The sequence below is a fragment of the Trinickia fusca genome (genome assembly GCF_003628145.1).
Classification (GTDB): domain Bacteria; phylum Pseudomonadota; class Gammaproteobacteria; order Burkholderiales; family Burkholderiaceae; genus Trinickia; species Trinickia fusca.
Window position 1 is genome coordinate 113,629 of record NZ_RBZV01000012.1, and the last position, 41,174, is coordinate 154,802.

A 41,174-nucleotide genomic window follows, 5' to 3' on the forward strand; every position below is an offset into this window, starting at 1 on the left:
ACTCCGCGCGTGCGGCGCGGCCATGCGCCGACGCTGCGCGCGCGGCCTCTTCCCTACCGAACGAGGTCGACAATGGAATCGTTCAACCCGCCGCGCTTCATCGAAACCGAGCATCTGCTGCTGCGTCCGTTCGCCGAGGCCGACGCGCCGCAGCTCTACTACGCGCTGTTCGGCGACCCGGCCGTCACCGAATGGCTGCCGATCAAGACGCTCGAATCGGTCGATGAAGCGCGCGCGCTGATCCGCAAGATGCTGCATGGCTGGGAGCAACACAGCTGCTACACGTGGGCGCTCGAAGACAAGGAAACGGGATACCTGAGCGCGATCATCGAAGTGCGCCCGAATCTGCCGCGGCTCGAACTCGGCGCCGCGATCAGCATGCGCAACACGCATCGGCGCCGCCGCGCCGGGATCGTTGCACTACGCAAACTGATCGACTGGATGATCGCTCAACCGAGCGTGCATCGCATCTACGCGTGTTGTTCGCCCAACGCCAAATCGGCTCCGGTCATGCAAAAGCTTGGCTTCGAGCTCGAAGGGCGACTCGTGAACTGGGATGCCAGACCCAACCGCGGCCTCGAAGCCGACGATGTGCTGATGTTCGCGCTCACGCGCAAACCAGCTGCCGAGCAGCCAGCGATCGCACAAAACGATGCGCGCGTAGGCTCACCACGCGAAGTCGATACCCACCAGCACGAAACCGCCGCGCTCGAAATGAGCTGCGTCGCCTGACACCTTTCCGGAGCCCCCATGCAATTTGGCACCTTCATGACGATGCAGTCGCCCGATGCGGCGCCTGCGCACGAGATCTACTCACGGGCGGTCGACGTCGCCCAAATGGCCGAGCACATCGGTCTCACGAAGCTGTGGCTCGCCGAGCATCACTTCACGAACTACGCCTATACGTCACGTCCGCTCGTGCTGCTGTCGCACATCGCGGCCAAGACGCGCCGTATCCGTCTTGGACCGGCGATCGTTCCGATTCCGCTACATCATCCGTTGATCGTCGCCGAGGAATTGGCAACACTTGATGTTTTGAGCCGAGGACGTGTCGAGGTGGGGCTCGGCAAAGGCTATCAGCAGTATCAGTACGACCGCTTCGGCATGACCAAGGGCGAGGACGAGACGCGTTACATCGAGTCGATCGAAATCTTGCAGCGCGCGCTGCACACGCCCACGTTCTCGTATCAGGGCGAGCGCTTCGACATCGCGCCCACGCGCCTCTATCCGCAGCCCATTCAGCGGCGTGCGCCGTTCTGGCTCGTCGTCAATTCGGGCCGGCGCGAGTCGGTGGCGCAAGCCACGCAGGCTGGCATGCATTTGTTCACGGGCGTGCTCGAACCGATCTCGCGTCTGACGAACGTGCGCGCCGCGCATCCCGATCTGTTTGCCGCAGCCGATCCTGGCTTGCTCGTCGGCACGCAGCGCCCCGTGTATGTCGCCGAGAACGAGGCCGATGCGCGCGACGCATTGCGCGCCGCACGCTGGAACGGGCGCGCGACCGTGCGGCTGCGTTACGACGCCGCACAAGTGCAGGACGGCATCGTGCATGCCGAGCCGTTTCCGGGCGAGCCCAGCGACGAGCAAATGCTGCGTGACTATGTCGTGATCGGCACGCCGGACCAATGTATCCGCCAGCTCGAACGCATCCGCGATGGCCTCGGCTGCGACTACTTCAGCGCGAGCTTCTGGTTTGGGGACTTGTCGCACGAGCGTGTGCTGGCTTCGATGGAGCGTTTTGCGCGCGACGTGATGCCGGCATTCTCCCGCGGTGCGCGTGACGAAGCGAGCGCCCAAACTGCTCAAACGGCCATGGCTTGCTAAGCAAGCATCGACGGCAAAAAGGGGCGGCCCGCTTATTGCGCGCCGCCCCTTTTTGTTCTTACCGAGACCTCAACGCTGAAAGAAAGCGTCCACGTCCCGCTTGAGCTGCAAACCCATCTGCTCGAATTTGGCGATTTCCCGCTGAGTCAGCGCAGCATAAGCATCACGCAAACTATCGAGCGTCGCCCCGATCCCCGCATCGATGCGCTCGAGCGCACGCTGTTCGAAGCCGCGCTCATCGCACGGAATCGTCCAGTCTGCCAGGCCATTCTCTTCGAACAATTGATCGATGCGCGCATCCATCGACACGCCGACCACCGGCACGCGGTTCGCAATCGCCAGCACGGAGGCATGGTAGCGCGTGGTCACGACCCACTGTGCCGATTCGAGCGTCGCCACCACCGTATCCAGCGAGTGCACACCGCGGGTGATGATCGGCACATCGAACGGCAGCAGTGCCGCAATCTCCTCGCACGCTGCCCGATCGAGTTGCTCCATCGCCACCAGCACGGGCGCGTAGCCACGGCGCCTCAGTCCGTCCGCGATAGCCGCGAAGCTGCGCTTGTAGGCGGCAAAGCGCGCCGCGCGCAGATCGTCCCAGCTATGGAAGTACAACGGCCCGTAACGCAGCGGCGATTTCGCGCCGGTCACGTCCAGTTCGAGCGCCCGGCGCACGTCGGTATGCACAGGCCACCAGAACGGATTGTTCGGACATAGCACCGCATAGCGCGGCGGCAACGGCGGCAACGAATTCGGTGCGGCACGAAATGCCCATGCCGTATCGGCTCCGTCGTGCGTCGCGATGCCGAGCCCGGCGAGCCGTTCGGCCGTGCCGCGACTGCGGCAGACGATCTTGACATCGCGCGCCGTGGCCGGCGCAAAGCGTTCGAGACGCGCCGACATGGCCCCCGCGTCGATCCCATAGGCACAGGCGAAACGCCCATGGGCGGCCGCGAGACCGACGCCACCGATCAACAGTGCGGCGAGCGCATCGGAAAACTTCGACGTGTACGTCGAACCCTCGACGTTGAGCACGACATCGAAGCGGTCCATCGCCGCATCGAGTGCATCGGGCAAGTAGACGTCCGACGGCATCAGCACATTCGCCGCACGAAGCTCGGGATGGTCGAAGATGTTCCCGCACGCGAACACGGTTAGCTCGAGCGGCTGGTCGGCAAAGCGCCGCCGCAACTGGCGCAACGTCTCGATCGTGCGCACGTCGGCGCCCGTGTTGCCGGCACCGGCGTACCCCAGCAGCAGCACGCGCAGCGGCGCGCCCTTCTCGCGCACCGGCGCTCCGGCATTGGCGTTGGCGCGGCGCGCATGGGCCGCCTCGATCAGCTCACGAAAATCATCGAGCAGTACCGAGTCGGGATCGAGCGAACACAGAAAGCGTCGCTGCCGTTCGGCGCTTCGCGTGGCAACTTCGAGCCGTGCGGCTTCGTGGGGATCGTAATAAGCGTTCAACAAAGGCTCCGTCGCGTGGTTGCTACTTTCTACTTATATAGGTGTGTCAAAGGCACTCGAGCATGGCCCCGAGGCAATGCAATCCGTCGTAGGCAGAACCGGGGGCCACGACGGCCTCGACGATCGTCACGCCCTCGCACGCGGCTGCGCCGTCGAGGGCAGCACGCAACGTCTGGCGGTTAACCGCCCGCGCATAGCGCAAACCGAACGCGGCCGCGACGAGTCCGACATCGCATTGATACGGATTACGAATCGCCGTCTCGTAGTCGGGCTGACTCGCAAGCGGCAGAAAATCGAAGATCGCGCCACCCGCGTTGTTGACGACGCAAATGCACGCCGCACGCGGATGCCGCTGCAAATTCGCGAGCGCAGGCAAGTCATGCAGGAACGCAAGATCGCCGAGCACGAGCATGCCGCGCTGCCGCGTCGCGACCGCCTCGCCGAGAAACGTCCCGAGCGTGCCGTCGATGCCCCATACCCCGCGATTCGAAAACGTCGGCTTCAGTTCACCGCGGTTTTCGTAGAACAGATCCGCATGCCTGATCGGCATCGAATTGCCGAAATGGATGAAATCGAAGCCCTCGTGCGCGAAGATCTCATGGGCCGCCGGCAATTCGCCCCACGGCAACATGTCGAGTACCGCGCGCCTTTGGCGGGACACCGTACGCGCCGCACCGCGCCACGCGGCGAGCCATTGCTCGTCGCCAGGCGCCAACACGGTGGCCAGCGCATCGAGTTCGTCCGCGCTCGGCGCAACGAGCGGCGTAAACGTCTCGTGCAGGTAATCTCGCGCGAGCGGCGTACGGCTCACGCGAAGCGTCGGGCAAGGGTGCTCGAGCAGATAGTCCTGCACGAGGGGCATGACCGGTGCAAAGCCGAAGCGAACGATGAGCTCGGGCGATGCCACCGGCCGCAGGCGCTTCACCTGCAAGGCATCGTAGCCGCTCAGCACCGCGTCGTTGCCGCCAGCGCGCAAACCACTTGCGGCATCGGCCAAGACAGGAAAGCCCGTGCGTTTCGCAAAGCGCGCCAGGACGTCAGGCGCGATGCCGCACTCAGGCCCAGCGATAATCAACCCCCTCAGGCCAGGGCGCAAATGAAGCTCGCCCACGAGCGCATCGATATCGTTGGGCCGACGAGCAATCGGCGGGTGGAAAAAAGCCGGCCGTCTGGCTTCTCGCAGCGCGGTGGGGGAAATCGCGCAGGGTTCGGTCGAGTCATAGCGGCCAGCAAAAGGGAGATTGATCTGCACCGGCCCCGGCCTTGGCCCGTCACGCTCGGCCAATACCGCGGCCACGCGCGTGCGCAGCGCGGTGAACGCGTCTGCGCTATCGAGCGGATCGGGCAGATCCACGGCGGCACGCACGAATGCCGCGCATGCGCCGACATGGTCGATCATTTGGCCGAAGCCACTGCCGCGCAACGAACGCGGACGATCGCAGGTCACGAGCACGAGCGGCAGACCGCATTCGTCGGCTTCGGTCAGCGCGGGCACGAGGTTGGCGACAGCCGAGCCCGAGGTCGTCACGACCATCGCCGGCTCGCCCGTCGCCTTGATCATGCCGAGCGCGGTGTAGGCGCCGCTGCGTTCGTCGGCACTCACGACCACGTCGACGAACGAGGGTCGCTCGCGCACGGCGAGCGCCATCGCCGCCGAGCGTGCGCCGGGGCACAGCACGACACGACGAACCCCTACGGCTTCGAGCTCGTCGAGCACGCAGCTCAACCAGAGTTGATTCAGATTGCGCACGACGGGCGTCTCTTCGCCCGCCGCCGCGGTGATGACTTCATCGATGCATGGCGTATCGCTCATATGCGGGCAGCCTCCTTTGTTAGCGTGCAAGCGCCGAGCAATCGATCGGCACCGCGGTGAGCTCGGGCATCGGCGTCTTGCCGCCCTGCTCGGCTTCGCACTGCTCGATGCGCGCTTGCTGTTCCAGTTGTTCGGTCGCGATCTTGCGATCCATGATGCGGCGCGCGCGAATCGCCGCGCCGTCGATCGACAGCAGCACGGGGCGCGCTTGCCAGAAGTCCTGATCGCCGAGCGCGCACTGCTGCGCTTCGAGCATCGGCAGGTCTTCCTCCTTGAACGGCGTCATCAGGCCATCCACCGCATATTCGACGAGCGTTCGTGCGGCTTCGCCCATCGCCTTCGGCAAACCGAACGCGAAGAAGTAATGCGTCGACGTTTCGGTTTCAGGTGTCAGGAAATGCCCCGAGTACGACATGCGGCCGAACTCTCGCGGTATGCCCGAAGGCGCCACGCCGACTTCGATCGACATGAGGCCCGGCACGTCCCAACGCACGTTGAGCCAACGATCGACGGCCATGCCCGGCGGTACGCCATAAGCGTTTGCGACGAACTCCTGCAACTGTTCGCCTCGGCAAACGCGGCGCGACCAGACCGTCTCGCCGACTTCGTCGAACGTCATCGTGCCCGACGCCATTTGGTTGCTGCCGAGCGTGTCTGGATGAAGGAATTGGAAATGGCTCAGATCGAGCAGGTTGTCGGCACTGAGCTGGAAATTCGCCCGTGTGAGCAGATAGCCCGTGCTCGTCTCATTCTCTTGCGGATCGAGATAATCGAACGCGGGCAACGGCGTGACCGCCACGCGCTCGGGCTCTCCCATCCAGATCCAGACCGCGCCGTAGCGTTCCTCGACCTCGTATGAGGCCACGCGCGCCGCGGCCGGAATGCGGCCGTCGCCATGCGGGTTGTGCACGCAGCGGCCGGTGCGGTCGAAGCGCAGGCCGTGGTACGGACATTCGAGCGCGTCACCGCGCACTCGCCCGCCATCCATCGGTGCGAACCGATGCGGACAGCGATTGGCCAATGCCACCGGGCGCCCGAGCGAATCGCGATAGAGCACGATCGATTCGCCGAGCAACGTGCGTTGCAGCGGCTCGGTTTGACTGACGTCGCTGCTCCACGCCGCGACGTACCACGCGTTTCGCAAGAATGGCATCGTATCGTTCCCCCGTCATGTGCGTCGGTCGAAGGCCGCCGTCCCAGGGAGCGGGACGCGCAGGCGTTCGATCTGATGGCGAGGAGTCTAGCGACGCGATTTCGGCCGATACGGGCCGTGGGCGAAGTGTGGAGCGGGGATGCGAAGAGGGTGGGATTAGCGCTTCAAGTTCGACGGCACCGCATGGCGGGGGCGGGCCGTCGACAAGATCTGTTGGTCCGCGAAATCAAGCGAGTTACGGAAACCGCACCTCGACCGCAAACGACGTACCCGCATCGCCGCTAACGACGCAGTGACGGCCTACCTCGACCGTATCGAGATTGATGGCCATCTGCTTGAGCTGGTCATGCGACGCATTCGGCGCCACCGTCTTCATGGCCGCGATGCGCTCCTCGCTGACGGTCTCGGGGCCTTGTAACACCGGCTCGCACTTGAGCGTGACAGGTGCGCCGTTATACGTGCCTGAAATACCCTGCGTCGTCTCGTCATCGATGCCCCTTACAACCGTCTTGCCATCGATGCTGGCTTCGTAAACGTCGTGTGCGAACGAGCCCGTCGTCACGCACAACTGCGCTGCCTTGCCGCTGCTCGATGCCGGCTGAGCCGCCTGGCATACACGTTTGCCTGAAACAGCCGTCAGGATCGGAACGGCATCCTTGGCGGTGTCGGCTTTGGCTTGCGGCATAACACTGCCATAAACGGCAGCAACAGCAATGAGAAAAAGCGATGCGGTGTTAATTCGTTTCATGTCGTTCACGCAGGGGTTGGGCTGGCCGCTCCTCCCGCTATTGCCAGCTCGGCGCACAGACGCGGGGGCCGATGTTTAACGGCAGTGGGAACGGCGATCTTGAGATACTGCCGAACGAATTCATCAGACATAGAAGAAAAAGCGGCCCACGCCCGCTCCCCGGCATGCGTTCGCACGAATCGTTCGGCATCCGATCAATGCCCCGCCCCCCGTAGCGCGCCAGGGCCGATCGGCGCTAAACTCGAATCTTCCAGAGGAACTCTCAAGCGCCGGAGAGCCATCATGAGCGACATCGATCCCGCGCGGACCTTCCGCGGTCTTCCGCTGACGCCTGAACAAGATGCCGAGATCAGGCACTACATCAAGGTCCGCAAACAGCACGGCAAACCTTGGGATACGCCTGAACTCGCCGCCATGGTGCGCGATATGCTCGAGCCGCCGGGCGACGAGGAAGCCGAAGACGATCTCGGTGCCGATTACACGCGGACACGCATGGCTGCTGAGCGCGCCCAGTGCTCCATCGAAGACGAAATGGATCCGACGGAGGCCTCGGAGGAATGGCAGGCTGCGATGGAATCTGAAGCGATGAAGAGGTTGAATCAGTAAGACTGGCCGGTCGCGCCATGGTGCCGCGCCGAACGATTCGCCACAGATAAGGATACGGATATCACTTCAGGTGCGCTGCGCACAGCCCTTGCCGGCGCAACGCACGTTACCCCCGCTTACTTCGGCTGCGCCACCGTACGCAGATACGGCTTGAGCGTCTTGAAGCCCTCCGGATACTTCTTCTTCGCGTCTTCATCCGACACCGACGTCGGAATGATCACGTCATCCCCGGGACGCCAGTTCACCGGCGTAGCCACCGTGTGCGCCGCATTGAGTTGCAGCGCATCGAGCAAGCGCAGTACTTCGTCGAAGTTGCGGCCCGCGCTCATCGGATACACCAGCATCGCCTTGACCTTCTTGTCCGGGCCGACGATGAAGACCGAGCGAACCGTCGCATTGTCGACTGCCGTGCGCGCACCGCCGCTCGCGTTCGGGTGAATCATGTCGTACAGCTTCGCGATCGTCAGGTCCTGGTCTCCGATCAACGGATAGTTGATCGCGTGGCCCTGCGTTTCCTCGATGTCGCCGACCCAGTTCTTGTGATCGCTGACCGGGTCCACGCTGAGGCCGATGATCTTCGTGTTGCGCTTGTCGAATTCCGGCTTCAATCCCGCCATGTAGCCGAGTTCGGTCGTGCAGACCGGCGTGAAGTCCTTCGGGTGCGAGAACAGGATCGCCCAGCCATTGCCGATCCATTCATGGAACTTCAGGGTGCCTTCGGTGGTTTCTGCGGTGAAATCAGGTGCGTCGTCACCGATACGGATGGTCATACCAAACCTCCTTTCTTTAGTGCGTTGGCAAGCCTGGGCCGTGCATGATTGAGCACGGTGATGAGATGAGGCTCCGAATTATAGACCTCGAACGCGACGCACAACGGCCACATTCGCACCATTGCGAGCGCGGCCGCGCCGAACGAGTGCGAGCTTCCGAACACACTGCACTGCTGCGGTGCAGCAGTCCTCAAACGCATGTCGGTGAAACGCGCCGAGCCCCGCCACACAAGGCTTCGACCGTGCCTTAACAAGGCTATCTAAGCGTTGGCATGGGGCTTGCCTATGACTGGCCCGTGCCCGGCAACGGCGTCGGGATGCATGCAGTGCAACGCGATTCTGGCGTCTCGTTCTGCTTTATAACGAATTCGCCAATGCTTATCGCTTTTCAAGGACAACGGCGTCCCCTCGTGCACACGGCACGAGCGGACGCCGTTTTCTTTCGCTGATGCAGATTCGTGATTTCGGTCGAGCAACGCTGCTGCGACGCCTTACTGGTTCAAGGAGTGACAACGATGAACGCACCCCGACTCGTCGTGATCGGCAACGGCATGGCCGGCATTCGTACCATCGAAGAGCTGCTCGCGCTCGCCCCCAACCATTACGACATCACCGTCTTCGGTGCCGAGCCGCATCCGAACTACAACCGGATCCTGCTCTCGCCCGTGCTGGCCGGCGAGCAAACGTTCGACGACATCGTGCTCAATCCGCTCGACTGGTATCGGCAAAACGGGATTCATCTGCATCTGGGCAAGACCATTGCGCGCATCGACCGCAAGCGTCGCTGCGTCATCGCCGAGGACGGCTTCGAAGCGCCCTACGACCGGCTGCTGATCGCCACCGGCTCGCAGCCGTTCATTCTGCCGGTGCCGGGTGCCAAGCTCAAAGGCGTCATCACGTATCGCGACATCCAGGACACGCAGGCGATGATCGACGCCGCGCGCGTCAAGCGTCACGCCGTCGTGATCGGCGGCGGCCTGCTCGGCCTCGAAGCGGCAAACGGCTTGAAGTTGCGCGGGATGGACGTGACCGTCGTGCACCTGGCCGCCACGCTGCTCGAGCGCCAGCTCGACGCGAACGCGGGCAAGCTGCTGCAACGCTCGCTCGAAGCGCGGGGCCTGGCGTTCCTGCTGTCGAAGGCCACCGCCGAAATCGTCGGCGATGCCGACGGCAACGTCGCGGCGGTGCGCTTCAAGGACGGCGACGAGATCCCAGCCGACCTCGTCGTCATGGCCGCCGGCATCCGTCCGAACACGACGCTCGCCGAAGCCTCCGGCCTGCATTGCGATCGCGGCATCGTCGTCAACGACACGCTCCAAACGTACGACCCGCGCATCTACGCCGTCGGCGAATGCGTAAGTCACCGCGGCGTGGCGTATGGGCTCGTGGCCCCTTTGTTCGAGCAGGCCAAGGTCTGCGCGAACCACCTCGCGCTGATGGGCATCGGCAGCTATAAGGGCTCCGTGCTGTCGACGAAGCTGAAGGTGACGGGCATCGACCTCTTCTCGGCCGGCGACTTCGTCGGCGGCGAAAACACGGAACAGATCGTCCTGTCCGATCCCGCTGGCGGCGTCTACAAGAAGCTCGTGATTGAAGACGACCGGCTCGTCGGCGCGTGCCTCTATGGCGATACGGCCGACGGCGCGTGGTACTTCAAGCTGCTGCGCGAAGGCCGCAAGCTCGGCGAGCTGCGTGACCGGCTCATGTTCGGCGAATCGAGCGTCGGCGACGTCGGCGTGCAGGGCCAGAACCGCGCAGCCGCGATGGCCGACAGCGACGAAGTGTGCGGCTGCAACGGTGTCTGCAAGGGCACCATCGTCAAGGCCATCACCGAGAAAGGACTGTTCACGGTCGACGACGTGAAGAAGCACACGAAAGCCGCAAGCTCGTGCGGCTCATGCTCGGGCCTCGTCGAGCAGATCCTCATGAGCACGGTCGGCACGAGCTTCCAGGAAACGCCGAAGACCAAGGCGATGTGCAGCTGCACCGACCGCACCCACGACGAGACGCGCAAGGCGATCCGCGAGCACAAGCTGCTCACGCATCAAGCCGTCCACGACTTCCTCGAATGGCGCACGCCGAACGGCTGCGCGACGTGCCGCCCCGCGATCAACTACTACTTGATCTCGACCTGGCCGCGCGAGGCCGCTGACGATCCGCAAAGCCGCTTCGTCAACGAGCGCGTGCACGCGAACATTCAGAAGGACAACACGTTCTCGGTCGTGCCGCAGATGAAAGGCGGCGTAACGACGCCCGACGAACTGCGCCGAATCGCCGATGTCGCCGACAAGTACCACATTCCGATGGTCAAGGTCACGGGCGGTCAGCGCATCGACCTGCTCGGCGTGAAGAAGGAAGACCTGGTGAACGTGTGGAAAGACCTCGGGATGAACTCGGGGCACGCATACGGCAAGTCGATTCGCACGGTCAAGACCTGCGTCGGCAGCGAGTTCTGCCGCTTCGGCACGCAAAACAGCACGCAGATGGGCATCGATCTCGAGACGATGCTCGCGAACATGTGGTCGCCGCACAAGGTCAAGCTCGCCGTCTCCGGGTGCCCGCGCAACTGTGCCGAAGCCGGCATCAAGGACGTCGGCGTGATCGCCGTCGACAGCGGCTGGGAGCTTTATGTGGGCGGCAATGGCGGCATCAAGACCGAAGTCGCGCAGTTCCTGGCCAAGGTCAAGACGGCTGACGAAGTGAAGGAGTACTCGGGCGCGTTCCTGCAACTGTATCGGGAGGAAGCGCATTACCTCGATCGCACGGTTCACTACATCGCACGGGTCGGCCTCGACTACGTCAAGCGCAAGATCGTGGACGACGCGGCCAACCGCAAGGCGCTCTACGAACGTCTGCTGTACGCGCTCGAAGGGATGCCCGATCCATGGCAAGCGCGTATCGACGGCGCACAACAGCGCGAATACATCCCGCTCACGGTTATCGATTGAGGAGTTCACTCATGGATCGTTCGTCCCTTCCCCCCTGGACCCGAGTCTGCAACGTCAGCGACATCCCGCGCCTGGGCAGCCGCGTGCTCAAGCATGCCGACGGCGACATCGCGCTGTTTCGCACGGCCGACGACGAAGTGTTCGCGCTGCTCGACCGCTGCCCCCACAAGGGCGGGGCGCTGTCGCAGGGCATCGTGCACGGCAAGGCCGTGACGTGCCCGCTGCACGCCTGGAACATCGAGCTCGACAGCGGCGCGGCGCGCGCGCCCGACGAAGGCTGTGCACGGCGCTTTCCGGTCAAGGTCGACGGCGACGCCGTATTCGTCTGCCTGGCATGACGGGAGCGACGTCGCGATGAAAACCGTCACGCGCTCGACCTGTTGCTATTGCGGCGTAGGCTGCGGGGTGCTCGTCGAAACCGAGCACGGCCGCATCACGGGCATCGCCGGCGATCCTGATCATCCCGCGAACTTCGGGCGCCTGTGCACGAAAGGCCGAACGCTGCCGCTCACGGCCTCGAGCACGACAGGCCGCGCGCTACGCCCCGAGATGCGCGTGACACGCGACGAGCCGCGCCAGGCGACCGATTGGGCGAGCGCGCTCGATCACGTGGCCGATCGTCTCGCGGCGATCATCGAACGCGACGGGCCCGATGCGGTCGCCTTGTACATCTCCGGCCAGCTGCTGACGGAGGACTACTACGTTTTCAACAAGCTCGCGAAAGGCCTGATCCGCACCAACAACATCGACACGAACTCGCGGCTGTGCATGTCGAGCGCCGTCACGGCCTACAAGAAGGCGCTCGGAGCAGACGGCCCGCCCACGTGTTACGAAGACCTCGAGCTCGCGCAGACGGTGCTGTTCGCCGGCAGCAACATGCCGTATGCCCACCCCGTGCTGTTTCGCCGCCTCGAGGACGCGAAAGCGAAGAACCCCGACATCAAGTGGATCGTCGTCGATCCGCGGCGCACCGACGCGGCTGCGCTCGCCGATCTGCATCTGGCCATCGAGCCCGGCACCGACGTCGCGCTCTTCAACGGCATGCTGCATCACCTGATCTGGGAAGGCGCCCTCGATCGCGCGTTCATCGCGGCGCACACGGCCGACTTCGATGCGGTCAAGGCGCTCGTGCGCGATTACCCGCCACACGTGGCTGCGAAGATATGCGGCATCGACGAACGCGACCTCATGCAGGCCGCCGATTGGTTCGCCGCGAGCCCGGCCACGTTGTCGCTGTACTGCATGGGCCTGAACCAGTCGAGCCACGGCACCGACAAGAATCTCGCGCTGATCAATCTGCACCTTGCTACCGCGCAGATCGGCAAACCCGGTGCCGGGCCGTTCTCGCTGACGGGCCAGCCCAACGCAATGGGCGGGCGCGAAGTGGGCGGCATGGCCACGATGCTGGCCGCGCATCGCGAGATCGGCAATGCCGAGCACCGAGCGGAAATCGAAGCGCTGTGGGGGGTAAGCGCTCTGTCGGACCGCCCAGGCCTGCCCGCGGTCGAGATGTTCGATGCCATGGCAAGCGGCAAGATCAAGGCAATCTGGATCGCCTGCACGAACCCGGTGCACTCGATGCCCGACATCGCGCGCGTGCGCCAGGCGCTGGCGAAGGCCGAGTTCGTCGTCGTGCAAGAGGCCTTCGCGCAAACCGACACCGTGCCGTACGCCGACGTGCTGTTGCCCGCCGCAAGCTGGGGAGAAAAGGCCGGCACCGTGACGAACTCGGAGCGCCGCATCTCACGCGTGCGCGCCGCCGTCGAACCACCCGGCGAGGCGCGGCCCGACTGGTGGATCGCGAACGAAGTGGCGCTCAAGCTCGAACAAAGGTTCAGGCGCGCGGCGCAAGATTCGGCGACGACGCGGACCTTGTTCCCGTTTGCCTCGCCGCAGGACGTGTTCGACGAGCACCGCCTGCTGACGATCGGACGCGACCTCGACATCGGTGCGCTCTCCTATGCGACGCTCGAGCAGCAAGGCCCGACGCAATGGCCGATGCCGGCCGGCGCGCACGAAGGCACGGCACGCCGCTACACCGATGGTACGTTCGCCACGGCAGACGGCCGCGCACGGTTTCTTGCGACGCCCTATCTGCCCGTCGCCGAGCCGACCGATGCTCGCTATCCGTTCCATCTGCTGACGGGCCGCCTGCGCGATCAATGGCATGGCATGAGCCGCACGGGCCGCGCCGATGCCTTGTTCGCGCACACGCCCGAGGCGACGCTCGTCATGCGGCCGGGCGACGCCACGCGGCGCGGGCTCGAGGAAGGCCAACTGGTGACCGTGACGAGCCGGCGCGGCAAGCTCGTGCTGCCGCTGCAAACCTCCGACGACGTGGCGCCCGGCACCGTGTTCGCCGCCATGCATTGGAGCGGCCAATACCTGAGCAGCGGCGGCATCAACGAAGCCACGATCGGCGCCGTCGATCCGTATTCGGCGCAGCCCGAGCTCAAGCATGCGGCCGTGCGCATCGAGCAAGCCGACTTGCCCTGGCGCCTCGTGGCCGCCAGGCGCGGCGATACGCTCGCGCTGCGCGCCGCCGTGCAGCCGCTGCTCGCCGAGCGGCGCTATGCGTCGATCCGCATCGAAGACGAAGACCTGATCGTCATCTCGGCCGCCGATACGGCATCGAACGCGGATTGGGCCGACCGCCTGCACGACGCGCTGGACCTGCCGCGCGGCGACGATCTGCTCGAATACCGCGACGCGCGACGCGGCCGCGAGCAGCGTGTGGCATGGCTCGGCAACACGATCGACGGCTTCCTGCTGTCGGGCGATACCCAAGGCGCGCCCGCGCTGATCGAACAGATCCGCTCGGCGCAGCCGTGGCAAGGCCCGCGTCATGCGATCTTCCTGCGCGGCGACGATGCATCGCGTGCGCAGGTACGCAAGGCTCGTATAGTCTGCAATTGCAAACAGGTCACGCAGACGCAGATCGAAAGTGCGATCGCCGCGCGCGCAAGCCTCGAAGACATGAAGGCGACGCTCGGCTGCGGCACCGTCTGCGGCTCATGCGTCCCTGAAATCAAGCGACTCCTCAATGCGACGGCCGTCGCATGAATGCATCGATGCTGCGAATTCTGCTCGTGACCGACACCGACAAACCGATCGGCGAGATGCGCGATGCGCTCGCGCGGCTCGGCTACGACATGCTGCTTGACGCGGCGACGCCGCAGGCGCTGCCGAGCGTCGTCGAACGCGAACGGCCCGACGTCGTCATCATCGATACCGAGTCGCCCTCACGCGACACGCTCGAGCATCTGGCCGTCATGAACGAAACGGCGCCGCGGCCCGTGCTGATGTTCAGCCACGACGCGAACCAGCAACTGATCCGCGATGCCGTCGACGCGGGCGTGACGGCTTATGTCGCCGAAGGGCTGGCCCCCGAACGGCTCGCGCCGATTCTCGAAGTCGCGCTCGCGCGCTTCGCGCACGAGGAGAGGCTGCGTCAGCGGCTCGCGAAGGCCGAAAGCGAGCTGGCCGAGCGCAAGACGATCGATCGTGCCAAGCGGCTGCTGATGGAGCGCGGCAAGCTGTCGGAGCACGACGCCTACGCGACGCTGCGCAAGCGCGCGATGGATGCGGGCGTGCGGCTCGCCGAAATCGCGCGCCGCGTCGTCGATGCGGCCGACACCCCGAGGTAGCACGACATGGACATCGATATGCCCTCTTTCGCCACGCCGGCCCTCCCGCTCGAGAAGACGCATCTGCGCATCGGCTTCGTCGCGCTGTCGGACTGCGCCCCGCTCGTTGCCGCAAAAGTACTCGAATTCGGCCATCGCCACGGCCTCACACTCGAGTTGTGCCGGCAGCCGTCGTGGGCCGCCGTACGCGACAAGCTGCTCTCGGGAGAACTCGATGCCGCCCATGCGCTCTACGGGCTCGTCTATGGCGTGCAGCTCGGCATCGGCGGCCCCCAGGCCGACATGGCCGTGCTGATGGTGCTCAATCGCAATGGCCAGGCGATTACGCTGTCGACACGGCTGGCGCGCGCGCTCGACGACCATGGCACGCTCCAGGCCGCGATCGCGACGCTCGAGCGCAAGCCCGTCTTTGCGCAGACGTTTCCGACCGGCACCCACGCCATGTGGCTCTACTACTGGTTAGCTGCGCAAGGCGTGCATCCGCTGACCGACGTCGAGAGTGTCGTGATTCCGCCGCCGCGCATGGTCGACGCCCTCGCGCGCGATACGCTCGACGGCTTCTGCGCGGGCGAACCCTGGCATGCACTGGCTGAGGCTCGAGGCGCCGGCGAGACGGTCGCCGCGACGAGCGAGATCTGGCCCAATCATCCCGAGAAAGTGCTCGCATGCCGGCGCGATTTCGTCGCGCGTCATCCGCATACGGCGCGTGCGCTGATCCGCACAATGCTCGAAGCGTGCCGCTGGGTCGATGCGCCGACGCACCGCGACGAAATCGCATCGTGGCTGGCGAAGCCCGATGCGCTCGACGTGCCGCGCGAATTCATCGCGCCGCGCCTGACCGGCCGCGAAGGCGGCAAACGCTTCGCCCGCGCGCCGCTGCCCGTGTCGTTCTTCGACGGTGGCACCGTCAACTATCCGCGCGCCGCCGAAGGGCGCTGGTTCCTCGCGCAATATCGCCGCTGGGGACTCTGGCGCGGCAGCGAAGCAGCGACTGCGGACGATGCCGCGATCGCCGCGGCCGTCAACCAGACTGGGCTCTATCGCGAGGCAGCAGCACTCGCCGAGGTGCCGCTGCCGCCCGACACGCGCACCGACGTCCTCTGCGACGGCGCCACCTGGCGCTAGTCCGGCGCTAATCCGGTACCGGGCGGGTAGCGAAAGGCACAGGGCGTCTGCCCTATTTCGCACGGCCCGCGAACCTCGCATGCTGGCAGCACAACAACCCTGCGCGCATGGGAGGCGCATATGCTGCCGCTGGTCGAACCTTTTCCTGTCGTCGACACGAGCGACGAGCCCTACCGCAACGTCGTCATGCTCGCGATCGAACGCGACGACGGCACGCGGGTCCGGCATGCGGGCGTGCTCATCAACGAAAATCACGTGCTGACGTCGGCGCACAATCTGCTGCGACGTGCGAAGGCGGGCGACTATCGTGCCCGCGCGATCAGCGTGCATGGGTGTGTGGCGAACGAGCACGGTGATGCGCCCCCCATCGAAGCAGTACATGGCTTCTACCCCCAGGCCTTCGTCGCCCATCCGCTGTATCCCGATCGCTGCTGGGACGTAGCGGTCCTGCGTCTGGCCCGCGAAGCAGGTCGCGAGCCTTTCATCAAACCGTGCTCGGTGCGCGTGGGTGACTTCCCGGTCGATCCGATCGTGCTGGGCTATCCGCGTGCGCGACAGTACCGAATGGTCCGGCTGCGCAGCACGCTCGTCACGTCGGACTACGATGACCGTCTCTTCTATTGCCCGGGCGCAAACCAGACCGCCTCGAGCGGGTCGCCGCTGATCGACACGCATACGACGCCCACGCGGCTATACGGCGTGCTGGGCGGAGACGACGACGACGCGGGCACGGACCGCAGCGGTATCTTCTTCGGCAAGGCCAGTCTCACGTTCGTGCGCACGGCCCTCTATTTACCCGAGACGCCCGGCCAATTCCTGACAGCGGTCGACTGAGCAGCGTCCCATTTTTATTTCCGGTTTCAGCATGCTTGTGGCGCGTGCGTCACGGTCAGGTTGGCGCACTTATATCACATTGACATATAATCTCGGGCTTCGCGTGGTGACGGTGCGTCCGTTTGCCGCACTTTTCTTCATTCGATCCAACAAAAGACAACGTGACTCGCCTAGCCGTCGCCCGCTGGTTCCTGAGCTTCGCCCCGCACCCTGTTACCGTGCCTTGGCGCGAACGAGTGCGTGCATGCATCGGCGCGCTGATCGGCATTGCCGTGACCGGCGCGACCATGCACTGGCTATTGGGTCCGGAAACACGCATCCCGTTTCTGGTCGCCCCGATGGGAGCGTCGGCCGTGCTGTTGTTCGCCGTGCCGGGCAGCCCGCTCGCCCAGCCGTGGTCGCTGCTGGGCGGCAACTTGGTCTCGGCGACGGTCGGTGTGTTGTGCGCCCATTGGATCGCGGACCCGGTACTCGCCGCCGCAACCGCCATCGCCATCGCCACGTGCGCGATGTTCGCGCTGCGCTGCGTGCACCCGCCGTCAGGCGCCGTCGCGCTGACGGCCGTGCTCGGTGGCCCCGTCGTTCACGCATTGGGCCTGCGCTTCGTGATCGAACCGATCGGCCTGCAATCGGTCGTGCTGCTCGCCGCCGCGATCATCTATCACACCATCACGCGACACCGATACCCGCACGCGAGCCGCCCGAGCGCCAATGCGCAGGCAGTTGCCGCATCGGTCGGCGTCACGCGCGAAGATCTCGAGGCGATCGTCCGTCAGCACGGCGAAATGATCGACGTCGCGCCTGACGATCTCGCGTCGCTGCTGCACGAAGCGCAGTTGCTTGCCTATGCGCGCAGCTTCCGCGAACTGACTTGCGCGCAGATCATGTCGAGCGAACCCGTCAGCGTATCGCCGAACACGAGTGCCGCCACGGCTTGGCGCCTGCTCGAGCGTCATCGCATCAAGGCACTGCCCGTCGTCGACGATGCTCGGCACGTCGTGGGCGTCGTCACGCGCACCGATTTCATCGGACGTGCGCCGTTCGACTTGCGACGCCTGCGCACGGAGCGCTTGACGCTGCGCCGCGACGGGGCAGCCATGCGGCAGGTCAGTGAGTTCATGACGCCGAAGGTCTGCACGGTCGACGCATCGATGCCCGTGGCCGAGTTGATTCCGCTGTTCGCCCACTACGGTCACCACCATATCCCCGTGCTCGACGATCAACGCCGCCTCGCCGGCATGATCACGCAATCGGATCTGATCGGCGGCCTGCATCGCCAGGCGCAAACGAACCCGCTGCGCACGGCCTGAGCCGGCTCCAACCCGCCCACGTCGCAGGCCTCATCCGAAATTTATATCACAACATGATATAATTGAACGTTTCGACATCCTGACGATATGCCATGAAAGCACAGGCCCCACGCACGCTGGCCAAAACCGATTTCGAGCAGCTCTCCGAGTTCCGCTACCAGATGCGGCGCTTCGAGCGCTTCTCCGAACGTGCCGCGCAAAGCGAAGGCATCACGCCGCTGCAATATCTGCTGCTGTTGCACGTGAAAGGCTATCCGGGCCGCGAATGGGCGACGATCGGCGAGCTTGCCGAGCGCTTGCAGGCACAGCATCACGGCGTCGTTGCGCTCGTTTCGCGTTGCGAAGCGCTCGATCTGGTCAAGCGCAAAACCAGCGAAACCGACCGCCGGCAAGTCGAGGTGCATTTGCAAAAGGCCGGCGAAACGGTGCTCACGCGGCTCGCGGCATTGCACCGCGCCGAGTTGAACTCATTGCGGGGCGCGTTCAACGTGCCCCAGATAGATTTCTAAATCATAGTAGGCACTCTCATGAGTACGCATACGCATAAGCGAGACTTTTCACCTAACGCCAGGCTGCCCGGCATTTGTGCCTTGGCGGTCGTCATCGGCATGCTCGGCACTGTCGCTGCGTTCGTGCTGCTCAATCTGATCCACCTGTTCACGAATCTGTTCTTCTACGGCACGTTCTCGTTCGCCGATCACTCGCCGGCCGCCAACACATTGGGGCCGTGGGTCGTGGTCGTGCCCGCGCTCGGCGGCTTGGTCGTGGGACTCATCGCCCGCTTCGGCTCCGAGAAGATCCGGGGCCACGGGATTCCCGAAGCGATCGAAGCCATCCTGTTCGGCAAGAGCCGCATGTCGCCGAAGGTTGCCGTGCTCAAGCCGCTGTCCTCGGGCATCGTGATCGGCAGCGGCGGGCCGTTCGGCGCCGAAGGGCCGATCATCATGACGGGCGGTGCGCTCGGCTCGCTGATCGCGCAGTGCGTGAAGGTCACCGCGGCCGAACGCAAAACACTGCTCGTGGCCGGCGCCACGGCGGGCATGACGGCGGTGTTCGGCACGCCCGTCGCCGCCGTGCTGCTCGCGGTCGAGCTGCTGCTGTTCGAATGGCGGCCGCGCAGCTTCCTGCCCGTCGCACTCGCCTGCGCCGTCGCCGGCTTCCTGCGTGCGGCATGGTTCGGCACGGGGCCCCTGTTTCCGCTCGAAACGGCGCCGCCCGCCGCGATCTCGCTCGTCTCTTGCGTGATCGCGGGGCTCGCCAGCGGTGCGCTCGCCTCGAGCTTGTCCCTCGGTCTGTACAAGACCGAAGACCTGTTCGGCAAACTGCCGCTGCACTGGATGTGGTGGCCCGCGCTCGGCGGCCTGGCCGTCGGCATCGGCGGCTACTTCGAGCCGCGCGTGCTCGGCGTCGGCTACGACGTGATCGGCGACCTGCTGCATCAGCACATCGCCTTGCAGATCGCAGTCGCGATCCTGCTCGTGAAGGCGATCGTCTGGGTCATCGCGCTCGGCTCCGGTACCTCGGGCGGCGTGCTTGCTCCGCTGTTGATGCTCGGCGCAGGCCTTGGCATCGTGCTCGGCCCCGTGCTGCCCGGCCATCAGCCCGCACTGTGGCCGCTCGTCTGCATGGCCGCGACGCTCGGCGCGACGCTGGGCGCCCCGCTCACGGCGATCGTTTTCGCGTTCGGCCTCACGCACGACAGCAATGCACTGCTGCCGCTGCTCACTGCCACGCTCGTCGCGCATGGTTTCTCGACCGTCGTGATGCCGCGCTCGATCATGACCGAGAAGATCGCACGGCGCGGCTATCACATCTATCGCGAGTACGGCGTCGATCCGCTCGAGCGTCACTTCGTCGATGAAGTCATGACGCGCTCGGTCGAAACGATCGACGGCTCGCTGCGCGTGCAAGAAGCGCTCGCGACGTTCTTCGGCACGAGCCAGACGCACCGCGCCTATCCGGTCCTCGACGGCGACCGCCTGATCGGCATGGTCGATCGCGCCATGCTGGTCTCGCTCAACGACGACGCCAGCGGTTTCGGCCCCGACACGCCGCTCGCGCAAGCGCTGGCGGGTCGCTCGTTGTCCGTGGCGCTGACGCATGAGACGTGCCGCATCGTCGCGACGCGCCTCGCCGTGCACGAACTCGAACGCCTGCCCGTCGTCGCCGATCGGCACTCGATGCGGCTTGCCGGCATCGTCTCGCGCAGCGACCTCGTGAAGCCCGCGCAGGCGCACTTCGACGAAGAACACAAGAGAGAGCGTTTCCGGCGCCTCGCGCTGCGCGGCTTGCGGCGTCGCCCCGAAGCGTAACGCGCGCCGGGACAAGCGCGCCGGGACGCACCGACACCCGGCGCTGCATGGCCGCCCACATACGGGCGGCCATTTTTTTAGACGGGCGCCGCGCCTCACGGCCCATCCTTCACAGGGTCTTCGCCCTCCTGCTTTCGCATGACTTCCGTCGCATTGCCCGCGCGTGTCTCATAAGCGCAAAGTGCAGCCGAAGCCGGCGTCAAGCCGGTCCTTTCTGCTCACTTCAAGGACGACGATCATGCATCTGCACCTGCTCGGGCCGCGGCGCAAAGGCATGCCACCTCGCGGCACCGCGGACGCCGTCTCCCATCATGACGACGGCACCCACACCGATTCATCACACGCTGGCGCGTCGGACTCGCCAGCCCGCTCCGATACGCTAGATGCCCAGTTACGCAGCGAGTGCGACGCCATGGCCCGCTACGCGTTGCGGCACGGCCTGCCCGTTGCGCCCGACACGATCGCCGAACTGACGCGTCTCGTCGATGCGCGCGTCGGGACTCACGCCGAGCCGTCACGCGACGAAGCAAACCGCACCGCGCGTACGCTCGCGGTCATCCATCGCAAGCTCGCCTCCTCCATCGCACCGGCCACGCCCCAAGGCGTGCTGCTGCTCGATGCGCACTACCGGCGCGGGCATCCGCTCGCATGGCTGGGCCCCGTCCCGCTGATCCGCATGCTCAGCGCGGCAGCGATCCTGTTCCTCGCAGCCGTGATCGGCACGGGCTTGTCACACGATGTCTCGGCCAAAAACATCGAGCTCGGGCTGCTCGATGCAAGCGGCACGAGCCTGCTGTGGAACACGATGTTCCTGCTCGCGTGCGCGGGCCTCGGCGCCTCATTCGCCGCGCTATTCCAGGCGCATCGCTACGTCGCCGAATGCATCTACGATCCGAAGTACGACGCCTCCTACGCCGCGCGCTTGATCCTCGGCCTGATCGCAGGACTCATCCTCGTCGAGTTGCTTCCGCCGCACCTGTTCGACAACGGCACCATGCACAGCTTCGGCAAGCCGGCGCTCGCGATGCTGGGCGGCTTTTCGGCAACGGCTGTGCATCGTCTGCTGCATCGGCTCGTCGACACGCTCGACACACTCGTGCGCGGCGATCCATCCGCAGGCGTACAAGCCACACGCGACGTTCACCGGGCACAAGCCGCCCACGAGCGCACGCAACTACAGGCAGAACTCGCGGCCAATCTCCTCGAGCTTCAGCAAACACTCGATGCCACGCACTCACCCGAGCAGGTGCGGCAGCGTCTTGCCGAACTGACCCGCTCGATGCTGTCGGCCGACACGATGCGCGCGACGCCCGACGCCGTCAAAGCCGATACCTCGCGTGCCGCGGCGAATGAAAAGGATGACTAACCGCGTGCGGCGCGTTGCCACGACGCGCCGCATTGCCCTTGACGAACGATCGCCACACGTGCGCCATCGGCACGTCGCCCGTGCCGTCAATCGGCGCCGGCGAACGCCGCTCGCGCGAACGCCGGCGATTCGGCAGGGAAGCGCCGCGCGAGCCACAGCGCCGCCTCGGTCCGGTTGCTGACACCGATCTGCCTGAAGAGCGCATACAGGTGGTTCTTGATCGTGCCCTCCGCGACGTTCAACACACGGCAGATCTGCTTGTTCGACTTGCCTTCGGCCAACAGGCGCAGCACCTCGAGCTGACGCGGCGTCAGTCGCTCGAGCCGCCGCTCGGCGCTGCTTGCTTGCGGCCGCGCTGGCGGCTCGCCGCCCCCACGGTAACGCGACGGCAAATAGATGGCCCCCGATGCCACCTGGCGCAACGCCTCGGCGAATTCGTCGGCCGTGGCATGACGCTCGACGACTCCCGCGGCGCCCGCAAGCAACGCATCGGCAATCGCGTGACGGCCGCCAACGCGCACCACGAACAACCACGGCGCGTTGCCGAGCGCGTCTGGCAGCACGTTCGGCCAGCCGACCTGGGCTGCCGCCTCATCCCATTCGAGCGTGACCGCATCGATACCTGACTCCGGTATTTGGTCTCGCAAACGATAAACATCCTCCGGATTTTGCGCAGGCCAAACTTTCCAACTCTGATCAAGCTTGAGTAAGGCATCGGCCACTCCAGCTACGAATAAAGGCAAACTGTCGATCATCAGGACGTTCATTTATGCGCTTCCCTCGCTAGCGAGATGCTCTATTAACGGCCCCGCGCGCATCTCTTTCGGTTGCTTTTTACCGCCGTTTTCTTCGAGACGCACTAGCACCGAAGGTCCATGACTGACGTTCTAATCCGAAAGGCCCTTGTGCCTTCCGGGTTCGCGCGGCCCTTTGGTCCAGTGTCCCCGGGCATGACCAGCGGCCTCTATGTCCATTTACCGGATCCCCGTAATTTGAACGGCGACAGCGTTATCGCGCTGCTCCATTCGATCACGGAGGGTTTCTCATGGAAGCGAATTTTATCGGGTCGGTGATCAACGCTTTGCCGATGGACCAAATGATTGCAGGCCCGTTGAAAGCGATGATTACCGCGCAAACACAGGCTGCAAAAAGCTACGCCGACTTTCTGATGCAGGTGTGCATTCAGGATGGTAAAGCCGTCGCCGTGCAATTCGATTATGACGAGACGCTCGTCGACGAAAGCGGCGTATCGAAGGGCGTCGTGCAAAAAACCATGCGCATCCCGTTGCTCGCGGCAATCGTGCACCCGATCATCGCCATCGAGGAGGGTACGATCGACTTCGAGCTCGAAATCACCCAGTCGGAGAAATCGTCCTCGTCCACCGAAGGCAGCGGCGAATTCCAAACGAAAATCGGCTGGGGCCCGATCAGCGTCAGCATCTCGGGGCGTGTCTCGCACAAGTCGGAGCAGACGCGCAGCACCGACACGCGCGCCAAGTACTCGATCCACACGCAGGTGAAACGTCAGCCGCCGCCGGAAGCGCTGATGCGCGTCATCGATTTCTTGACCGATGCCGCGACCAAGCCGGTCGTCACCGCCGACAAGGCGAAAGACGTGAAGGCGCTGCCGCCCACCCCAACGGACGGCAAGATGATCGGCGAGAAGAGCGCCGCCACTCCGTCCGCCACGCCTGACTCGTCGGCATCGAGCGGCCAGACGCAAGCAACGACGCAGTAGGCGCATTCCGACACCTGACGAGAGGACGATATGTTCAAGCTCTTCAGGCGGCACCGCGCTCAAGCGTCAGCGACTCGCGTCGACGATGCACCACCGGGCGGCGAGCCCGGTGGTGCAGGCGGTGCAACGTCGTCGACAGCCGCCCCCGAGGGGACGTACGCAGGCGAGCCGGATGCCGCGCGCAGCGCGCACGCAAGACCCGCCGCCGCGCCGACCTCCCTTGAAGACGACGACGATTGGAGCAAACCACCCGGCTCGCCACCCGAGTCGCCCCCGCCGTCCGGCTCGGGCGGCTCGGGCGGCTCGGGCGGCTCGGGCGGCTCGGGCGGCTCGGGTGGCTCGGGTGGCTCGGGTGGCACAGGCGAAAACGGCGGCGGCGGCTCCGACGGCGCATCGGGCCCGCCGCAGCGGCCCGAGCCGCCGCCTCCGCGCGGCTTGGCGCTCGACGAGATTGCGCGCGGCATGCAGCACGCAGCGGCGTCGGCCAATCAACTGCTGGCCCAGCAATACACGGCGATCCTCGATACGTTCTTCGACTCCGACGACACCGGCTTGCTGACCGCGCGCACCGTCGACCTCGCGCTGGACGCCGAACATACGATGCCGGTGCCGCTGGTCTCGCTCGTGACGCCGCGCGGTCTCGCGCTCGAAAAGATGGTGGTGCATCTGACGGTGCGTGGCGACTTCGCCGAAGCGATCCAGACGAACACTGGCGATCACCGCGCGCACTTCCACGTCACACTGGCCCCGCCGACCAAGCGCGCGACGGGCGACGGTCAGGTGGCCCGTCGCGATACCGAGCACATCGACATCGAAATGCACTTCGCGGCGCTCACGCCGCCCGAAGCCATCATGCGCGTGATCGACGAGTACACGCACCGGCTCGTGCCGCGCCCGCGGCAAGCCAACGAGGAGAAACCTCATGCTTGAGCACCCCGAGCGTACCGGCCCGGATGGTATCGACTTGATCAAACATTTCGAAGGGTTGCGTCTCACACGTTACCTCGACGCAGTCGGCAAGCCCACGATCGGCTACGGCCACTTGATCCTGCCGAACGAAAAGTTCGCTGCCGCTTTGACGACCTCCGCCGCCGAAAGCCTGTTGAAGCAGGACTTGCGCAAACATGAGCTCGCCCTGCGCAAGCTCGTACGTGTGCCGATCACGCAGCAGCAGTTCGATGCGCTGATGGCCTTCGTCTTCAATCTCGGCCCGGGCCGCCTGCAGTCGTCGACGCTGTTGCGTTGCGTCAACGCGAGTCAGTTCAAGAACGCGGCCGACCAGTTCCTTGTCTGGAACAAAGCCGGCGGCAAACCGCTTGCCGGACTGACCCGACGTCGACAGGCCGAACGCAAGCTGTTCCTCTCCTAACCCGGGTAACGGAGGAATCCTGCGCCATGAAACCCATTCGATGCCCTGGTCCGGGCAGATTCGTCATGTCCTGCGCACTGGTGGCGACGGTCATATCGATTGCCCTCGCCTCAGCGCATGCCGACGAAGCGGAACCGCTTGCGTGCCGTGTCGAGGTCAACCAGATCAACGATGCGCTGAGGACACAACGTGCGCCAACGCTTTGTCCGTCATGCGCCGAACGCCTCGAGCAAGCGCTTGCGAGCCTCTATGGAGAAGGCCGCTTGCCGCGCTTTTACCAGTCTGCCGGCACCGTCGCCTGGAACGACCCACAGAGCCGCCCGCTCCTCTTGATCGGCAAAAGCTTGGCGGGGATGGACGCGGGCCTCGATCTGGCCGCCGACATCGACAGCGGCTACGGCCCGCGTGGCAGCCTGCGTCTGCTCTATACGAGGCACAACGAGCCGATCGCCGTCGCGACCGACGATCGGCGCGTGTTCCTTCCTGTCATCTACTGCTCGGGTTCGTCAACGCCGTGAGCACAGCGGCGCTCGCCGCCCCATGACCGACGTCACAGACTCAGTGGCCCATGACGCCATCCGTGCCGTGCGCTCTATTCATCGCAGGGCACACGGCCCTTACGCTGCATGAACCGATACAGCTGACGCATAAGACCTCTAGACAGGAGCGCTTTCGATGAACAACGACACTATTAGCGCGGAGTAGAACATGAACATCCAGCTCAGGTTCATCAACCGCTCGAACGACTGCAACACCAGCAGCGTCGTGCTGTTTCAGCGCGACACCGTGCCCGATTTCGACGAGTTCGCCATTGCATGGCATGTCATCCGCTATTGCGGCCGCGACTGCATCCACCCTTTTGTCTACTCGACCGACGTCGAGATCGCACTGAGCGACGACCACGGCAACTTCTCGCCGCGCCTGGCTGCGGCAAACGGAACGCGCCTGGCGATCGCCGCGCAACCCAACGGACGGCCACGTCTGTCGTATGCGCGCGATGGGGCGGCAGCCCAAACCGATATCGAAGTCGCCAATCAGATGGTGCGCGGGGCGGTCAACGTCAACGCATTCAACTCGGGGCGACTGATCGCCTCGAAGTCCGCCGTCGCACCGGGGCAAAAGGCGCTGTTCCAGTTCCAGCCCGTGTTGTGGATCGGCGTCGCATCGCAGATCGAAGAAGGTCACGCACTCGATTCGGCCGTGCTCTCGAGTGAGAACCTCGAGCTACCGCTCGCGGGCATCGCCAGTGCCGACATCGTGCTCACGGGCGGTGGCGGCGGCACCGCGGCACAACCGTTCCATTTCGAGCTCGAGAACATCGTGCGCTTGTAGCCCCGTGACTGGACGCGCCAGACGCGCGCCCTCCTCCGTTTTCGTTCGAACCCAGTTTGACGACCTGTGCCACGCACAGGCCGGTGGCAAGGTGCGCGGCAAACCCATTGCCGTTTTTTAACCAAGGAGCAATAGATGGACATCCAATTGAACTTCATCAACCGGTCTAACGACGCGAACAACTCGAACATCGTCATCTTCCAGAAGAATGTCGCGACCGATTTCGACGAACTGCACATCGCGTGGAAGGTCATCCGCAACTGCGGCCAGGGCGACAACCATCCGTTCGCGTATCCGATGGCCATGACGGTCAGCTCGAGCGACAGCTACGGCAACTTCATGCCCCAGCAGGACGCGACGAACGGGCAAGTGTTCCAGGTCACGCGCGCGCCGTCGGGCGATGTGCTGCAGTTGACCTCGCAGCCCGGCGCGAGCAAGGAAGTGCAGGTGCGCAACGATCTGCCGCAAGGCGCCTGCAACGCGACGATCTACAAAGGCGGCAGCCCGCTTGCCGTGAAGACGTCGATCGCGCCGGGTCAAAAGGCCGTGTTCGAATTCAAGCCGACGGTATGGATCGGCGTGGCTTCGCAGATCGAAGAAGGCGAGCTGATGAATTCGGCCGTGATCTCCGACATCAACACCGAGATCTCGTTGTTGGGCTTGAAGAGCGCCGACATCGTCATGACCGGCGGCGGCCCCGGCCGACTGTCGCGGCCCTTCACGTTCACGCTCGAAAACGTCGTGATGGCGTAACCGGCAGCTCGCTTGCGCGCGCTCGCTCACTGCGCGCTCCCCATTCAGGACGAACAGACAACAGGCAGGGTTAGCGATGGACATCAAACTCAACTTCATCAACATGTCGAACGACGTCAACAACACGCAGATCGTCGTGTTTCAGAAGAACGTATCGACCGACTTCGACGAGCTTTCCGTGGCATGGAAGGTCATCAGCAATTGCGGCCGCAGCGCCAATCACCCGTTCGTGTTTCCGATGCAGACGATGGTCACCGCGAGCGATTCGGACGGCAACTTCATGCCGAAGAAGATCTCGCAGAACGGGCAGCTGTTCACGGTGGCGCGTTCGCACTCCGGCAACGTGCTCGCGGCAACGGGCGTCGCCCCCACCTCGCGTGAGGTGCAGGTGCGCAACGATCTCGGGTCGGGGGCAATCAGCGCGTCGATCTTCAAGGACAACCGTCTGCTCGCCACGAAGACGGGCATCGCGCCGGGTCAGAAGGCCGTGTTCGAATTCAAGCCGACGCTGTGGATCGGCACGGCCTCGCAAGTCGAGGAAGGCAAAGTGATGAACTCGGCCGTGATCTCCGACATCAACACCGAGCTGTCGTTGCTCGGCGTCGCGAGCGCGGACATCGTCATGACCGGAGGTGGCGCCGGCACCAGTGCCCAGCCCTATCTGTTCGCGCTGCAGAACGTGGTGATGGGCTGATTCGCAGGCTGTCGCCCCATGGGTTCCATTGCCGTTCGCTCTTGCGGCATTGGAACCCACTCTGCGTGGCGACCCGAATACGCGCAATGACGATTACTCGACAATATGGAAAACCCTAGCGGAAAAATGTTCCGTTTCACGAACAAATTAGGGGAATTCATTACCCATAATCGGTTGTATGTGAATCGGCAGACGCCTAGAATTCATCACACGAAAACAAAAAACGTGAAACGGTTTAATCGGGGAGATGCCTGGAGACAGGGGCGCGAGGGGGAAAGTGCAGGTCTGGCGAATGAATGCAGTCAAATGCGGTTGCTCGTACGGGACCGTACATTCGCGGCGCGATGGGGAGCACGAAAATATGCGGACGTAAGAATAAGCGCATTACGCGCGAAAGACATGTCCCATATCGTGTGCGTCAATGACGGGGCACAACATAACTATCAGCGAAACGGGGTACCGACTGCAGGTCCGTCGCGATTCCGCGCGGTCATCGGCTTAAAGCGCCGCCCAAGACCAAAGCGGAAAATCGGGCCTCAGTCGGTTTCGCAACGCTGGAAAGATAAACGCCCTCAGGGGAGGCGAAAAATGGATATCCTCGATATCGCCACGCAGGCCGGCCTGCAAGTTCTGCTCGATGCCCGCATCGGCAACGAGACCTATCACAGCGTCTGTGGCTCGCTCACGGCATTGCAGCGTTTCGCTGACGCAGTCAGTGCAGCGGCACGCGCCGAATCGCTCGAACACGCCCGCTCGGATCAACCGCGTAACGCGCCGCCCCACCATCGCTCGCCGATGCGAACGGCTCGCGCGCGACGCGTGGCGCGCCACCGTGCCGATGCGGCACGCGCGGGTTCCGTCGACAGAGGCACCCGCGCGAGCACTTGAGCTCGTAGAACCTTGGTCGCCGCGTCAGCGGCTCGCCACGCTCGTCGGCATTGCGTTGGCCGAACGGCGGCGCTTCATTGCGTGACCGATCCACATCACGGCGAGCCACACCGGCACGAGCCAAACGGAAACGGACAGGCCCGGCGTCATCGCGAGAATGACGAGCACCATCGCCATGAACGCGAGGCAGACCCAGTTGGCGAGCGGGAACGCGATCGACTTGAACACGAGCGTCTGCCCTGCCGCCACCATCGCCTTGCGCGCTTTGAGGTGCGTGAGGCTGATCAGTGCCCAGTTGATGACGAGCGCGGCGACGACGAGCGCCATCAGGATGTCGAGTGCCTGCGCCGGCATCACGTAATCGATGATCACGCATGCGAACGTCGCGACCGCGGACAGACCGATAGCCATATACGGCACGCCGCGCCGATCCACCTTCAGCAGCGCGCGCGGGGCATTGCCTTGCTCGGCCAGGCCGTACAGCATGCGGCTGTTCGCATAGACGGAGCTGTTGTAGACGGAAAGCGCCGCCGTCAGCACGACGACGTTGAGCACATTGGCCACCGTGCCCGCGCCGATTTGCGAAAAGATCATCACGAACGGGCTGCCGCCTTGCGCGACTTCGTTCCACGGGTGCAGCGACAGCAGCACGACGAGCGAGCCGATGTAGAAAATCAGGATCCGGTAGATGACCTGATTCACGGCTTTCGGAATCGTGCGGGCCGGATTGTCGGCCTCCGCCGCCGTGATACCGATCAGCTCGAGACCACCGAACGAGAACATGATGACGGCCAGCGTCATGAACAGGCCATGGAAGCCATGCGGGAAGAAGCCGCCCTCGGCCCAAAGATTCGTGATCGAGGCCTGCGGACCGCCGTGGCCGCTTGCCAGCAGGTAGCCGCCGAACACGATCATGCCGATCACGGCCACGACCTTGATGATCGCAAACCAGAACTCGGTCTCGCCATACGCCTTGACGTTCGCGAGGTTGATTGCATTGATCGCGACGAAGCACACGAGCGCCGACACCCAGGTCGGCACGGCCGGCCACCAGAAATGCACATACGTGCCGACCGCCGTCAGTTCGGCCATGCTCACGAGTACGTAGAGCACCCAGTAATTCCAGCCCGACAGGAAGCCCGCGAAGTCGCCCCAATACTTGAAGGCAAAGTGGCTGAACGAGCCCGCTACCGGTTCCTGAGCGACCATCTCGCCGAGCTGGCGCATGATCAGAAAGGCGATGACACCACCGATCGCATAACCGAGGATCATCGAAGGGCCGGCCGCCTTCAGCACGCCGGCCGAGCCTAGGAACAAACCGGTGCCGATTGCGCCACCCAGCGCAATCAATTGGATATGGCGATTTTTCAGCCCGCGCTTCAAGCCATCGTGCTCGATAGGACTCGTCAAAACAAACCTCCTGATGGGAATGCTTTTATGGCTATTCAGGGCCTGTTCACGCTGACAACAGACCCTCACCCCGGCCAGCTTGCACACGACCGAGGCAAAGCCGAATATTGTACGTATCTCAAAACGCAGAAGACTACTGAGGCGAACCCGAAGTTCGCAACTGCCCCCGGGGGCATCGACGAGACGTCGATCCGAGCCCCCGCGCCGTCACAGCTGCCGTCGATCGCCTATCTATTCCTCGCCGTTACGCAACAGCAGCAACGGTACGGCGGTTTCACGCAACAGCGCCTCCACGACGCTGCCCGCGAACAGACGCCGCAAACCGCCCCGCTCGTCGGCGTGCATGACGACGACGTCCGCATCGAATTCGTCGAGCGCGCGCAAGAGCACGGTCGCGACACTTTCGCCGTATGAATCGATCGCGCGCACGCTGCCCTGCACGCCGGTTGCCGTAAAGCGCGTGCGCGCCTCGTCGAGCGCGAGCGTGGCTGCTTCACTGGCGGGATCGTTTGGCCTTGCTTGCTCGGCAAATCCACCGCCGATGTCGACGAGTTGTGACCGATGCTCGACGACGAACACCGCCTGCACGTCAGCATGCGTGACCCGCGCGAGCTTGACTGCTTCTTCGAGCGCACGCCGTGCGCCCTCGCTACCATCGACGAGCACCATGACTCGCTGATACATGGCATTCTCCCTGGCTCTGCGCCGCATGTTGCCCACGCAACGTGGCGACGCGCTTTCCGAACGTCCGGCCTGATCCAGTATGGTTTCGATTGTGACGCCGTTCAACTGTCCGGATTAGGAGTCCCTGCATGCTATGTGGACGTTCATCGTCAGCACTGGCGCGCACTATTCAGGCCAGGTCAGCAAGGAGGTAAGTCAGTGCCCCAGTACAAGATTCCCGCCGTCTACATGCGAGGCGGCACGAGTAAGGGTGTGTTTTTCACGGCCGACAGCCTGCCGCTCGACGCCGCGCTACGCGATCGCATCCTGCTGCGCATCGTCGGCAGCCCCGATCCTTACGAGAAGCACACCGACGGCATGGGCGGCGCCACCTCGAGCACGAGCAAGGTCGTACTCGTCGGTCCATCGTCGCGAGACGATTGCGACGTCGATTACCTGTTCGGCGCCGTTTCGATCGATCAGCCCGTGATCGACTGGTCGGGCAACTGCGGCAATCTCAGCGCGGCCGTCGGCCCGTTCGCGATCGCGCGCGGACTCGTGCCGGCACCGCGCGACGGCGTCGCCACCGTACGCATCTGGCAAGCGAACATCGGCGCAAAGATCGTCGCGCAGGTGCCGGTGAAAGACGGCGAAGTCGAAGAGGAAGGCGATTTCGAGCTCGATGGCGTGACGTTTCCAGCCGCGCCGATCCGCCTCGAGTTTCTCGACCCGGCAACCGGGGATGGCGACGGCGAAGCTGGCAGCCTATTCCCGACCGGTAACGTCGTCGATGTGCTCGACGTACCCGGCCATGGCCACTATCGCGCAACGTTGATCAATGCGGGCAACCCGACGATCTTCATCGATGCCGATGCGCTCGGCCTGCACGGCAACGAGATGCAACCCGACATCAACGACGATGCCGCGCTGCTTGCCAAATGCGAAGCGATCCGCGCGCATGCGGCCGTGCGGATGGGCCTCGCGTCCAGCGCACACGAAGCCACGACCCTGCGCCCCGCTACGCCGAAGCTCGCCTTCGTCGCGCGACCGCGCGCCTATACCGCCTCGAGCGGCAAGCACGTCGACTCATCGATGATCGACCTCAACGCGCGCATCTTGTCGATGGGTAAGCTCCATCACGCGATGACGGGCACCGGTGCGATCGCGATCGCCGTCACGGCGGCCATACGCGGCACGGTCGTCGGTGCATTGCTCCGCGAGCGCGAACGGGCACAGGCTGCCGAAGCAAGCACAGTGCGCTTCGGTCATCCATCAGGCGTGATGTCGGTCGGAGCACAGGTCAACGAGCACGACGGCGCATGGGTGGTGACGAAAGCCGTCATGTACCGCAGCGCACGCCGGCTCATGGACGGTCACGTGTTCGTGCCGTCGTCGGTCGCCGGAACGGAGCCCAGGATGCGCTCGGACAACTTGGTGTCGTAGCTCGAGTGCACATGCATGCGCTTCTTGTCGGGATAGGCATAGGTGTAGGCCTTGCGTAGCGCGAGCGAGGCCTCGTGAAAACCCGACAGAATGAGCTTTTGCTTATTCGGATAGAGCGCGATGTCGCCGACCGCAAAGATGCCGGGGCGCGAGGATTCGTAGTTTGAGGTGTCGACGGTGACGCGGCCCGCGCGGATGTCGAGCCCCCAGTCGGCGATCGGTCCGAGATCGGCCACGAGTCCATATAGCGCGACGACGTGATCGGCGTCGATCGCCGTTGCCCCGCCGATCTGCTTGATCTCGACGGACTGCAATGTCCCGCCCGGCGCGTTGAGTGACGCAATCGTACCGATCACGATGTCGAGCTCGCCTGCTTGCGCAGCGCGCTTGAGCTCGCCGACCGACGCTTCGGCCGCGCGAAAGGTCTCGCGCCGATGAACGACCGTGACGCGCTTGGCCACGTCGCGCAGGGCCAGCGCCCAATCGACCGCCGAGTCACCGCCGCCCGCCACCACCACGCGCTGCCCTTCGAACATGGCGCGCTTGCGCACGGCGTAGTGCACGTGCCGCCCTTCGAGTGCGGGCGCCTCATCGAGCACGAGACGCTGCGGCACGAATGCGCCATTGCCGGCCGACAGCAGCACGGCAGCGGCTTCGAACACGAGCCCCTGCTCGGTGGTGACGACCCATCGCTTGTCTTCGTCACGTTGCTCGACGCGCATCACGCGCTGCCCCAGATGAATCGGCGGCTCGAATGGCTGGCACTGCTTCATCAAGCGCTCGACGAGCTCGCGCGCGGTGCAGACAGGGAGAGCGGGAATGTCGAAGATCGGCTTTTCCGGATAGAGCTCGATGCACTGGCCGCCGATTTCGTCGAGCGCATCGACGATATGGCAAGACAGGCCGATCACACCGGCCTCGAATGCGGCGAAAAGGCCGACTGGTCCCGCGCCGATGACCAGCACGTCGGTACGCAGTGGGCCATTGCCAATGGTCGATACAGCCTCGTCCACAATCGCTCCTCGATGACGAAAAACGCACGTGAAAAACGTCAGGCATGCGAACCGAATCGGCGAAACCCGATCGATCGGCACGGTTTCGATAAGACGAAACCAGTATACGGTTTGCTACAAATGCGCGCGCAGTGGCCTGGGAGGCAGTAGGGGCAACTGAAACGTCGTGAGCGGCTTGGAGCGCGCGCAATAAAAAAGGCGCCGCTTGCGCGGCGCCTTTCAGGCAATCAAACCAGCGTGATCGCTTTAGAAGCGGTGACGCAGGCCAACCGTTACCGAGGTTTGGCTTTGACCGCTAGCTGCGCCGTTGCCCAGGTCGCCGCTGTAGATCTGAGCGTTTGCGTTGGACGAAGCACGTTGGTACACAGCTTGCGTGTACACGTCGGTGCGCTTCGACAGCGCGTAGTCAGCTTGTGCGCCAACTTGGTTGAAGTGCGCCTTGGCGTCGCCCTGCACCGTGCTATGCAGCGACGTGTAGGTGTACGCCACGCCCAGGCCCAGTGCCGGCGTCAGGTTGTACTTGGCGTTGACTTCGTAGTTGCTCGAGGTCAGACCACCCGACACGCCTTGGATGTTGTCAGCACGGGCTTGCGTCCATGCCAGGCCAACTTGAGCCGGGCCGAATGCGTAGCTTGCGCCCACGCCGTACTCACGAGCACGACCGCCCACTGCCTCGATGCCGGCCGGCACGTCCGTCGCGCCATTCTTCGTCATGCCAGGGTTGTTTTGCTGCGCGTAAGCTGCGCCAACACGCAGACCCTGGAATTGGTACGCTGCGCCGATGCTGTATTCACGGTTGTTCGCGAATTGGCCAGCCGTGTTCGAGAAGCCGTACGTAGCGCCAGCCGTGAAGCCAGCGTAGTTAGCGCTCGTGAACTTGATCGAGTTGTTGACAGCTGCGCCGCCGTTCGTGTTCAAGTTGTCGAAGTTGCCGAAGTGCGCGAACTGCGTGCCACCCCAGCTGCCCGTTGCGGTCAGCGGTGCGAGGTAGTCTTGCGCTGCGTCGAACTGACGGCCCAGCGTGACCGTGCCGTAGTTGCTCGACAGGCCGACGAATGCTTGACGGTTGAACTGGCCGCCGTTGTTGGCCAGCTTGCCGTTGTTCAGGTCAAAGCCGCTTTCCAATTGGAAGACTGCCTTCAGGCCGTTGCCCAGGTCTTCCGAGCCCTTCAGGCCCCAGCGGCTTTGGTCGATGCCGCCGCTGTTTTGTTGCCATGCAGCCTTGCCGCCGTTGCCGTTGGCCGTAGCGATGTTGCTCGTGTACGTGAGGCCCGCGTCGATCACGCCGTACAGGGTGACGCTGCTTTGTGCGTGAGCGGCGACTGCGAACGATGCGGAAACTGCCGCGACGATCAGGGTTTTTTTCATTAGAGAAGATCCCTTGTAAAACTGGCCATGCGACCAGGCTTAAAACAAGACGGCCGCATCACGACGCTGTTCTCACAGCGGCTAGTTTTAGCAAGGTGCTTAACCGTCCAACGAGCGCCGAGTCTACGTGTTGACCCTACGTAGGGTATACGCGGGATCTGCAACACCCTTTTGCGAATATTGCAACAATCCCGCGCCACACTCCGCCATCCCGTTGTTTTTATTGCTTTTTTTAGACGAACAGACTGCATCGTCGGTCTATCCAAAGAGCATGACGAAAGATGACAACCACAACAAAAGTTGCAAATCAACAACGTTTCTTTAATTAGGCCGTCATGAACCCGTGCGGCGGCGCCGACGTTGCCGCGCGCCGACCTCTGCGGTGGCGGATCGTGCCGATAGTCTCGCGTTGACCGCATCCTTACTCGGCCTATGCTCACCACACAGATAGAGATATAAGCGCGAACGCGACGCGCGGCCGTGTGCCAACGGCACCGACTGTGCAGCGAAGCCAATCCCTAGAACGCGGAAGTCGAGGAGCAATGAACGCCCAAGCGATAGCGGGCATCGCCCTGATGTGTTTCGCCGCGACCGTTTCGGCACAACGGCCGCTGACCTATCCCTTGCGCGGCCAAAGCCCGGGTGCGCAAGGCGTCGACGAAGCCTATTGCTACGGGCAAGCGAACACGAAAACCGGCGTCGACATGGCGCGCCAGCCGCAACGGCCGACGCGCCGCGAACCGATCGTGTTCGCCGCCGATGCCGGCCGTGGTGCGTCGGAGCCTCCGCTACCGACGCCACCGGAACGTAAGAGCGCCACGCCCTCCGCCCCCCATGCGCCTACGGCAGCAGCGTCCGCCTCGGCCGCTGCCATCGGCGCCTCGCCCGCTCCATCGGCGGGTTCGGGAGCGACGATGCCGCCCATCACGAACGATACGCGCGCGAGCGAGACCAAACTCCCCCCAGTACCGCCCCCTGAGCCGCCAATGACTACTTACTGGCGCGCGTATGGCGATTGCATGCAAGGCCGCGGCTATGGCGTGCGGTGACGATCCGCGGCCCGTGCTAGAGCGTGCGAAAGGAAAGCGTGTTTTTCAGCGAGCAAGCAGATAAGGCTGCGTCATGATCTCGAGCACGTGGCCATCGGGATCGTCGAAATAGACGCCACGCCCGCCGTTTTGGGTATAGATTTCGCCCGCGCGGTGCCTGCCCGGATCGGCCCAGTACGGCAAGCCTTTCTCGCGAATGCGCGCGAACATGCGATCGAACTGGTCTTCGCTCGTGAGAAACGCGTAGTGCTGCGAAGCGACCGACCCATGACTTCCGCGTTCGCAGAAGTCGAGCGAAACGCCATTGCCAAGCTCGACGACGAGCATCGGCCCGAACTCAATGGGGTCGGGCAACCCGAGAATGTCGACGAGAAACCGTGACGACACCTGCTTGTCTCGGCACCAAACGATCGTGTGGTTCAGTTCGACGGTCATGTCGCGCCTCCATGGGGGAATGTCGGGTGTGTCCCTCTTGGCCCCCACCACCGAACATCGAAAGTCGAGCGTCGAGAAAGACCGACAACGTCATAAGGATACGGCGGAACTCGCGCGAACATTTGTCAGATCGTTACACGCACCAAGGCAATTTCTCAGGACTCCTATTTTCATATCTTCATCAAGACCTCCGAAGCGTATAAGCCAAGCGGCCTCAGTCCGACTAGCACTCGATCGCGTGGATCGTTCGTTTGGGGCCGCAGCAAAAGAAGTGGCGTCGGCCAGCAAACTTACCTAAATTGAAAGAGCTGTCTGCCCACGATCCACACGATGGATAGTCAGGTAGGCAGCGGGAAGGGACGATCGAGCAGCCCACACACGCCAAAGAAGGCTTATCTGGAGCAACTTTCGATGAGGCTTACGATTCTGATTAACGGTTCCGATCCCACCGTCAACCACGACTATGCCGTCCTGTGGCTCGACACAGACGAGCGTGTGTGGTCCAGAGAATCGCACGACGGGATCGATCTTCCGCCCTGGGGCGAAGTGCACGACGAGAACGGCGAAACGCAGCTCTGTGCACCGAGCGCCGATACCCCACTATGCACGCTGAGCGGCCTTCACATCGACGGCGACCAGCACATCGCGGCAGCGCAAGGCGCCGCCGAATGGTCCGGCTCCCTCAAGTGCGCATTAATGGACGGTTTCTGGCGCCTTCAGGCCGTCGAACGAAAATCGGTCCTGCCGGAAAACAGCGTTTTCCGGCGCTGATGGGGCCCGCCCCCCATCCTTGGCAACGAGTAATTTTTGCCGCGAGCACGACGGGCGACAGGGAAATGTTTTACGCTTCATTACGAAACGCCCTTTGAGACACGTCCGTTGGTATAGTCCGCCTTGGCTATCTCGAGGCCAACCCTCCTAGGCCCGCTCGGCGTCATGCCGGCGGGCCGCTTTTTTTGCCCTTCCCCATCACACCCGCACGGCCCTCCTGCCAAAACTGGGCGGTTCCGATCTTGCGTCGTTTGTGGCAAAACTCTTAGTTGTCATTTAAATCGCATCGACATCGCGAACCACTTCCAGGAGTCACGTCAATGAGTACGCCAGCAGTCGGGTTGCGCACATGGATGTGCATCATTTGCGGTTGGATCTATTCGGAGGAAGATGGACTGCCGCGGGACGGCATCGCTCCCGGCACACGCTGGGAAGATATTCCGGGCAACTGGAACTGCCCGGAATGTGGCGTCGGGAAAGAAGAGTTCGAGATGGTGCAGATCTGAGCTGAGCGTAAGCCTGGCGCGGTCCAGCGCGGCCCCCCTAGCTGACGAAATGCTTTCGAAATTTCTCGATTGGTCGGTAGCGTCGATTGGTGGGCAGCGGAAAGTTTCTGCGCATAAAGTTTTTATTATTCAAACGATTGTTTGAATATCTGTTTAGGCGAGAAAATCCCTCCTTGGGTCGGCAACGCACGACAGACGGCGGCGTTACCTCGGCGTCACGAATCTGAACGTCAGATTGATTCGCTCACCGACCAGCCCGACAGCTTTGGGCACACGATGCCGCCATAACGCTTGGGTGCGCCCGCGCATCACGAGCAAGCTACCGCTGGTCAACTCGAACCGGCGCATGACCCCACTCTCGTTGTGGCGCAAGTCAAATCGGCGCGTAGCACCGAGACTCACCGACGCAATAATGGGCTCGGGGCCGAGTTCACGCTCTCGATCGGCATGCCACCCCATACTGTCGTCCCCGCTGCGATACCGATTCAGCAGCACACTGTTGAACCGTGCGCCTGTCGTAGCTTCGACTGCCGTTTTCAATTCGAGCACCGTGGGTGTCCACTCTGACGGAACATTGAGGATTCCTGAGTAAACGTAAATGGCGCCCGCATCGCCTTGCCAAGCCGTCAGCCGCGGCAACGGCTTGGGACCGCCCGGCGTGCCGATCGTATCCTGCTTCCAACCAACTTCGTCGATCAAGCGTGCGAGCGACGTTGCCGCTGCTGCCGACTCGAGCCAGTGCGGATACCAGTCCACCTCGGGCTGCACGACATCGGCCGAGGCCCATAAATCAAGCTGATTTGCGTCGCTCATGGCTTAGTTCAGTTGACGTTGCTCCGAGAAACCTCCGATTTTAGTCCGCGGTGCGAGGTTTCGACCTCGGCGTCGACCAGCGCCGAATGACGAACGCGTGCACCACACGTGTGAACCGCTTGAGCACGGTCGCGGCGCGCTATCATGGAGCGCTCTACACAACCACTTCTCGATACGATCGCTGACCATGAAGCTTTCCGACGACGCTCTGGACCAACTCTTTCGCACCGCACGTACGCACAACGGCTGGATTCCCAAACCTGTTGATGATGCGACGCTCAAGCAATTGGTCGAACTCCTGGAATGGGGCCCGACATCGGCCAATTGCAGCCCTGCGCGGTTCGTGTTCGTGAAATCGCAAGAGGCCAAGGAAAAGCTGCGCCCTGCGCTGTTGCCAGGGAATGTCGAAAAGACGATGGCAGCGCCGATCACGGTGATCGTCGGCATGGATATGGCCTTCTACGAGCATTTGCCGAAGCTGTTCCCGCATGCCGATGCGCGCAGCTGGTTCGTCGGCAACGACGCCCTCATTCAGGCCACGGCGTTTCGCAACTCCTCGCTGCAAGGCGCCTATTTGATCATGGCCGCCCGGACGCTGGGCCTTGACACAGGCCCCATGTCGGGCTTCGACGCCGCACAAGTCGAGGCGGCATTCTTCCCCGACACGACGGTGAAAGCCAATTTCCTGATCAATCTCGGATATGGCGATCCTTCGAAGCTGCATCCGCGCAATCCGCGCCTGACGTTCGACGAAGCGGCCCAAATCGTCTGACCGCAAGAGCGACCGCCGCTGCGACTGCATGCGGCGGCAACGGCCGCCGCCGCATCACCGAGATGTGCGCGAATTAAGTAAGCAGTGCGATATAAAACACGATCGCACCGATCAGCGCTCCGACGAAACAAAAACCCTCGCTCTCTCCCTCGCCGTCGGAGCGCAGCCAAGCCCCCACTGCGCCAAACAATCCGGCGATGCCGAGTGCGACGAAGACCATCACGACGTCGAATAGCGCGCTGCGGCTGATTTCGAGCACATCGATGCGGCGCACCAGGTAATACACACCGAGCGCCATCAGCGAGAGCGCCACGAGCGGCAGCATGACGTGCTTACCTTCGCGCCCGAGATGATGGTGATGATGCATCGGATGTAACGGCTTCCCTGTCTTCATCATTCGCCTCCTTGCTCCCCCGCCAGCTTATTAGCGTCGGATCCCGATCAAGAGTGCCATTGAATTAGATATTGTCTCGCAGCAAAGAATCCCCAACTGCGATAGGCTGGCTAGCACGCATCAAATGCTTGCCGATGCAATAGTGGCCGCGGATTGAAACGCCACGCGGTCAATTAACGTGCTTCGATTGTAGCGACGCCCGATCGCACCGGGTGCTCCGCGTTCACTTTCTTTCATTCTATGCGTCGCTCGTCTTTTCTGATTCGCGCAGTCGTCATCGGTGTGCTGCTTCACGTTTATGTCGGTCTGCGGCTGTTACCAGCGCTCCCCGCGCCGCTGTTCGTCAAAGTCCTGGCGGTACTGTGGCTGGTATTGTCGTGCGGGCTGATTCCACTGGGTGTGCTCGCACGGACGTTCGAGGATCATCCGCTCTCCGATCGCGTCGCGTGGATCGGCCTGATGGCGATGGGCTTCTTCTCGTCGCTATTCGTGCTCACGCTATTGCGCGACCTGCTGTTGGTCTCCCTGCTGGTGGCTAACGTGATATCTCCGCACGTCGTTCGATTCGAGACCTGGCGGATCGACACGGCGTTGGTCGCACCGCTTCTGGCCCTGCTGTCGACGGTTATCGGTTTTTTGAACGCCCGTCGACGCGCGAAAGTGGTGCCGATCGAGGTGCCGATCGACAATCTGCCCACCGAGCTCGAGGGGCTGACGATCGTGCAGGTCAGCGACATTCACGTAGGCCCGACGATCAAGCAGCGTTACGTCAACGCCATCGTCGACGAAGTGAACCGGCTCCAACCGGACGTCATCGCCATCACCGGCGACGTCGTCGACGGCAGTGTAGCGCAACTCGCGGCGCATACAGCGCCTCTTGGCCGCCTCAGTGCGCGATATGGCACGTATTTAGTGACGGGTAACCACGAGTACTACTCCGGTGCGACCGCGTGGATTACCGAATTCGAGCGTCTCGGCCTTCGCGTGTTGCTGAACGAACATGTAGTGCTGGAACACAACGGTGCGCGTTTCGTCATTGCTGGCGTCACCGACTATTCGGCGGAGCACTTCGACGCAGAGCACCGGAGCGACCCGTCCGCAGCGTTAGACGGCGCGCCGAAAAGCGTCGACCTCAAGGTTCTGCTTGCGCATCAGCCACGGACAGTCGAGGCCGCGGCAAAGGCCGGTTATACGCTCCAATTGTCGGGACATACGCACGGCGGCCAATTCGTTCCTTGGAATTTCTTTGTACGATTACAGCAGCCGTTCACTGCAGGCCTATCCCGGGTCGGTGATCTTTGGATTTATACGAGCCGAGGCACTGGCTATTGGGGGCCACCGAAGCGCCTTGGTGCTCCGTCGGAAATCACACGCCTTCGGCTTGTCAGGGCCTAATCAAAACCAGGCGATGGCGGCGATTTAAGTGAGGCGAACCGCGCTGCCCGTGCGTTCGCTGAGTAGCAATGGCTGGGTGCGGGTGGCCACGCTTGGTGCTTGGCGAGTCGCAGCACGCAGTGTCATTTTTCATTCATGCTGCTGGCGAAGCCAGGCTGCTATGCGTTCCTCGGCAATGGCGACGGCGCGCATCGCGAAACCGGACACGGCGCAGGCCCGTGCATGCTTCACAACGCCAGCTACGACTTCAACGATGAATTGCTGCCGGTTGGCTCGACGTATTGGGTGCGCTTGGCGCAGCGTTATCTGTCTTCGTCGGCAACGATTTGATTGGATTGGGGCGCATCGTGCTACTCGAGCGAGTAGCACGGGTAGCTTTAGCGGTGGGATCGAGTTTTTTGGGGCCGTAAAAGCACAAACCCCCGGGGCTTGAGTAAGCGCACCG

At 63.5% G+C, this 41,174-nt stretch carries 40 protein-coding genes and 1 pseudogene; 28 read left to right on the forward strand and 13 right to left on the reverse strand.

Annotated elements, in window-relative coordinates; genetic code table 11:
• Positions 1–72 precede the first annotated feature (72 nt).
• Together D7S89_RS22225 and D7S89_RS22230 are read left to right on the forward strand one after the other, a co-directional pair.
• A complete protein-coding gene (locus tag D7S89_RS22225; RefSeq protein WP_121281020.1) occupies positions 73–732 on the forward strand; it encodes a GNAT family N-acetyltransferase in 660 nt (219 codons plus the stop codon).
• An 18-nt stretch (positions 733–750) separates the two neighbouring features.
• A complete protein-coding gene (locus D7S89_RS22230) occupies positions 751–1,824 on the forward strand; it encodes an LLM class flavin-dependent oxidoreductase (RefSeq protein WP_121281021.1) in 1,074 nt (357 codons plus the stop codon).
• Between the two features lie 69 nt (positions 1,825–1,893).
• Here the strand turns inward: D7S89_RS22230 and D7S89_RS22235 are convergent, their stop codons facing one another.
• The 4 genes from D7S89_RS22235 to D7S89_RS22250 form a co-directional block, all read right to left on the reverse strand.
• Positions 1,894–3,291 (reverse strand): polysaccharide pyruvyl transferase family protein, encoded by a 1,398-nt coding sequence (locus D7S89_RS22235; RefSeq protein ID WP_147426738.1) that lies wholly within the window; start codon positions 3,289–3,291, stop codon positions 1,894–1,896.
• Between the two features lie 46 nt (positions 3,292–3,337).
• Entirely contained in the window at positions 3,338–5,104 is a 1,767-nt protein-coding gene (gene menD, locus D7S89_RS22240; protein ID WP_121281023.1) for a 2-succinyl-5-enolpyruvyl-6-hydroxy-3-cyclohexene-1-carboxylic-acid synthase, read from the reverse strand.
• Positions 5,105–5,123: 19 nt separating this feature from the next.
• Positions 5,124–6,257 (reverse strand): aromatic ring-hydroxylating dioxygenase subunit alpha, encoded by a 1,134-nt coding sequence (locus tag D7S89_RS22245; protein ID WP_121281024.1) that lies wholly within the window; start codon positions 6,255–6,257, stop codon positions 5,124–5,126.
• Positions 6,258–6,492: 235 nt separating this feature from the next.
• Positions 6,493–6,942, reverse strand: a complete 450-nt coding sequence (locus D7S89_RS22250) for a hypothetical protein (protein ID WP_121281025.1) — start codon at positions 6,940–6,942, stop codon at positions 6,493–6,495.
• Positions 6,943–7,287: 345 nt separating this feature from the next.
• Here D7S89_RS22250 and D7S89_RS22255 point away from each other — a divergent pair, with 345 nt between their 5' ends.
• On the forward strand, positions 7,288–7,611 hold the full coding sequence (locus tag D7S89_RS22255) for a hypothetical protein (protein ID WP_121281026.1): 324 nt from the start codon (positions 7,288–7,290) through the stop codon (positions 7,609–7,611).
• A gap of 116 nt (positions 7,612–7,727) precedes the next feature.
• Here the strand turns inward: D7S89_RS22255 and D7S89_RS22260 are convergent, their stop codons facing one another.
• Positions 7,728–8,381: a peroxiredoxin gene (locus tag D7S89_RS22260; protein ID WP_121281027.1), complete on the reverse strand. Its 654-nt coding sequence runs from the start codon at positions 8,379–8,381 to the stop codon at positions 7,728–7,730.
• Positions 8,382–8,896: 515 nt separating this feature from the next.
• Here D7S89_RS22260 and nirB point away from each other — a divergent pair.
• From nirB to D7S89_RS22310, 10 genes are all read left to right on the forward strand, one after another.
• Positions 8,897–11,329 carry a nitrite reductase large subunit NirB gene (gene nirB, locus D7S89_RS22265; RefSeq protein WP_121281028.1) on the forward strand — a complete coding sequence of 811 codons (2,433 nt, stop codon included), beginning with the start codon at positions 8,897–8,899 and terminating at the stop codon, positions 11,327–11,329.
• A gap of 11 nt (positions 11,330–11,340) precedes the next feature.
• Positions 11,341–11,667, forward strand: a complete 327-nt coding sequence (nirD, locus tag D7S89_RS22270; RefSeq protein ID WP_121281029.1) for a nitrite reductase small subunit NirD — start codon at positions 11,341–11,343, stop codon at positions 11,665–11,667.
• A gap of 16 nt (positions 11,668–11,683) precedes the next feature.
• Positions 11,684–14,392, forward strand: coding sequence for a nitrate reductase (locus tag D7S89_RS22275; protein ID WP_121281030.1), 2,709 nt, complete (start codon positions 11,684–11,686; stop codon positions 14,390–14,392).
• 8 nt (positions 14,393–14,400) lie between these two features.
• The gene (locus D7S89_RS22280; RefSeq protein ID WP_121281077.1) at positions 14,401–14,976 is read left to right on the forward strand and encodes an ANTAR domain-containing response regulator; all 576 of its coding nucleotides are present in this window, start codon (positions 14,401–14,403) and stop codon (positions 14,974–14,976) included.
• 6 nt (positions 14,977–14,982) lie between these two features.
• Positions 14,983–16,101: a CmpA/NrtA family ABC transporter substrate-binding protein gene (locus D7S89_RS22285; protein WP_121281031.1), complete on the forward strand. Its 1,119-nt coding sequence runs from the start codon at positions 14,983–14,985 to the stop codon at positions 16,099–16,101.
• A 120-nt stretch (positions 16,102–16,221) separates the two neighbouring features.
• Complete coding sequence (locus D7S89_RS22290) at positions 16,222–16,935, forward strand: trypsin-like serine peptidase (RefSeq protein ID WP_121281032.1); 714 nt, start codon at positions 16,222–16,224, stop codon at positions 16,933–16,935.
• Between the two features lie 161 nt (positions 16,936–17,096).
• Positions 17,097–18,245 (forward strand): HPP family protein, encoded by a 1,149-nt coding sequence (locus D7S89_RS22295; protein WP_121281033.1) that lies wholly within the window; start codon positions 17,097–17,099, stop codon positions 18,243–18,245.
• A gap of 92 nt (positions 18,246–18,337) precedes the next feature.
• Complete coding sequence (locus tag D7S89_RS22300; protein WP_121281034.1) at positions 18,338–18,754, forward strand: MarR family winged helix-turn-helix transcriptional regulator; 417 nt, start codon at positions 18,338–18,340, stop codon at positions 18,752–18,754.
• An 18-nt stretch (positions 18,755–18,772) separates the two neighbouring features.
• Positions 18,773–20,557, forward strand: a complete 1,785-nt coding sequence (locus tag D7S89_RS22305) for a chloride channel protein (RefSeq protein WP_121281035.1) — start codon at positions 18,773–18,775, stop codon at positions 20,555–20,557.
• A 238-nt stretch (positions 20,558–20,795) separates the two neighbouring features.
• Entirely contained in the window at positions 20,796–21,923 is a 1,128-nt protein-coding gene (locus D7S89_RS22310; RefSeq protein ID WP_121281036.1) for a hypothetical protein, read from the forward strand.
• Positions 21,924–22,009: 86 nt separating this feature from the next.
• Here the strand turns inward: D7S89_RS22310 and D7S89_RS22315 are convergent, their stop codons facing one another.
• Positions 22,010–22,690, reverse strand: a complete 681-nt coding sequence (locus D7S89_RS22315; protein ID WP_121281037.1) for a helix-turn-helix transcriptional regulator — start codon at positions 22,688–22,690, stop codon at positions 22,010–22,012.
• Positions 22,691–22,968: 278 nt separating this feature from the next.
• Between D7S89_RS22315 and D7S89_RS22320 the strand changes: the two genes are divergently transcribed.
• The 8 genes from D7S89_RS22320 to D7S89_RS22355 all read left to right on the forward strand — a co-directional run bounded on the left by D7S89_RS22320 (position 22,969) and on the right by D7S89_RS22355 (position 28,697).
• Positions 22,969–23,661, forward strand: a complete 693-nt coding sequence (locus tag D7S89_RS22320; RefSeq protein ID WP_121281038.1) for a DUF2589 domain-containing protein — start codon at positions 22,969–22,971, stop codon at positions 23,659–23,661.
• 30 nt (positions 23,662–23,691) lie between these two features.
• Positions 23,692–24,591: a DUF2589 domain-containing protein gene (locus D7S89_RS27665; protein ID WP_121281039.1), complete on the forward strand. Its 900-nt coding sequence runs from the start codon at positions 23,692–23,694 to the stop codon at positions 24,589–24,591.
• On the forward strand, positions 24,584–25,030 hold the full coding sequence (locus tag D7S89_RS22330) for a lysozyme (RefSeq protein WP_121281040.1): 447 nt from the start codon (positions 24,584–24,586) through the stop codon (positions 25,028–25,030). Before D7S89_RS27665 ends, D7S89_RS22330 begins: the two co-directional genes overlap by 8 nt.
• Positions 25,031–25,056: 26 nt before the next feature.
• Positions 25,057–25,548: a hypothetical protein gene (locus tag D7S89_RS22335; protein ID WP_147426739.1), complete on the forward strand. Its 492-nt coding sequence runs from the start codon at positions 25,057–25,059 to the stop codon at positions 25,546–25,548.
• A 190-nt stretch (positions 25,549–25,738) separates the two neighbouring features.
• Positions 25,739–26,362 carry a hypothetical protein gene (locus D7S89_RS22340; RefSeq protein ID WP_121281042.1) on the forward strand — a complete coding sequence of 208 codons (624 nt, stop codon included), beginning with the start codon at positions 25,739–25,741 and terminating at the stop codon, positions 26,360–26,362.
• A 135-nt stretch (positions 26,363–26,497) separates the two neighbouring features.
• Positions 26,498–27,115, forward strand: coding sequence for a hypothetical protein (locus tag D7S89_RS22345; RefSeq protein ID WP_121281043.1), 618 nt, complete (start codon positions 26,498–26,500; stop codon positions 27,113–27,115).
• Positions 27,116–27,191: 76 nt separating this feature from the next.
• Positions 27,192–27,809: a hypothetical protein gene (locus tag D7S89_RS22350; RefSeq protein ID WP_121281044.1), complete on the forward strand. Its 618-nt coding sequence runs from the start codon at positions 27,192–27,194 to the stop codon at positions 27,807–27,809.
• A 588-nt stretch (positions 27,810–28,397) separates the two neighbouring features.
• Entirely contained in the window at positions 28,398–28,697 is a 300-nt protein-coding gene (locus D7S89_RS22355; protein ID WP_121281045.1) for a hypothetical protein, read from the forward strand.
• 24 nt (positions 28,698–28,721) lie between these two features.
• On the opposite strand, the gene D7S89_RS22360 is transcribed toward D7S89_RS22355, so the two are convergent.
• Entirely contained in the window at positions 28,722–30,107 is a 1,386-nt protein-coding gene (locus D7S89_RS22360) for an amino acid permease (protein ID WP_121281046.1), read from the reverse strand.
• Between the two features lie 231 nt (positions 30,108–30,338).
• A complete protein-coding gene (locus D7S89_RS22365) occupies positions 30,339–30,791 on the reverse strand; it encodes a universal stress protein (RefSeq protein ID WP_121281047.1) in 453 nt (150 codons plus the stop codon).
• Positions 30,792–30,989: 198 nt separating this feature from the next.
• Here D7S89_RS22365 and prpF point away from each other — a divergent pair, with 198 nt between their 5' ends.
• Entirely contained in the window at positions 30,990–32,213 is a 1,224-nt protein-coding gene (gene prpF / locus D7S89_RS22370) for a 2-methylaconitate cis-trans isomerase PrpF (protein WP_121281048.1), read from the forward strand.
• Here the strand turns inward: prpF and D7S89_RS22375 are convergent.
• Complete coding sequence (locus tag D7S89_RS22375) at positions 32,144–33,226, reverse strand: NAD(P)/FAD-dependent oxidoreductase (RefSeq protein ID WP_121281078.1); 1,083 nt, start codon at positions 33,224–33,226, stop codon at positions 32,144–32,146. The genes prpF and D7S89_RS22375 overlap by 70 nt on opposite strands.
• A 246-nt stretch (positions 33,227–33,472) precedes the next feature.
• Positions 33,473–34,594, reverse strand: coding sequence for a porin (locus D7S89_RS22380; RefSeq protein ID WP_121281049.1), 1,122 nt, complete (start codon positions 34,592–34,594; stop codon positions 33,473–33,475).
• Positions 34,595–35,136: 542 nt separating this feature from the next.
• On the opposite strand from D7S89_RS22380, the gene D7S89_RS22385 reads away from it, so the two are divergent.
• Positions 35,137–35,643, forward strand: a complete 507-nt coding sequence (locus D7S89_RS22385) for a hypothetical protein (RefSeq protein ID WP_121281050.1) — start codon at positions 35,137–35,139, stop codon at positions 35,641–35,643.
• A 45-nt stretch (positions 35,644–35,688) separates the two neighbouring features.
• Here D7S89_RS22385 and D7S89_RS22390 read toward each other — a convergent pair whose 3' ends face one another.
• Positions 35,689–36,078, reverse strand: a complete 390-nt coding sequence (locus D7S89_RS22390) for a VOC family protein (protein WP_121281051.1) — start codon at positions 36,076–36,078, stop codon at positions 35,689–35,691.
• A 411-nt stretch (positions 36,079–36,489) separates the two neighbouring features.
• Between D7S89_RS22390 and D7S89_RS22395 the strand changes: the two genes are divergently transcribed.
• Together D7S89_RS22395 and D7S89_RS22400 are read left to right on the forward strand one after the other, a co-directional pair.
• Entirely contained in the window at positions 36,490–36,849 is a 360-nt protein-coding gene (locus tag D7S89_RS22395) for a DUF3564 domain-containing protein (RefSeq protein ID WP_121281052.1), read from the forward strand.
• Positions 36,850–37,169: 320 nt separating this feature from the next.
• Entirely contained in the window at positions 37,170–37,355 is a 186-nt protein-coding gene (locus D7S89_RS22400) for a rubredoxin (RefSeq protein WP_121281053.1), read from the forward strand.
• A gap of 204 nt (positions 37,356–37,559) precedes the next feature.
• On the opposite strand, the gene D7S89_RS22405 is transcribed toward D7S89_RS22400, so the two are convergent.
• Positions 37,560–38,168, reverse strand: coding sequence for an alpha-ketoglutarate-dependent dioxygenase AlkB family protein (locus tag D7S89_RS22405; protein ID WP_121281054.1), 609 nt, complete (start codon positions 38,166–38,168; stop codon positions 37,560–37,562).
• A gap of 187 nt (positions 38,169–38,355) precedes the next feature.
• On the opposite strand from D7S89_RS22405, the gene D7S89_RS22410 reads away from it, so the two are divergent.
• A complete protein-coding gene (locus D7S89_RS22410; protein WP_121281055.1) occupies positions 38,356–38,940 on the forward strand; it encodes a malonic semialdehyde reductase in 585 nt (194 codons plus the stop codon).
• A 73-nt stretch (positions 38,941–39,013) separates the two neighbouring features.
• On the opposite strand, the gene D7S89_RS22415 is transcribed toward D7S89_RS22410, so the two are convergent.
• Positions 39,014–39,337: a hypothetical protein gene (locus D7S89_RS22415; RefSeq protein ID WP_121281056.1), complete on the reverse strand. Its 324-nt coding sequence runs from the start codon at positions 39,335–39,337 to the stop codon at positions 39,014–39,016.
• 237 nt (positions 39,338–39,574) lie between these two features.
• On the opposite strand from D7S89_RS22415, the gene D7S89_RS22420 reads away from it, so the two are divergent.
• Positions 39,575–40,729 (forward strand): metallophosphoesterase, encoded by a 1,155-nt coding sequence (locus D7S89_RS22420; RefSeq protein ID WP_121281057.1) that lies wholly within the window; start codon positions 39,575–39,577, stop codon positions 40,727–40,729.
• A 126-nt stretch (positions 40,730–40,855) separates the two neighbouring features.
• Positions 40,856–41,059, forward strand: a pseudogene (locus D7S89_RS22425) (amidohydrolase); the annotation flags it as partial.
• Positions 41,060–41,174 lie beyond the last annotated feature (115 nt).

Excerpts from the sequence above, each read along its gene's own strand:
- D7S89_RS22225 (WP_121281020.1), top strand. The coding sequence starts at position 73 with ATGGAATCGTTCAACCCGCCGCGCTTCATCGAAACCGAGCATCTGCTG.
- D7S89_RS22230 (WP_121281021.1), top strand. The coding sequence starts at position 751 with ATGCAATTTGGCACCTTCATGACGATGCAGTCGCCCGATGCGGCGCCT.
- menD (WP_121281023.1), bottom strand. The coding sequence starts at position 5,104 with ATGAGCGATACGCCATGCATCGATGAAGTCATCACCGCGGCGGCGGGC.
- D7S89_RS22245 (WP_121281024.1), bottom strand. The coding sequence starts at position 6,257 with ATGCCATTCTTGCGAAACGCGTGGTACGTCGCGGCGTGGAGCAGCGAC.
- D7S89_RS22250 (WP_121281025.1), bottom strand. The coding sequence starts at position 6,942 with ATGCCGCAAGCCAAAGCCGACACCGCCAAGGATGCCGTTCCGATCCTG.
- D7S89_RS22255 (WP_121281026.1), top strand. The coding sequence starts at position 7,288 with ATGAGCGACATCGATCCCGCGCGGACCTTCCGCGGTCTTCCGCTGACG.
- D7S89_RS22260 (WP_121281027.1), bottom strand. The coding sequence starts at position 8,381 with ATGACCATCCGTATCGGTGACGACGCACCTGATTTCACCGCAGAAACC.
- nirB (WP_121281028.1), top strand. The coding sequence starts at position 8,897 with ATGAACGCACCCCGACTCGTCGTGATCGGCAACGGCATGGCCGGCATT.
- nirD (WP_121281029.1), top strand. The coding sequence starts at position 11,341 with ATGGATCGTTCGTCCCTTCCCCCCTGGACCCGAGTCTGCAACGTCAGC.
- D7S89_RS22275 (WP_121281030.1), top strand. The coding sequence starts at position 11,684 with ATGAAAACCGTCACGCGCTCGACCTGTTGCTATTGCGGCGTAGGCTGC.
- D7S89_RS22280 (WP_121281077.1), top strand. The coding sequence starts at position 14,401 with ATGCTGCGAATTCTGCTCGTGACCGACACCGACAAACCGATCGGCGAG.
- D7S89_RS22285 (WP_121281031.1), top strand. The coding sequence starts at position 14,983 with ATGGACATCGATATGCCCTCTTTCGCCACGCCGGCCCTCCCGCTCGAG.
- D7S89_RS22290 (WP_121281032.1), top strand. The coding sequence starts at position 16,222 with ATGCTGCCGCTGGTCGAACCTTTTCCTGTCGTCGACACGAGCGACGAG.
- D7S89_RS22300 (WP_121281034.1), top strand. The coding sequence starts at position 18,338 with ATGAAAGCACAGGCCCCACGCACGCTGGCCAAAACCGATTTCGAGCAG.
- D7S89_RS22305 (WP_121281035.1), top strand. The coding sequence starts at position 18,773 with ATGAGTACGCATACGCATAAGCGAGACTTTTCACCTAACGCCAGGCTG.
- D7S89_RS22310 (WP_121281036.1), top strand. The coding sequence starts at position 20,796 with ATGCATCTGCACCTGCTCGGGCCGCGGCGCAAAGGCATGCCACCTCGC.
- D7S89_RS22315 (WP_121281037.1), bottom strand. The coding sequence starts at position 22,690 with ATGAACGTCCTGATGATCGACAGTTTGCCTTTATTCGTAGCTGGAGTG.
- D7S89_RS22320 (WP_121281038.1), top strand. The coding sequence starts at position 22,969 with ATGGAAGCGAATTTTATCGGGTCGGTGATCAACGCTTTGCCGATGGAC.
- D7S89_RS27665 (WP_121281039.1), top strand. The coding sequence starts at position 23,692 with ATGTTCAAGCTCTTCAGGCGGCACCGCGCTCAAGCGTCAGCGACTCGC.
- D7S89_RS22330 (WP_121281040.1), top strand. The coding sequence starts at position 24,584 with ATGCTTGAGCACCCCGAGCGTACCGGCCCGGATGGTATCGACTTGATC.
- D7S89_RS22335 (WP_147426739.1), top strand. The coding sequence starts at position 25,057 with ATGAAACCCATTCGATGCCCTGGTCCGGGCAGATTCGTCATGTCCTGC.
- D7S89_RS22340 (WP_121281042.1), top strand. The coding sequence starts at position 25,739 with ATGAACATCCAGCTCAGGTTCATCAACCGCTCGAACGACTGCAACACC.
- D7S89_RS22345 (WP_121281043.1), top strand. The coding sequence starts at position 26,498 with ATGGACATCCAATTGAACTTCATCAACCGGTCTAACGACGCGAACAAC.
- D7S89_RS22350 (WP_121281044.1), top strand. The coding sequence starts at position 27,192 with ATGGACATCAAACTCAACTTCATCAACATGTCGAACGACGTCAACAAC.
- D7S89_RS22355 (WP_121281045.1), top strand. The coding sequence starts at position 28,398 with ATGGATATCCTCGATATCGCCACGCAGGCCGGCCTGCAAGTTCTGCTC.
- D7S89_RS22365 (WP_121281047.1), bottom strand. The coding sequence starts at position 30,791 with ATGTATCAGCGAGTCATGGTGCTCGTCGATGGTAGCGAGGGCGCACGG.
- D7S89_RS22380 (WP_121281049.1), bottom strand. The coding sequence starts at position 34,594 with ATGAAAAAAACCCTGATCGTCGCGGCAGTTTCCGCATCGTTCGCAGTC.
- D7S89_RS22385 (WP_121281050.1), top strand. The coding sequence starts at position 35,137 with ATGAACGCCCAAGCGATAGCGGGCATCGCCCTGATGTGTTTCGCCGCG.
- D7S89_RS22390 (WP_121281051.1), bottom strand. The coding sequence starts at position 36,078 with ATGACCGTCGAACTGAACCACACGATCGTTTGGTGCCGAGACAAGCAG.
- D7S89_RS22395 (WP_121281052.1), top strand. The coding sequence starts at position 36,490 with ATGAGGCTTACGATTCTGATTAACGGTTCCGATCCCACCGTCAACCAC.
- D7S89_RS22400 (WP_121281053.1), top strand. The coding sequence starts at position 37,170 with ATGAGTACGCCAGCAGTCGGGTTGCGCACATGGATGTGCATCATTTGC.
- D7S89_RS22405 (WP_121281054.1), bottom strand. The coding sequence starts at position 38,168 with ATGAGCGACGCAAATCAGCTTGATTTATGGGCCTCGGCCGATGTCGTG.
- D7S89_RS22410 (WP_121281055.1), top strand. The coding sequence starts at position 38,356 with ATGAAGCTTTCCGACGACGCTCTGGACCAACTCTTTCGCACCGCACGT.
- D7S89_RS22415 (WP_121281056.1), bottom strand. The coding sequence starts at position 39,337 with ATGATGAAGACAGGGAAGCCGTTACATCCGATGCATCATCACCATCAT.
- D7S89_RS22420 (WP_121281057.1), top strand. The coding sequence starts at position 39,575 with ATGCGTCGCTCGTCTTTTCTGATTCGCGCAGTCGTCATCGGTGTGCTG.